General features: G+C 72.5%; 40 protein-coding genes (2 of these 40 cut by a window edge). 30 read left to right on the forward strand and 10 right to left on the reverse strand.

Features of this window, described 5'->3' with window-relative positions; all coding sequences use genetic code 11:
• The 4 genes from EOE66_RS10120 to EOE66_RS10135 all read right to left on the reverse strand — a co-directional run.
• Positions 1 to 241, reverse strand: partial view of a TonB-dependent receptor domain-containing protein gene (locus EOE66_RS10120; protein ID WP_128228571.1) — the start only. 2,687 nt of this gene lie to the left of the window's left edge; the window shows 241 of its 2,928 coding nt (coding positions 1-241); the start codon lies at positions 239 to 241; its stop codon lies off the left edge, out of view.
• 392 nt (positions 242 to 633) lie between these two features.
• Positions 634 to 1,536 carry an LD-carboxypeptidase gene (locus tag EOE66_RS10125; RefSeq protein ID WP_128228572.1) on the reverse strand — a complete coding sequence of 301 codons (903 nt, stop codon included), beginning with the start codon at positions 1,534 to 1,536 and terminating at the stop codon, positions 634 to 636.
• 11 nt (positions 1,537 to 1,547) lie between these two features.
• On the reverse strand, positions 1,548 to 2,144 hold the full coding sequence (tadA, locus tag EOE66_RS10130; protein WP_128228981.1) for a tRNA adenosine(34) deaminase TadA: 597 nt from the start codon (positions 2,142 to 2,144) through the stop codon (positions 1,548 to 1,550).
• A 23-nt stretch (positions 2,145 to 2,167) separates the two neighbouring features.
• Positions 2,168 to 2,635 carry a DUF2087 domain-containing protein gene (locus EOE66_RS10135; protein WP_128228573.1) on the reverse strand — a complete coding sequence of 156 codons (468 nt, stop codon included), beginning with the start codon at positions 2,633 to 2,635 and terminating at the stop codon, positions 2,168 to 2,170.
• A 184-nt stretch (positions 2,636 to 2,819) separates the two neighbouring features.
• Between EOE66_RS10135 and EOE66_RS10140 the strand changes: the two genes are divergently transcribed.
• From EOE66_RS10140 to EOE66_RS21785, 23 genes are all read left to right on the forward strand, one after another.
• Positions 2,820 to 3,875, forward strand: a complete 1,056-nt coding sequence (locus EOE66_RS10140) for a sigma-54 interaction domain-containing protein (RefSeq protein ID WP_128228574.1) — start codon at positions 2,820 to 2,822, stop codon at positions 3,873 to 3,875.
• Between the two features lie 260 nt (positions 3,876 to 4,135).
• The gene (locus EOE66_RS10145) at positions 4,136 to 4,441 is read left to right on the forward strand and encodes a hypothetical protein (protein ID WP_128228575.1); all 306 of its coding nucleotides are present in this window, start codon (positions 4,136 to 4,138) and stop codon (positions 4,439 to 4,441) included.
• A complete protein-coding gene (locus EOE66_RS10150) occupies positions 4,438 to 5,082 on the forward strand; it encodes a Pvc16 family protein (RefSeq protein WP_128228576.1) in 645 nt (214 codons plus the stop codon). The genes EOE66_RS10145 and EOE66_RS10150 overlap by 4 nt, the downstream gene beginning before the upstream one ends.
• Complete coding sequence (locus tag EOE66_RS10155; protein ID WP_128228577.1) at positions 5,079 to 5,969, forward strand: serine/threonine-protein kinase; 891 nt, start codon at positions 5,079 to 5,081, stop codon at positions 5,967 to 5,969. The genes EOE66_RS10150 and EOE66_RS10155 overlap by 4 nt, the downstream gene beginning before the upstream one ends.
• A 42-nt stretch (positions 5,970 to 6,011) precedes the next feature.
• Entirely contained in the window at positions 6,012 to 7,892 is a 1,881-nt protein-coding gene (locus tag EOE66_RS10160) for a phage tail sheath family protein (RefSeq protein ID WP_128228578.1), read from the forward strand.
• 15 nt (positions 7,893 to 7,907) lie between these two features.
• A complete protein-coding gene (locus EOE66_RS10165; RefSeq protein WP_128228579.1) occupies positions 7,908 to 8,357 on the forward strand; it encodes a phage tail protein in 450 nt (149 codons plus the stop codon).
• 10 nt (positions 8,358 to 8,367) lie between these two features.
• Complete coding sequence (locus EOE66_RS10170; protein ID WP_128228580.1) at positions 8,368 to 10,395, forward strand: hypothetical protein; 2,028 nt, start codon at positions 8,368 to 8,370, stop codon at positions 10,393 to 10,395.
• A gap of 35 nt (positions 10,396 to 10,430) precedes the next feature.
• A complete protein-coding gene (locus EOE66_RS10175; RefSeq protein ID WP_128228581.1) occupies positions 10,431 to 10,979 on the forward strand; it encodes a phage tail protein in 549 nt (182 codons plus the stop codon).
• On the forward strand, positions 10,979 to 12,205 hold the full coding sequence (locus EOE66_RS10180; protein WP_128228582.1) for a CIS tube protein: 1,227 nt from the start codon (positions 10,979 to 10,981) through the stop codon (positions 12,203 to 12,205). The genes EOE66_RS10175 and EOE66_RS10180 overlap by 1 nt, the downstream gene beginning before the upstream one ends.
• Before the next feature lie 14 nt (positions 12,206 to 12,219).
• Positions 12,220 to 12,402 carry a hypothetical protein gene (locus tag EOE66_RS10185; RefSeq protein ID WP_128228583.1) on the forward strand — a complete coding sequence of 61 codons (183 nt, stop codon included), beginning with the start codon at positions 12,220 to 12,222 and terminating at the stop codon, positions 12,400 to 12,402.
• On the forward strand, positions 12,399 to 13,475 hold the full coding sequence (locus EOE66_RS10190; RefSeq protein WP_164885064.1) for a phage late control D family protein: 1,077 nt from the start codon (positions 12,399 to 12,401) through the stop codon (positions 13,473 to 13,475). The genes EOE66_RS10185 and EOE66_RS10190 overlap by 4 nt, the downstream gene beginning before the upstream one ends.
• Positions 13,475 to 14,131 (forward strand): phage baseplate assembly protein V, encoded by a 657-nt coding sequence (locus EOE66_RS10195; RefSeq protein WP_128228585.1) that lies wholly within the window; start codon positions 13,475 to 13,477, stop codon positions 14,129 to 14,131. Before EOE66_RS10190 ends, EOE66_RS10195 begins: the two co-directional genes overlap by 1 nt.
• Before the next feature lie 7 nt (positions 14,132 to 14,138).
• Positions 14,139 to 15,959, forward strand: coding sequence for a hypothetical protein (locus tag EOE66_RS10200; RefSeq protein WP_128228586.1), 1,821 nt, complete (start codon positions 14,139 to 14,141; stop codon positions 15,957 to 15,959).
• Positions 15,956 to 16,366 carry a GPW/gp25 family protein gene (locus EOE66_RS10205; protein WP_128228587.1) on the forward strand — a complete coding sequence of 137 codons (411 nt, stop codon included), beginning with the start codon at positions 15,956 to 15,958 and terminating at the stop codon, positions 16,364 to 16,366. The genes EOE66_RS10200 and EOE66_RS10205 overlap by 4 nt, the downstream gene beginning before the upstream one ends.
• Positions 16,367 to 16,369: 3 nt before the next feature.
• Entirely contained in the window at positions 16,370 to 18,556 is a 2,187-nt protein-coding gene (locus EOE66_RS10210) for a putative baseplate assembly protein (RefSeq protein WP_128228588.1), read from the forward strand.
• The gene (locus tag EOE66_RS10215; RefSeq protein WP_128228589.1) at positions 18,553 to 20,817 is read left to right on the forward strand and encodes a phage tail protein; all 2,265 of its coding nucleotides are present in this window, start codon (positions 18,553 to 18,555) and stop codon (positions 20,815 to 20,817) included. Before EOE66_RS10210 ends, EOE66_RS10215 begins: the two co-directional genes overlap by 4 nt.
• The gene (locus EOE66_RS10220; protein WP_128228590.1) at positions 20,811 to 22,373 is read left to right on the forward strand and encodes a hypothetical protein; all 1,563 of its coding nucleotides are present in this window, start codon (positions 20,811 to 20,813) and stop codon (positions 22,371 to 22,373) included. The genes EOE66_RS10215 and EOE66_RS10220 overlap by 7 nt, the downstream gene beginning before the upstream one ends.
• Positions 22,366 to 24,387, forward strand: coding sequence for an ATP-binding protein (locus EOE66_RS10225; RefSeq protein ID WP_128228591.1), 2,022 nt, complete (start codon positions 22,366 to 22,368; stop codon positions 24,385 to 24,387). Before EOE66_RS10220 ends, EOE66_RS10225 begins: the two co-directional genes overlap by 8 nt.
• A gap of 11 nt (positions 24,388 to 24,398) precedes the next feature.
• Positions 24,399 to 25,763, forward strand: a complete 1,365-nt coding sequence (locus tag EOE66_RS10230) for a hypothetical protein (protein WP_128228592.1) — start codon at positions 24,399 to 24,401, stop codon at positions 25,761 to 25,763.
• A gap of 21 nt (positions 25,764 to 25,784) precedes the next feature.
• Entirely contained in the window at positions 25,785 to 29,468 is a 3,684-nt protein-coding gene (locus EOE66_RS10235; protein WP_128228593.1) for a hypothetical protein, read from the forward strand.
• A 190-nt stretch (positions 29,469 to 29,658) separates the two neighbouring features.
• The gene (locus EOE66_RS10240) at positions 29,659 to 33,072 is read left to right on the forward strand and encodes an eCIS core domain-containing protein (RefSeq protein ID WP_164885065.1); all 3,414 of its coding nucleotides are present in this window, start codon (positions 29,659 to 29,661) and stop codon (positions 33,070 to 33,072) included.
• Between the two features lie 91 nt (positions 33,073 to 33,163).
• Complete coding sequence (locus EOE66_RS10245) at positions 33,164 to 34,438, forward strand: PQQ-dependent sugar dehydrogenase (RefSeq protein WP_128228595.1); 1,275 nt, start codon at positions 33,164 to 33,166, stop codon at positions 34,436 to 34,438.
• A gap of 100 nt (positions 34,439 to 34,538) precedes the next feature.
• Positions 34,539 to 34,679, forward strand: coding sequence for a hypothetical protein (locus EOE66_RS21785; protein WP_164885066.1), 141 nt, complete (start codon positions 34,539 to 34,541; stop codon positions 34,677 to 34,679).
• Positions 34,680 to 34,799: 120 nt separating this feature from the next.
• On the opposite strand, the gene EOE66_RS22370 is transcribed toward EOE66_RS21785, so the two are convergent.
• On the reverse strand, positions 34,800 to 36,242 hold the full coding sequence (locus EOE66_RS22370; protein ID WP_310733105.1) for a methyl-accepting chemotaxis protein: 1,443 nt from the start codon (positions 36,240 to 36,242) through the stop codon (positions 34,800 to 34,802).
• A 616-nt stretch (positions 36,243 to 36,858) separates the two neighbouring features.
• Between EOE66_RS22370 and EOE66_RS10255 the strand changes: the two genes are divergently transcribed.
• Positions 36,859 to 37,539 carry a PEP-CTERM sorting domain-containing protein gene (locus EOE66_RS10255; protein ID WP_128228596.1) on the forward strand — a complete coding sequence of 227 codons (681 nt, stop codon included), beginning with the start codon at positions 36,859 to 36,861 and terminating at the stop codon, positions 37,537 to 37,539.
• Between the two features lie 120 nt (positions 37,540 to 37,659).
• Here EOE66_RS10255 and guaA read toward each other — a convergent pair whose 3' ends face one another.
• The 3 genes from guaA to guaB are packed head-to-tail and all read right to left on the reverse strand — an operon-like array spanning position 37,660 to position 42,010.
• Positions 37,660 to 39,246 (reverse strand): glutamine-hydrolyzing GMP synthase, encoded by a 1,587-nt coding sequence (guaA, locus tag EOE66_RS10260; protein WP_128228597.1) that lies wholly within the window; start codon positions 39,244 to 39,246, stop codon positions 37,660 to 37,662.
• A gap of 23 nt (positions 39,247 to 39,269) precedes the next feature.
• Complete coding sequence (locus EOE66_RS10265; protein WP_245478988.1) at positions 39,270 to 40,541, reverse strand: MFS transporter; 1,272 nt, start codon at positions 40,539 to 40,541, stop codon at positions 39,270 to 39,272.
• Positions 40,538 to 42,010, reverse strand: a complete 1,473-nt coding sequence (gene guaB / locus EOE66_RS10270; RefSeq protein ID WP_128228598.1) for an IMP dehydrogenase — start codon at positions 42,008 to 42,010, stop codon at positions 40,538 to 40,540. Before guaB ends, EOE66_RS10265 begins: the two co-directional genes overlap by 4 nt.
• Positions 42,011 to 42,178: 168 nt before the next feature.
• Between guaB and EOE66_RS10275 the strand changes: the two genes are divergently transcribed.
• The gene (locus EOE66_RS10275; RefSeq protein ID WP_128228599.1) at positions 42,179 to 42,751 is read left to right on the forward strand and encodes a DUF4124 domain-containing protein; all 573 of its coding nucleotides are present in this window, start codon (positions 42,179 to 42,181) and stop codon (positions 42,749 to 42,751) included.
• Between the two features lie 52 nt (positions 42,752 to 42,803).
• Here the strand turns inward: EOE66_RS10275 and EOE66_RS10280 are convergent, their stop codons facing one another.
• Together EOE66_RS10280 and EOE66_RS10285 are read right to left on the reverse strand one after the other, a co-directional pair.
• A complete protein-coding gene (locus EOE66_RS10280) occupies positions 42,804 to 43,124 on the reverse strand; it encodes an RnfH family protein (protein WP_164885067.1) in 321 nt (106 codons plus the stop codon).
• On the reverse strand, positions 43,111 to 43,563 hold the full coding sequence (locus tag EOE66_RS10285; RefSeq protein WP_128228600.1) for a type II toxin-antitoxin system RatA family toxin: 453 nt from the start codon (positions 43,561 to 43,563) through the stop codon (positions 43,111 to 43,113). Before EOE66_RS10285 ends, EOE66_RS10280 begins: the two co-directional genes overlap by 14 nt.
• 106 nt (positions 43,564 to 43,669) lie before the next feature.
• On the opposite strand from EOE66_RS10285, the gene smpB reads away from it, so the two are divergent.
• The 5 genes from smpB to EOE66_RS10310 all read left to right on the forward strand — a co-directional run.
• On the forward strand, positions 43,670 to 44,137 hold the full coding sequence (gene smpB / locus EOE66_RS10290; protein WP_128228601.1) for an SsrA-binding protein SmpB: 468 nt from the start codon (positions 43,670 to 43,672) through the stop codon (positions 44,135 to 44,137).
• Between the two features lie 185 nt (positions 44,138 to 44,322).
• Positions 44,323 to 46,593, forward strand: coding sequence for a caspase family protein (locus EOE66_RS10295; RefSeq protein ID WP_164885068.1), 2,271 nt, complete (start codon positions 44,323 to 44,325; stop codon positions 46,591 to 46,593).
• Entirely contained in the window at positions 46,590 to 47,327 is a 738-nt protein-coding gene (locus tag EOE66_RS10300; protein WP_128228603.1) for a CsgG/HfaB family protein, read from the forward strand. Before EOE66_RS10295 ends, EOE66_RS10300 begins: the two co-directional genes overlap by 4 nt.
• A gap of 89 nt (positions 47,328 to 47,416) precedes the next feature.
• Positions 47,417 to 49,144: a ShlB/FhaC/HecB family hemolysin secretion/activation protein gene (locus tag EOE66_RS10305; RefSeq protein WP_128228604.1), complete on the forward strand. Its 1,728-nt coding sequence runs from the start codon at positions 47,417 to 47,419 to the stop codon at positions 49,142 to 49,144.
• A 47-nt stretch (positions 49,145 to 49,191) separates the two neighbouring features.
• Positions 49,192 to 57,671: the 5' portion of a YDG domain-containing protein gene (locus tag EOE66_RS10310; protein ID WP_164885069.1), read on the forward strand. The gene runs 5,611 nt beyond the window's last position; only the first 8,480 of its 14,091 coding nucleotides appear in the window; it begins with the start codon at positions 49,192 to 49,194; the stop codon falls past the right edge of the window.

Here is a 57,671-nt window from a genome sequence, read left to right on the forward strand (position 1 = left end):
CCGGCGTGGTGGCCGGCAGGCTGCGCACGACTTCTTCAACGGCCACCGGCTGGGTGGTGTTGAGTTCGGCAGCGCTGACGCTGGAGATCGGGCTGTTCGACACCGCACCCAGGGTGCGGATGCGCGAACCGGTGATCTCGACGCGCTCTGCCGTCTGGGCGACGACGGGCATCGAGGTCGCCAGCAGAGCGCCGCCCAGCGCCAAGAGGGCGCCGGTGCAGACTTTGGTCTTCTTGAACATGTGAATCGGACTCCTGGTGAGTAGTTGCTCAGTCAATTCACTCGCCGCGGCGTCTGTCGCGCGCCCAGACGGGCACGCACGACCCCCGCGCAGGCATCGTGTGAACTTATTGTCACGGCAAGGATCCAGGCCCCCGGCCCGGACCGGCCCGCAGTTGGGGGCTCCGCGTGACCCAGGCGTCACACATCCAGGCGCAGGAAACATCCGCAAGTTGTTGAAATTCAAAGGCTTATCCCCCTTTTGATTAGGGGGGCGGGGCGCCGACGGCGGGTTTCCACCGATCGTGTCGGGCCCCGGCAACGTTGGCCCCGTGCAACAGACGCCGGGGCGGGCTGGCGCACCGAACCGGGAATACCGGCAGTGCCAGCAGGGTCGTTAGGGGCCGGCTGCCGTCACCAGCCGATGAAGGCGTCGCGCCCCTGCACCGCCAACTGCACGCGGCGCCCCACCGGCAGACACACGCGGGGGTGCAGATGGCCGAAGGGCAGCCCGGTCAGCACCGGGGTGCTGCTGACCGAACGCAAGTGCGCCACCACCGTCTTGAGCGAATACCCACGGTCCAGCGGCGACTTCTTCCACTCGCTGAAGTGGCCCAGCAGCACCGCCTTCTGGCGGGCCAGAACGCCGGCCTGGTGCAGCTGGAGCATGCAGCGCTCCACACGGTAGGGGTGCTCGCCCACGTCCTCCAGGAACAGCACGCCGCCGCTGATGCGCGGCCAGTGCGGCGTGCCCAGCATCGAGCACACCATGGCGAGGTTGCCGCCCCACAGTTTGCCGGCGGCCGTGAGACCGTCGAATCCGGCCTCGGTACGAAAGCCCACCGCTTCCAGTTCGCCCCCCATGGCCTCGACGAAACAATCGCGCGTGACCTCGTCCACGCCGCCTTCGGCCTCGGTGCGACCGAAGCTCTCCACCGCCGTCGGGCCGGCCCAGCTTTCGTGCCCGCTGTGCGCCAGCAAGCCGAGCTGCAAGGCGGTGAGATCGCTGAAACCCACCCAGCGCGTGCCCTGCTCCACGCTGCGGGCCAGCAGCGGCCAGTCGATGCGGTCGAGCAGGCGTGTGCAGCCATAGCCGCCGCGCACGGCCAGGGCCACCGAGGGCGCCACCAAGGCCACACGGTGGATGGCTGCCAGGCGTGTGTCGTCATCCCCTGCGAAGCGCTGGTGGCGGGCCAGCGCGGCCTCGTCGACCGTGACGCTGAAGCCCAGGCCCTGCAGGCGGCGCGCCGCCAGGCGCAGGCCTGCTGCCTTGGGCAAAGCCCCGGCGGGCGCGAAGAGGGTCAGGCTCGTGGACATGGTTCAGGCTTTCAGCGCGGGGGCAGCACGGCCAGCACCTCGTGCGGCAGTTCGGTGGCATCGCCTGCGGGAATGGGGTCGTCGGTGGCCTCGGGGGCGCCGCCGCCGGCCTCGGCATCGGGTTGCAGCGCCTGCGCCCGTGCGGCGTCGCGCTCGGCCCGCTGTTGGGCGCGGCGCTCGGCGAAGAAGCTGCGCAACAGCTGCCCGCATTCGTCAGCGAGCACGCCGCCCTGCACCGCGGTGTGGTGGTTGAGCTGGCCTTGCGCGAAGAGGTCCACCACCGAGCCTGCGGCGCCGGTCTTGGGGTCGGGCGCGCCGAAGACCACGCGCTTGAAGCGCGCGTGCATCAGCGCCATGGCGCACATCGCACACGGCTCCAGGGTGACGAAGAGCTCGCAGTCGGGCAGGCGGTAGTTCTCCACCAGCGAGGCCGCGTGCCGCAGCGCCACGATCTCGGCATGGGCCGTGGGGTCGTGCGTGGTGATGGGCCGGTTGTAGCCGGTGGCCATGATCTGCGGGCCCTCGGGCCCGGGGCGCACGATCACGGCGCCCACCGGCACCTCGCCCACGAGCCAGGCGTTCTGCGCCTGGTCCAGCGCCAGGCGCATGACGAACTCGTCACTGGGGGTGTTCAAGCGGCCGCCCCACCCTGCCCGCCGCTGGGCACGCCGCCCTGGGCTTGCCAGCGGGCTCGCCGCGCCCGGCGCTCGGCCTCGCGCTCCGCGCGCCAGGCCTGGGCGCAGGCCGCGGTGTCCACGTGGGCCAAGCGCTCGGCCCACGCTGCCGCAGCGGCGTCGGTGGGCTGGCTGCGGCGGTATTCGCGCCCATAGCCGTCGCGCTGCAGCCAGCCGCCGTCGACCAGCCAGCGGCGCAGCTCGACATGGTCGACATCGATGAAGCGACCCGGCCCGGCCAGTTGCGCTTTCAGCGCTTCGTTCACCTGGGGCTCGGTGGCCACCAGCCCGACCGGCAAGCCCGCCCAGATCCAGGCCAGGGCCTGCAGGCGATCGTCGGTGGACAGGCCGCCGAGCGCGACCCCGTCCTTGACGACGAGGCGCTGCAGCGAAGGCGGCAGTTCCGGGATGGGCAACGGGCTCATAGGCGGCCTCTATTCTGACGCCCGCCCGGTCCCGCGCCGGCGCCCGCCGCTGCCGAAGCATCCCGGATACAACCCGCAACGCCTGCTGCCCGGGCCCTGCGGTGCTAGGGGGTGTCATCGCCGCCTGGGCTGCCTACAGTGCGGCACGCTGCGGCCCCGCCCGCGGCAGCAGTACCCGCCACCGATGAGTTCGCCCTCCGCCACCGACTTCGCGCCCTCCAGCGCCCGCTGCGCCCCCGCGCTGCCCGGCTTCGTGGGCCAGCATCCGGCCTTCCTGGCCCAGGTGTCCAAGCTGCCGCGCTACGCAGCCTGCCCGGCCGGTGTGCTCATCCAGGGCGAAACCGGCACCGGCAAAGAGGTGTTCGCGCAGGCCATCCACTACCTCTCGCCCCGCGCACCGCGCCCTTGGGTGGCGGTGAACTGCGGGGCCATCCCGGTCGACCTGCTGGAGAGCGAGCTCTTCGGCCACGTGCGCGGCGCCTACACCTCGGCGCAGACCAGCCGCCACGGGCTCGTGGCCGAAGCCGAAGGCGGCACGCTCTTCCTCGACGACATCGACTGCCTGCCTCTGCCGGCGCAGGCCAAGCTGCTGCGCTTCCTGCAGGAGCACGAGTACCGCGCCGTGGGCTCGAACACCGTGCGCCATGCCGATGTGCGCGTGGTTGCCGCCAGCAACCGGCCGCTGCGCGAGATGGCGCAACAAGGCGCCTTCCGCGAAGACCTCTACTACCGGCTGAACGTGCTCGCGTTGTCGCTGCCGCCGCTGCGCGAACGCGCGGCCGACATTCCCTTGCTGGCCACCCACTTCCTGCAGCGCTACGGCGGCGCAGGGCACACGCTGTCGGCCGGCGCCCAGGCCAGGTTGATGGCCCACCGCTGGCCGGGCAACGTGCGCGAGCTGGCGCACGTGGTCGAACGCGCCGCCTTGCTGGCGCGCAGCGACTGCCTGCGCAGCGACGACATCGAGATCGACGGCGAAGAGGCCGGCACCGCGCCGTTCGAAGCCGAGGGCCAGGACACGGCCGCGATGGGGCAGGCGCCGGCTGCCGGCCTCTCGCTGCGCGACGCCAAGGCCCGCCTGGTGCAGGACTTCGAGCGCCGCTACATCGAAGAACTGCTCAGCCGCCACGCCGGCAACGTCACCCATGCGGCGGTGGAGGCCGGCAAGAACCGCCGCGCCTTCTTCGAGCTGATGCGGCGCTACCGCATCGAATCCAGCAGTTTCCGCGCGCCGCACTGAGCCCCGCGCGCTCCGCAGTTCCAACGGCCAGCCTCGCGCTGGCCGTTTTGCTTGTTCGCGCTCGGGGCCTGCCACCAGGACAAGCGCCCACCCGGCCAGGACAAGGATGTCCTGCCGGCCCGCGGCGCGCGCTGCCCTCTGGCGGGCCCGTGCCTTCCTCGGGTTAGCACCCGGACACGCGGATCCTGCCCAGGGCCGGTGAAGCACCCGGTTGCCCTGGGCAGCGGGGCTGGCACCGCTCTTGCGGTAAAGCCCTGGCCATGCCACCGAAGGACGAGGTCGAGACCGTGATCCAAGCCCTGCGCCGCTACACCAGCGACAACCCCCACGCCTGCGACACGCCCGACGGCATCGCGCGCTGGTGGCTGCAGGGCCGGCATGCGGGCGGCCTGGTGGCGCTGGCGCTGGAACGCATGGGCGCCGAGGGCCTGCTTGAACGCCGGCCCGCTGCCGACGGCCGCGTGCGCTACCGCCTGCCCATGCCGGCTGCCGAGCCGGTGCCGTCCCCCACGGCAGTGGCCGCCGAGACCGGCCCCACCCTGCCGCAGCGCAATGGGGCCCGATGAGCGGGCTGGCCGCCATCACCGCCACCGGCATGAGCCTGCAGCGCGCGCTGACGGCTGCGTTCGCCGAACGCTCGCCGCTGGTGGACGAGGCTGCGCCGGGCGCGCCGCCGGCCGTGCCGGTGGAACTCGTCAACACCCGGCGGCTGCAGGAGATCGGCGAGACCACCAACCCCACACCGCTCATCACGCTCTACCTGTACCGCATCGACGTGGACAAGTCGATGCGCGCCTCCTGGGCGGCCGCGGGTTCCGTGGAAGGCCGTGGTCGCCTGCCCCTGAACCTGCACTACCTGCTCACGGCCTGGGCCGGCGATGCCGCCACCGAGCAGCGCCTGATGGGCCGCGCGCTGCAGGCGCTGGAAGCCACGCCCGTGCTCACGGGCCCGCTGCTGCTGGCCCCCGCCGGCCTGCCGGCCGACGAGCCCGCGTGGGAAGCGCAGGAGGCCGTCTACCTCGGCATCGAAGACCTGCCCACCGAGGCGCTGATGCGCATCTTCGACACCCTGCCGGTGGACCACCAGCTCAGCGTGCCCTACTGCGCCCGCGTCGTGCGCATCGACGGTCGGCGCCCGCCTCCGCCGCTGCCGGTGTTGGACGCGCAGGTGCGCCTGCACAGCCTGCGCGCCGAGGTGCAGCGGTGAGTCATGCCCTGCTGATCAGCGCCGGGCCCGAACTTGCCCGGGTGCAACACCGGCTGGCCGTGGGCGTGCAGTGCCTCGATGCACTGAGCGGCCAGCCGATGCTGGCACCACTGCAAGTGCGCCTGATCGCCCTCGGGCCGCTGGCGGCCGGCCTGGCACTGCAGCCCAAGGGCGAGGGCCGGTACAGCCTGCCCGATGCCGGCGCATTTGCCCGCCTGTGGGACCGCTGCACGCGCCTGGACGACCCGCTGCCGCGCACGCTGGACCTGCTGGTGCACGAAACCCTGCCCAGCGCGGCGGCCACCGAGGCCGAGGCCCCGCACCGTGTCGGCCCGCGCCGGGTGGTGATGAACCTGGCAGAGACCGCGCCCGCCCTGCCCACGCCCGGCTTCCGCCCCCGGCCCCGGCCCGGCCGCGAAAGCACGCTCACGCTGCGGCTTTTCCCCGGCCCCAACCATGGCTTCGACGCCAGCGCAACGGTGCTGCGTGGCCGGGTGCAGCTGGGCACGAGTGCCGCCGATGCGCGCCCGGCGCGCTGGGCGCGCATCGTGGCCACGCGGGGCAGCGCGGTGCTGGGCCACACCCAGGCCGACGAGCGCGGCGAGTACGCGCTGCTGCTGCGCTACCCCGCGGGATTGCTGGCCCCGGCCACGCCCAGCCCGGCCGATGCGCAGATCGACGTGCACATCGCCGCGCGCCGCAATCCGCCGCTGCCCCGTGGGCCCTTTGGCGACCTCAGCCCCGAGCCCGCCAGCGTGGCGTCGCTCGACCCCTTGCCCCTGGCCGACCTGCCGGCCGCCTACGACCGCCGCGTGACCGTGGCCCGCACCGTGGTCTTTGGCGGACCCAACAGCGGGCCGGCGCACGAACACCTGCTCCCGCCCTGAGCCCCAACCCTGCCCGACCCCCTGCCCCGAAGGAGCCCCGAGATGCCCGAATACCTTGCCCCCGGCGTCTATGTCGAAGAAACCAGCTTCCGCTCGAAGTCCATCGAGGGGGTGTCCACCAGCACCACCGGCATGGTCGGTCTCACGCGCTACGGCCCGGTGCAGTACCCGGGCGGGCCGCTGCGCTGCGAGCCGCGGCTGATCACGTCCTTCACCGAGTTCGAAGCCGTCTATGGTGGCCTCGAACCGCTCGACCTGAACGGCACCCTGCACTTGCCCTACCTGGCACATGCGGCGCGGGCCTACTTCAACAACGGCGGCCAGCGCCTGTACGTCAGCCGCGTCTACAACCCGCTGCAGGCCGGCGGCAACGATGTGTGGGGCGTGGCCTCGCTCACGGTGCCGGCGGCGGGCCGCAACGCGCGCTGGGTGGCCCGATGGCCTGGCGACGATGGTGAAGTGATGGTGGAGACCACCGTCACGCGCACCCGCAACCTCGGCTTCACGCATGCCGCACCGGCCCCAGGGCAGCCGCCCGACCCGCTGAACCGCGCCGCATGGGGTGCACAGGCCAAGGGCTTGCGGGCCGGGGCGCTGGTGGAAACCTGGCCGGCCGCGACGCCCACGCTGCCCGGGCCGAACGCCGCGCTCAACGCGGCGCAACTGTTCGTCGTCACCGTCGATGTCGATGGGCGCCAGCGCTTCCAGGGCGCGGGCGGCGGTGCGCCCGTGTCGCTGCCCGATGGCACGCTCATCCTGCTGGTGGAACTGCGCGTCAGCGTGCGTCATGGCAACCCGGCCGCACCTCGCCGCGTGGATGTCTACGAGGCGCTCTCCCCCTCGGCCCTGCAGCCGCGCTACATCGGCACCGTGCTGAGCCGCGACACCCCGCAGGACGAAAACGCCGCTGTCTACCTCGACTGGACCGACGGCGGCGGCTTCGAACCCGCGCTGCTGGCCATCGCGCTGCAAAACCCGCCCGGCGTGCGCCTGAGCGGCGGCAACGATGGCGACGCGCTGCTGCCCGACGACCTGGCCGGCACCGCCGCCGACCCTGACGACGCCGAGGTCGGCGCCACGGGCCTGGAAGCCCTGGCCGAGATCGACGACATCGCCATCGTCGCGGCGCCCGATGGCGGCGCCATGGCGGCGCCCGAGCAGGCCGCCGACCGGCTCATCAGCCATGCCGAGCGCTGCCGCTACCGCATCGCGGTGGTGGACGGCCCCGAGGGCAGTTCCATCAACGCGATCCGCGAGTTCCGCGGCCGCTTCGACACCAAGTACGCGGCGCTCTACCACCCGTGGATCGAGATCCTCGACCCGCTGGCCTCGCCCGCGCCCGGCGAGCCGCAGCCGCGGCTGATGCTGCCGCCTTCGGGCTTCGTCTGCGGCATCTACGCGCGCAGCGACATCGAACGCGGCGTGCACAAGGCGCCGGCCAACGAGGTGGTGCGCGGGCTCACACGCTTCGAGATGAACATCAACAAGCCGCGCCAGGACGTGCTGAACCCCGAGGGTGTGAACTGCCTGCGCTTCTTCGAGGGCCGCGGCAACCGCGTCTGGGGCGCCCGCACGATGAGCAGCGACCCCGAGTGGAAGTACGTGAACGTGCGCCGGCTCTTCATCTACCTGGAGCACAGCATCGACAAGGCCACCCAGTGGGCGGTGTTCGAGCCGAACAACGAGCGCCTGTGGGCCAACCTGCGCCGCACGGTGGCCGACTTTCTCTTCGTGATGTGGCGCGAAGGCGCCCTGCTCGGCAGCAAGCCCGAAGAGGCCTTTTTCGTGCGGTGCGACCGCAGCACCATGACCCAGAACGACCTCGACAACGGCCGCCTCATCTGCCTGGTGGGCGTGGCGCCGGTGCGCCCGGCGGAGTTCGTCGTCTTCCGCGTCGGCCAGTTCACGGCCGATGCCAAGTAAACAGGAGCAAACCAGATGGCCACGATGCGCGACGCGCCCTACGGCGCCTTCAACTACCTCGTCAGCCTGGGCGATGGCATCACCAGCGGACCTGCGGCCGGCTTTTCCGAGGTCTCGGGCCTGGGCAGCGAGGTGAACTACAGCGAGTACCGCGCGGGCAACGACCTCGTCAGCACGGCCCGCAAGTTGCCCAACACCTACAAGCAGGAAGACGTGGTGCTCAAGCGCGGCGTCATCGGTCACATCGGCTTGTGGCAGTGGCTCAACCGCGTGCGCCAGGGAGCGATCGAACGGCAGACCGTGACCATCACTCTGCTGGACGAGGCCCGCAACCCGGTGCTGACCTACATCCTGCGCTCGGCACAGCCCAAGAAATGGGTGGGCCCCACGCTGGCCGGCAAGGGCGGCGGCGAGGTGGCGATGGAGGAGTTGCACCTCGTGCACGAAGGCCTCGACGTCGAGTGAGCCTCCGCGCATGAACTTCCACCGCCTGCCCGGGCTGCAACTGCAGCACCTCACGCCCCCGCCGGCACGGCCGCTGCGGCTGGACGTGCCGGTGTTCGTGGGTGTGGCGCCGCGCGGACCGGCTCGCGAGCCCGTGCTGGGCCCCGGCTGGCCGGCCGACGCAGGCATGGTGCACCCGCTGCGCCCCCGGCTGCGCAGCGTGGCGGTGCCGGTGGATGGGCTCGACAGCTACCGCCGGCTGTTCGGCGAGGTGGAGGCCGGCGCCTACCTGGGCCGCGCGGTGGCCACCTTTTTCGCGCAGGGCGGGCGGCGCTGCTGGGTGATGCGCATCGTCTCGCGCAGCACGCCCGCGCCCAGCGCCAGGGCGCAGCTGCACATGCTGCAGGTGGAAGGTGCGCCGCCCCTGCCCGCCACCCTGGGCCTGGTGGCGCGCAACGAAGGCGCCTGGGGCAACACGCTGCAGGCCACGCTGGCCCTGCAGGCCGAGGCCGCACCGCTGCGCCACGATGGCAGCCGCTGGCTGTGCACCGCCGCCGCACGGCTGCCCGTGGGCAGCCTGCTGCGCTGGCGCGAGGGCGCGGCGCCCTGGCAGCTGACGCGCGTGGAAGCGCTGGTGCGTGAGCGCAGTGGCGCGCACGACCTCTGGGTGCCGGGCTTCGACAGCCTTCCGGGCGCCGCCGCACGCGTGGAACTGCTCACCGTGCAGCTGCGGCTGGGCGACGGCCTCAGCGTCGAAAACCACAGCGGCCTGGGCCTCGACCCGCGCCACCCGCGCTGGCTGGCGGCCGAGCTCTGCCGGCAATCGCAACTGGTGTGGCCCGCGGCCGATTGGGCCGCGCAAGCCCTGCAGCCGGCCGACGCCACACGCCTGGGCACCGAGACCCTGGCCTTCACGGGCGGCGCCGACGCTTTCGAGCCCCTGACCCCCGACGACTTCTTCGACCCGCTCGCCCCCGACGGCTTCTGGCGCGAGGAACCCGACCCCGACCAGCCACCGGGCGAAGGCATCGACGCCCTGCGCCGGCTGGACGAGCCCGCGATGCTGGTGGTGCCCGACCTCTACCACCCGCTGGGTCTGGAACGCGATGCCGAGCCGGTGGAAGAGCTGCTCGATGCCGCCGGCGCCGCCTTCGCGCCCTGCCGGCCCGGGCGGACGGTGAGCACGCCGCCGCCACCCGTGGCCTACCCCGGCCTGCAGCTCGACCCGCTCCGCGCCGACGAGTTGCAGCGCATCGTCGGCCTGCAGCAGCGGCTGGTGGCCTTTGCGGCGCACCGTGCCACCAGCGCGCCGCTGCTGGCTTTGCTGGACGTGCCGCCCGGCCTCTCGGCCACCGCCGTGATGGCGTGGCGCCGCCAGTTCGAGGCCGAAGACAGCCCCGACACCGCGGCCTACGCACCGTGGCTGCTCACCACCGCCGGTGGGGCGGCCGCCGGCATGCCTGGCGCGCCGGGCCGCCTGGTGCCCCTGCCGCCCAGCGCCGCAGCGGCGGGCGTCATCGCCGCGCGCGAAGCGCAAGACGGCCTGCCCTTCGGCCCCGCCCAGCGCGTGCTGCAGCAGGTGGTGATGCCACGGGCCCGCTACAGCCCGGCCCAGGCCGACGCGCTGCACACCGAGGGCATCAACCTCAGCCTGCTGCAGGCCGAGGGCGTGGTGCTGATGGGTGCGCGCAGCTTCAGCCGCAACGGCGCCTACCGCGCCCTGGCCTCGCGCCGCGTGGTGCACTGGCTGCTGCGCTGGCTGCAGCGTGAAGCGCCCTGGCTCGTCTTCGAACCCCTGAACCCAGGCCTGGTGGAAGACGTGAACCTGTGGCTGCAGAACCTGTTGCGCAGGCTGTGGCGCGGCGGGGCGCTGCGCGGCAACAGCGAGAGCGAAGCCTTCTTCGTGCGCGTGGCGGCCGAGCCGCGGCGCCAGGCCGAACTGCTGGTGGACATCGGCCTGGCCTTGGCCGAGCCGCTGGAGTTCATCGTCGTGCGCCTGAGCCTGGCCGACGACGGCCTGCGCCTGGCGCCTGCGGCCTTCGCGGCCGCGGAAGTCTGAAACGCGAGACGCAGACCCTCGTCGGAACCCACCCCATGGCCGGCCCCGAACTCCTCACCGCCTTCAACTTCGAGGTGCAGCTGCGCCGATCGCCGGCCAGCCCGCTGGGCGGGCGGCGCTTGTCGCAAGACGCGCCCGCATCCTCGCCCGACGCCGGGCAAGCGCTGTGCGACGGCGGCTTCCAAGAGGTCAGCGGCCTGGAAATCGAGATGGACGTGCAAGACGTGCTGGAAGGCGGCCGCAACAACGCCGTCATCCGCCGCCTGGGCCGCGGCAAGTACCCGCTGCTGGTGCTCAAGCGCGGCATGTTCCACAGCGGCCCGGGCACGGGCGCCGACGGCCGCGCGGACGACCGCTTCTGGCGCTGGATGATGGACGCGCTGGACGGCGTGCGCCCGCTGCAGCGTGTGGACGGCACGGTGCGTGTGCTGGGCCCCGACCGGAAACTGCGCGCCACCTGGACCTTCGAGCGCGGCCTGCCCGCCAAGCTGCGCGGGCCCGAGCTGAACGCCCGCACGGGCGAGATCGCCATCGAGGAACTCAGCATCGCGCACGAAGGCTTGCGCCTGGCGGGGGGCGGGTGATGGCCGAGCTTGCGAAAGCCACGCTCACCGAGCTGAACGCCAGCAACCAGCCGGTGGGCCAGGGCAACCCGGTGCAGTTCAACCCGGCTTCGATGCGCCTGCAGTTCAGCAACCGCAGCACCGGTGGGGCCCAGGCTGGCGCACCCACGCGGCAGCAGGCGGGCGAAGGCTCGGTCACGCTCAGCTTCGACCTGCACTTCGACAGCGCCGACGAAGGCACGGCCGACGCCCCGGTGTCGGTGCTGCGCAAGACGGCGGCCGTGCAGCGCTATGTGCGGCCCCGGGGCAACCGGCCCGGCGAAGAAGCGCCGCCGCGTGTGCAGTTCGAATGGGGCGCTGTGAAGCTGCAGGGCGTGATGGACAGCCTCTCGCTGGACATCGAGCTCTTCGCCTTCGATGGCACGCCGCTGCGCGCGCGCTGTGCCGTCAGCATGAAAGGGCAGGACGCGGCCTACGCGCTGGCGCCGCAAGGTACAGGTGCTGGCAGCGCCCTGCGCGCCGCCGCCGAGGGGCTCTTGAACAGCACCGCCGGCCAGGCCGCGCAGCGCGTGGCGCCTTTCGGCACCACCCAGGCCCTGAATGCTGCGCTGGCAGGCGCCGAGAGCGTGGTGCGGGCCCTGGAAGGCGAGAGCCTGGCGCAACTGTCCGCGCGCACCGGCCGCGATCCGGCAGCCTGGCGCAGCCTGGGCGCCGGCAACGCCGACCCCTTGGCCTTGCGCGCTGGGCAGGAGGTGCCGCTGCCCCGCGGCAGCGGCGCGGCGCCTGCGGGCAACGGCGCCGGCGGTGGGGCCCTGGCCAGCGGCGGGCTGGCGGCGCTGCGCAGCAGCGGTGGCACCGCGGTGGCCGAGAGCAGCCCCGCGGCCCTCACACGTGCCGGCGGCGTGGCCGCGGCGCAAGGCCAGCAGCGCGAAGCACGGCACGAAGGCGGCGCCAGCGCGGCGCTGCGCGGCTTCGGGCTCACGGCGCGGGCGCCAGCCGGCGGCGCCACGGCGGCCCCCGCCGCTGCGTCGGCCAGGGGCGGCCTGCAGACGGGCAGCACCGGGCCAGGCGGCCTGGCACCGGCCGACGACCGCCCCTACGGCTTCGGCCTGCCGCTGAAACCCCGCCGCGCGGTGGCGCCCGCATCCGCCCCCGCCGCCGCTGGACGGCGCTCGGCATCGGCCAGCCCCTGCGGCTGCGGTGGCGCGTCGCGGCCGTGGCGCAGCGCCTGCGGCTGTGGCCGCTGAAGCCGGAGGCCCCCATGCCCGTGCAGATCAACGAACTCTCGCTGCAGGTGGACGACGACGGCGCGCCTGCCGCCGGCCAGACGCCCCCAGCGCCCCTGCCCCTGGCCGCCGAAGCCTGGCGTGCGCAATGGCTGGCCGCGCGCCTGGCCGAGCAGCAGGCCCGCTGGGCCGCCACCGACCGCGACGACGAACGATGAACGCCCCGCTCTTTTTCAGCGCCCGCCCGCGCATCGACCTCGACGGCCAGGCGGCCGACAAGATGGTGCGCGACCTCGTGCGCCTGGAAGTGCACGCCAGCACGGCCGGCCTCAGCCGTCTGCGCGCCTGGCTCACCGCCATCGGCCCCGTGACCGGCCAGGCCGACGAAGGCCTGCAGTGGCTGGACGGCCGGCTGCTGCACCTGGGCAGCGAGCTCGCCGTGGTGGTGGCCGACGTGCCCCTCTTCGAAGGCCGCGTCTCCTGCATCGGCGCCAGCTTCTCGCAGGGCACCGCGCCGCTGGCACAGCTGCAGGCCGAAGACCGGCTGTGGGACCTGCGCCAGACGCGCCGCATCCGCACCTGGCAGGACGTGGACCTCGCCGCGCTGGCTCGAGCCATCGCGGCGGAACACGGCCTGGAGGCCGACGTGGACGCGCGCGGCCCCACGTGGGCCGAGCTGCAGCAGTGGAACGAAACCGACCTGGCCCTGCTGCGCACCCGCTGCGCGCTGGCGGGCGCCGAGCTGTGGATGGACGGCCGCACGCTGCGCATCACCCCGCGTGAAGCCCGCAGCGCCCCGGCGCTGAGCCTGGTGATGGGCAACGAGCTGCTGGCCCTGGACATCGACGCCGACCTCGCCCACCAGCGCAGCCGCGTGGCCATCAGCGGCTTCGACGCGGCCGACAAGGACAGCGTGCACGAAGAGGCCGACGAAGCCGAACTCGCCGGCCTGGCCGCCGGCGGCACCAGCGGCGCGCAAGCCTTGGGCCAGGCTTTCGGTGAACGGGCCACGCAGCGACTGCACGACGCGCCGCTGAACCGCGAGCAGGCCCGCGCCCGTGCCCGCGCCGAGATGCAGGCGCGCTCCAGGCGCTTCGTGCGTGCCCGCGGCCTGACCACCGGCAGCCCGAACATGCAGGTGGGCAGCGCACTGACCCTGGAACGCCTGGGCCCCCTCTTCGACGGCCCGGGCTACGTGGTGACCGAGCTCACCCACACCTACGACCTGCAGCACGGCTTGCGCACGGCCTTCGTGGCCGAGCGCGGCTGCATCCTGCACGGGGGCGGCTGATGGACCCGCAAGCGCCCGACGCCCTGCTGCGCTGGTACGGCCTCTACCCGGCACTGGTGGAAGACCTGCTCGACCCGCTGCAGCTCGGCCGCGTCCAGGTGAGCTTCCCGGGCTTCGGCAGCACCGGGGCCGGCGCGCGCTGCTGGACCACCCTGCTCTCGCCCTACGCCGACGACAACCAGGGCCTGCAGATCCTGCCCGAGGTGGGCAGCCAGGTGGTGGTGGGCTTCGAGGCCGGCGACCCGGCGCGCGGCTACATCGTCGGCGCCTGTTGGAACGGCCGCGCCGCGCTGCCCGAGGGGCCAGACACCGCCAACAACCTGCGCCTGCTGCGCACGCGCTCGGGTTCGGAACTTCGCTTCGACGACACCACCGGCGCGCCGGTGGTCACGCTCAGCACGCAGGCCGGCCACCAGCTCAGGCTCGACGAAGCTAGCAGCGAGGTCGAGCTCAAGCACAGCAATGGCTGTGTCATCCGCATCGATGCCGCGGGCAAGGTGACGGTGGAAGCGCACAGCACGGTGGATGTCTCGGCTTCCCAGGTCAACCTGAAGGCGCCGATGGTGAAGTGCGACGGCGTGCTCAAGTGCGAGACGCTGATCGCGCAGGCCGTGGTCTCTGCTTCGTACACGCCGGGCGCCGGCAACGTGTGGTGACGCAGGCATGAACACCGCCCCCTCCGCCCACCCCTGGCTGCTGCTGGCGCCCTGGTGGCACTGGCAGCCGGCCGATGATCCGCAGGCCGGCCGCGGCACCGCACCGCAGCTGCAGATGTTCGCGGCCGACGATTTCATCGAGGGCTACCTGCAACGCCCGCAGCACAGCCTGCGCTTCGACCCCGTGGCCGATGTGGTGGGCAGCGTCACGCGCCTGGGTGCGCCCATGCCCGCCGCGGTGGCGCGCGCGCAGGCCGCGCAGAGCTGGCTCAGCGGCGGCGGCGACGCGCTGCGCACGCAGGCCCTGCCGGCCTCGGCGCTGAACGAAGACGCCCGCAACGTGCGCCTCGTGGCCAGCGGCCCCCGCAAGCTGTACCTGCCGCTGCACGGGCGGCACTACCTCGTCAGCTGCAGCCTGCACTGCGACGAACGCTGCCTGCCCGCGGTGGACGCGGCGCAGGTGTGCGCCGCCGGCTTCGTCATCCGCCGCCTCTCGGCGCCCGTGCCGCGCGAACTGGAGCGCGAGCTCTACACGCTGCAGCAGCGGCGCGAGCAGGCCGCGGCCGAGCTGGATGAGTTGCAACTGCGCGGCCCGCTGCGCGAGCACCTGGCCTGGGCGCGGCGCCGCCGGCTGCAGACGCTGGAAGCGCGCGGTGAACTCGCCGCCGCGCGCACCGCCGCCCAGCAGGCCCATGCCGCGGCCGAAGCGGCTCTGGCCACCTGGCGCGTGCAACACAACATCACCCAACGCGTGGAGTACTGGGTGGCCGACCCGCTGGATGCCGACCGTGGCCAGTGGAAGCCCCTGCCCGCCGAGCAGCAGCTGGCCGGCCCGCCCGACGAGCAGTTCTTTCCGCTGCGCCGCCTGGTGGCGCCGCCGGCCGACCCCACGCACGACGCCACCGGCCGCACGCTCTACTTCGGCCACGTGCCCACCAGCAGCGCGCAGCGCGACGCCGAAGGCCGGCCGCGGCTGGACATGCACGCGCTCTACGAGATCCGCTGCTTCGTCACGCGCCGGCGCAGCGGCTGCACGCGGCCGCGCGCGGCCGCCGGCTGCCAGGGCCAGCGCGTGTGGAGCCTGGGCACCGAGGCCTTCCGCATCGCCAGCCCCATGGACGCGTTGGGTTGCGCCAACCGCCCCATCACGCTGCGCATGCCCGATCTCAACGAGCTGCTGGCCCAGGCCCTGGCGCGGCCGCGCGGGGCCTTGTCGAACGTGCGCGTGGTGCACAGCCAGCAGATCGCGCCCAAGGTGGTGGGCGGCCAGCCGCAGCCCGGCGCGGCCGGCGGCGGGGCCATCTGCCACTTCAGCATCCCGCTCATCACCATCATCGCGATGTTCGTGCTGAACATCTTCCTGCCGGTGGTGGTGCTGCTGTTCAACCTGTGGTTCCTGCTGGCCTTCAGGTTCTGCATCCCGCCTTCGGTCAGCGCCAGCGGCGACATCGATGCCGCGGCCAAGATCACCCCGCTGCTGCCGCCCAGCGCCGACTTCAGCGCCGGCGTCACCGTGGACGGCAACTTCCTCGACGAGAGCGAGGTGCGCGACGCGCTGCGCGCCGGTCTGAAGGCGCAGATCGAAGGCGACAGCGGCCTGGACGGCGACGGCCGCGCCGCCATCGACGCCCTGCCCGACGTGCGCCTGGCCACCGACACCCGCAACAGCATGGACAACCGCACGCTGCTGCCGGTGGAAACCGACGAGAACGGCCGCCTGCTGGAGCCGCGCCTGCCCAGCCCCAACGGCCCGGCGCCCGAAGACTTTCTCGACCACCCGCAGCCGCAACAACCGCGGCCGCGCAGCCCGCAGCGGAGCCTGGCATGAGCGAAGACCGCAGCCTCGTCACCCGCCACATCGGCTTCGGCCTGGCCTGGCCGCTGCTGCCGCAAGACGGCCGCCTGCCGCGCGCCGAGGGCCTGGCGCGGGTGCGGCAGGCGCTGCAGATGATCCTGGAGACCGAGCCCGGCGAACGCCTGATGCGGCCCGATTTCGGCTGCGGCCTGCGCCGCTTTTTGCAGCAGCCGAACAACGGCGCCACACGCGCGCAGATCGAGGCCGCGGTGCGCGAGGCCCTGCAGCGCTGGGAGCCGCGCATCGAGCTGCTGGACGTGGCCGTGGAGCCCGACGCGCAGGTGGGCAGCGCGCTGTGGATCCTGGTCGACTACCGGCTGCGCCTGGACGGGCGGCGCGACAACTTCGTCCACCCCTTTCACCTTGCGCATCTGGAGTAGGCGATGGACCTGCCCACCCCGCTGCTGGACGACGCCAGCTTCGAGACCCTCAGCCGCCAGCTGCGACAGCGCATCCCGGCGCTGACGCCGGAGTGGACCGACTGGAACGCCAGCGACCCCGGCATCGCGCTGTTCGACCTGGTGGCCCACGCCACCGAAGGCCTGCTGTGGCGCTTCAACCAGATCCCCGAAGCCACGCAGCTGGCCTTCCTGCGCCTGCTGGGCTTGCCGCTGCGCCCGCCCACCGCGGCGCGCGCGCTGCTGGCCTTCACCAGCAAGCAGCGCAGCGGCGCCTTGGAAACCCTGGCGCAAGACCTGCCCGCGCGCGCTGGCGCCGTGGCTTTTGCGCTGGAGCGCGAAACTCCCGTGTGGCCCGGCGAGGCGCTGGCCCTGCTGCGGCAGCGCACGGCGGCGCCGGCGCCAGAAGAGCGGGAACTGGGCGAATCATTGCGCCCCACCCTGGCCGCGCTGGCGCCGCGCCATGCGAGCGGCACCGCGCCGGCCTTCTACGACGTTGCGATGATCGACGGCCAGGCCGCACAAGACCCGGCACTCGCGGTGGACGGCTGCGTGTGGGTGGCCTGGCTGGCGCCCGAAAAGCCCAGCGAAGCGCCGCCCGCCTGGCAACGCGGCAGCCGCTTCACGCTGGGCTGGTGGCCCGCAGCAGAAACCACCGATCCCGACGACGACGCCCTCGCCCGCGCCGAAGCCTGCCCCGGCCTGGGCGTCGCCCGCGCGCCGCGCACGCTGGAGTGGCGCGTGCTCGCGCACGACTTGTTGAACGGCCGCGCCGATTGGCGCCCGTTGTCCGTGACGGCCGATGACACCGACGGCGGCACCCGCGCCGGCGTCATCGAACTGGAATTGCCCGCCGCGCCCGACGAGCTGCTGCCCCCGCTGGTGCCAGAGGGCCTGGAGGGCACCGAAGACTTTCCGCCCCCGCTGCCGCCGGCCCTGGCCGGGCGCGTGCGCCTGTGGCTCAAGGCCTGGCCCACACCGCCGGCCGCCGGCCAGCCGCGCACCCTGCCGCCGTTGCAGCGCGTGGCTGCCAACGCCGCCTGGGCTTTGCAGGCCCTGCCGCGCGGGGCCGAGTACCTGGGCCGCGGCGACGGCCAGCCGCAGCAGCGTTACCGCCTGGGCGCCGCGCCCGTGCTGGCCGATGCCGTGCTGCACCCGGTGCTGGTGGAGGTGGAAGAAGCCGGCGTCTGGGTGCCCTGGCAGCACGTCGACACGCTGGACCTGAGCGGCGCCGACGACCGCCACTGCCGCATCGACGGCGCCAGCGGCGAGCTGCAGTTCGGCCTGCGCAGCCCGCAACTCGGCGAACGTGTGCGCGTGGCCGGCTACCGCGTGGGCGGCGGCGCGGCGGGCAACGTCGGCGCCGGCGCCATCACTCGCTGCGACAACACGCAGGTCACCGTCATCAACCCCGAGCCCGCCCGCGGCGGCCGCGATGCCGAGGCGCTGGAAGCCGCGCTGCAGCGTGTGCCGGCCGAGGTGACGCGCCGCGACCGCGCCGTCACCGCCAACGACTTCCGCGCCCTGGCCGAAGCCACGCCCGGCGCCGAGATTGCCCGCGCCGAGGTGCTGCCGCTCTTCGACCCGCGCACCCGCAGCTTCGAGCGCACCGGCGCGGTCAGCGTCATCGTCTGGCCCGAGGCCGACACCGCCCTGGTGCCCGCGCCCGTGCCCGCCGCCAGCCAGCGCACGGCGGTGTGCACCTGGCTGGATGCGCGGCGCCTGGTGGGCACCGAACTCTTCGTGCTGGCGCCCAGCTACCGGCGCATCACGGTGAGCTGCGCCGTGGCCGTGGAGCCGGGTTTCGGGCCCGAGGCCGCGCGCAGCCTGGCGGCGCAGATCCTGCGGCGTTACGTCTCGCCGCTGCCGCCCGACGGCCCGCTGGGCCGCGGCTGGCCACTGGGCCGCGCCGTGCGCGACCGCGAACTCATCGCGGCGGTGCTGCAGGTCGACGGCATCGAGTACGTGGAAGCCCTGCGCCTGGCGGTGTGGCAAGACAGCGCCTGGGTCGAGCAGGCCACGGTAACGCTGCAGCCCTGGGAGGTGGTGGAACTCGCCGCCGTGCAGGTGGTGGAAGCCAGCCAGCCCCTGCCTGCGCCCCAAGACGCCGTGGCACCGCCGCCCGCCGCGCCGGCGGTGGCCGTGCCCGTCATCAGAGACCTCTGCGGATGAAGCTGCCGCGTGCCCCCGCCGCCGGTCTGCGCCTGGCCACGCCGCGTGCGTGGCAGCGCTGCGCCTTCGAGGCCTGCGCGCTGGTGGACGATGGGGTTGAGCTGATGTGGCAAGCCTGGCCGGCCGGCACGGCCGCCGCGCCAGCGCCCGATGCCGCGCTCGTGACCACGGGCCTGGCCTACGACCGCCTGGGACGCGCCCTGCGCGCCACGGCCACGGGCCTGGAGACCCTGCCGCTGGCCGAGCAGGCGCCGGCCCTCACCATCGCCGCGCCCCCGCGCTGGACCCCGCTGCCACACACGCCGCTGGCCGGCTGCGGTGCCGGCGCGCCGGCCGATGCGCCCGCGCCCGCGGCCCCCGGCGCGCTGGCCACCGCCGCGCCCGACCTGCTGTGGGTGGCCGAGCCTTCGGCCGCGCGCGTGTGGCGCTACGACCTGTGGGCGCGCCGCTACCTCGGCTTCCACACGCTGCCCGGTGCGCCCGTGGCGCTCTGCAGCGCCAGTGACGACGCCGTGCTGGCCTTGCTGCGCGCGACCGACGGCAGCGGCGGCCTGGCGCTGCTGCGCGCCTGCAACCCGCCGCAGATCCTGCCCTGGCCCGCCACGCTCCGCGAGCCGTCGGCCCTGGCGCGCGCGGCCGATGGCCGGCTGTGGGCGCTGCTGGCCGGCGGCACGCCGCAGGCGCGGGTGGTGGCGCTGGGTTCGCTGCCGGCGCTGGCCGAGGGCTTGTCATTCGCCGCACCGGGCGCCCGCGCGCTGGCGCTCGGCGCGGCCTTGCGCGACACGCCAGCCAACGCACAACAAGGCCAGCCCGCCGAACGCCTGTTCGCAGCCACCGCGCCCGGCGCGCCCTGGCCGGTGTTCACGCTGGACGGTGCCGCCGACCGCCCCGTCATCGCCCCGGGCTGGGACGGCGGCGCCATCGCCACCGCGCCCGATGGCCGCGTCGGCCACGTCGCGCAGGTGCAGGGCCAGCCTGAGCTGCGCTTCGCTGCGCCCACGCGGCTGGCGCGTGCCACACAAGGCCGCGTGCTGAGCTTCCGCTTCGACAGCGAACAGCCCGGCGCCGCCTGGGGCCGCGTGTGGCTGGAGGCCTGCATCGCGCCCAACACGCAGTTGCGCTTGCGCTGCCTCGTCACCGACGACGACAGCCCGGCCTTTAGCGAGGCCCCGCGCACGCCACCGGCCAACTTCGCCGCCGCGCCCGCTGACGATGGCCACCACCCCCCGCTGCCGGAGCTGGACGTGCTGCTGGCCCTGCACGAGCAGCCCTCGCGACCCTGCATCGCCAGCCCGGCCAGCGGCCTGCGCCCGGGCCGCGCCGGCTGGCGGCCGGCGCGGCCGGGTCACCAGTGGCTGCAAAGCTGGGTGGGCCACGGCGGCCCGGCTTTCGAGGGCAACGAACGCAGCCTCGGCCGCTACCTTTGGCTGGAAGTCGAGTTGCTCGGCGATGGCCTGCGCAGCCCGGTGCTGCGTGCGGTGGAAGTCGAACAGCCCGGCCACGCCTGGTTGCAGCAGTTGCCGGCGCTGTTCTCGCGCGAAGCGCAGGCCGCGAACTTCCTGCGCCGCTACCTCGCCGGCCCGGCCGACCTGCTGGGCGATCTGGGCCTGGATGCAGCCACCCGCCACCACCTGCTGGCCCCCGGCCACGCGCCGGCCGAGATGCTGGGCTGGCTGGCCGCGCTGCTGGGCCTGGCGCTGCAGCCGGCCTGGGGCGAGCGTGCGCGGCGCGAGCTCATCGCCGAGGCCGGCGCCATGGCCCCGCGCCACGGCACGCCCGAGGTGCTGCGCCGCATCGTCGAGATCCTGGCCGGCGTGCCGGTGCTGCTGCTGGAAGACTTCCGCCTGCGCCACCCGGGTGTGGTGGGCGGCACGGCCAGCCCGGCCGTCAGCTCGGCTCTGGGCGGCGGCCTGCGCCTGGGCGCGGCGCTGCTGCCGCCGGCCGAGGCCACGGGGGCTGTCGTCGAGACGGTGGAAACAGGCGCCTGGCGCTTCACGCTGCTGCTGCAGGGCGAGGTGGGCAGCGCACTGCAGGCGATGCTGGTCGATGCCGTGGAGCGCTTCAAGCCTGCGCACACGGCTTTCAGGCTGTGCGCGCTGGAAAGCGGCTTGCGTGTCGGCCGCGGCCTGCACCTGGACGTGGCCGCGCTCGTGGGCCCCGATTCAGGGCTGCCGCTGCCGGTGTTGGGAGGCACGCGCCTGGGCCGCGATGCCGTGTTGGGCCGCAGCGCCGGTGAAGCCGGCGGGGGCGCCGCGTGCTGACGCTCCACCCGCCCCGCAGCGGCGGCCTGCTGGCCGCGGGCGAAGCCATGCACACGGTGCGGCAGGCCACCGTCACGCTGGCCCACGCCGGGCAGGCCGCGCTGCTGCGCGAAGCGCTGCCGCTGGCCCTGCAAGCGGTGCTGGACGGCGTGGCGGCCCGGGCCGATGCGGCCGATGCCAGCCCCCACGGCGTGGGCGCTGCGGCCGACCCCGGCGGCCGTCTCTGGCTGCTGCGCCACCTGCCTTGCCGCCTGCGGCTTTCGCCGGGCGCCGATCTGCACCAGGCGGTGCGCGCGCTGGAGCGCGCGCTGCAGCAGGCCTGGGCCGAAGCCTCTGGCGGTGCGCAGCGGCTGGGTGGCGAGACGCCCTGGCTGGTGCTGAATGACCCCACCGAAGCCCTGCTCGGCTCCTGGGCCGACGCACTGGCCGGCCGCCGAGACCGCGCCTGGGCCTGGGCGCGGCTCGGCCTGTGGCCTGACGACCTTTCCGCGAGCGCGGCGGACACGCTGGCCGCGCTGCTGCGGGCCGTGGACCGCCACCCGCTGCTGAAGGCCATCGGGCCCGACCCCAGCCCCGCGCAACGCCGCCGCGCGCTGCTGGCGCACTGGCTGCAGCAGGGCCTGTTGCCGCGGGCCTTGGCCCTGCTGGCGCCCATGCAAGCCTTGCAGTTGGCGCAAGGCTTGCCGGGCCACGCGGCGCTGGCGGCGGCGATGGCCGAGCTGCAAGGCAGCGAAACGGACGCTGCGTCTCCATCGCTGCCAGCCTCTAGCGAAGGCGCACCAAGCCCGGCGTCCTGGGCGGCGGTCTGGCCCAGCGGCCCGGAAGCTGCAGCCTGCCGGGCTGCGCTCGCTCTGACACCGCTGCCCGCCAGCGCACGCCACTCGGCCGCGCTGTGGCTGGCCTGGCTGGCGCAGTTGCACGCCGACCCCGGTGCGCTCGGTGGGCCCTCGAGGCCGCGCGTGCAGGCGGGGCTGCAAGCCTTGGCGCAGGCCGCCCTGGCGCCGCGCACCACCGCGGGCCAGCGGCCGCCCCGTGAAACCGCCGCCCCGTCGCCCGAGCCCGCGACCGCGCAGCGCTGGCCCACGCGCCGCGCCGGCTTGCTGCACCTGCTGCCGCTGCTGCCCGAGGCCTTGCCCGCGCGCGACGAAGGCTGGTCGCGCGCCCGTCTGCTGCGCCTGGCGGTGCACGGCCTGCAGGTGCCGCTGGCCGACCCCGTGCTGGCCCCCTGGCTGGGCGCGCTGGCCCCGGCGCACTGGGCCGACGCGCCCCCTTCCGATGTCGACGGCAGCCTGGCCGCGCTGCAGGCCGACCTGGCGGCGCTGCGGCAGGCGGTGTGCACGCGCCTGCAGCGCCACCTGGCGCCCGAACGCCGCGCCGACATCGAAGCCGACCCCTGGCCCTGGCTGCTGCAGCGCCCCGCCACGCTGCTGGCCGCGCCCGGCCGCTGGGAGGTGCTCTTCGAAGAAGCCGACACCCGGCTGCGCCTGTGCGGCCTGGACCGCGACCCCGGCTTCCTGCCCTGGCTGGGCCTGAGCGTGGTGCTGCGTTATGAATGACCGCGCCCACGGCCCCTGGCTGCAGCCCGAGTGGGTGGCCGACGCCGCAGCGGTGCCCTGCGCGCTGCCCGATGCCGAAGACCTGGCGCTGCTGCAGACCGCCGCCGCGGCCTGGGCGCCTTGGTTGCCCGGCTGGGCCGACGAACTGGCCGCCCAGGCCGCAGGGGCCCCCGGCTGGCTGCCGCCGGGCCGGCCGCGTTACGCCATCGGCGCCGAGCCCAGCGTGGCCGAGCGCGTGCTGCAGCGCCTGTCTGCGGCTCATTCGCAGCCGCCTGAAGCCTGGGCCGCACTGCAGGCCGCCTGGCGCCTGTGCGCGGCGGTGCCGCTGTGCCCCACGCTGGCCGCCGGCCTGCGCCGCGAAACCGGCCTCTGCGCGCTGACGCCCGAGCACCTGGCCCTTGCGCTGCGCTGGCCTTTGCACCGCCTGCTGCCGCTGCTGGCGCGCAACCCGCTGCGCGAACTGGGTTTGCTGGTTCCCGCCGAGCCCGGGCTGCCGCTGGCCTTGCAGGGCCTGCAGGTGCCTGACGACATGGCCCTGGCGCTGTGGCAGCTGCGGCCCAGTGCCTCCACGGCCCCTGCCTTCACCGACGCGCCCGCCCCCAGCCCCGCGCTGGCGGCCTTGGCACGCGCGCTGCGCAGCCCGGTGCCGGTGCTGGCGCTGTGGGTCGATGCCAGCGGGCGCGGCCCCGCGCCAGAGAGCGTCGCGCCCCCGGCACGCCGCATTCAGGATGGCCCGGGGCTGGCGGCGGCGCTGGGGCGTTGCCTGGTCGATGAGGTGCTGCCCATGGTGGTGGTGGCCGATGACGCCGGCGGGGACCCTGAAGCTCTCGGCGCGGGAACTGCTGGCCCGAGCAGCGCGCCCTTGCAGATCCCGGCGGCCTACCCCGGCCCCGTGCTCGTGCTGGCCCGCCGCGCCAACATCGCGCTGGACCCCGGCACCCGGCCGCTGCTGGTGCAGCATGCAGAGCCCCCAGCGGCCCCGGCCCAGGCCCGCACCTGGGCGACGGCGCTGGCCCTGCCGCCCAGCCCGGCCGCCCAGGCCTGGGCGCAGCAGCTGGCCCGCACCCTGCCCTTGCCCGCGGCCGCCTGCGAACAGGCCGCCACCGACGCCCGCCTCGCCGCCACCCTGGCCGGCCGCGCCCCGGGCCACGCCGACCTGCTGGCCGCCGCGCGCCACCGCGCTGCGCTGGCGGTTCAAGGCGCGGTAGACCTGCGCTCGCCGCGGGCCACACTGGCCGAACTGGTGCTGCCCGCCACGGCGCAAGCGGCGCTGCAGCACGCGCTGCGTCTCTTCGAACACCGGCCCGAAGCCGGCCTGCGCCTGCTGCTGGCCGGCCCGCCCGGCACGGGCAAGACCTTCGCGGCGGAGGCCATCGCCCACGCGCTGCAGCGCGACCTGCTGGTGGTGGACGCCGGCCGCGTGCTCTCACGCTGGCTGGGCGAAACCGAGCGCCGGCTGGAGCAGGCCTTCAGCGCGGCAGAGACCGCACGCGCGCTGCTTTTCATCGACGAAGCCGATGCGCTCTTTGCGCGCCGCACCGAGGTGAAAGACGCGCACGACCGCTACGCCAACGCCGAGACGGCCTACCTGCTGCAGCGGCTGGAGCGTTTCCACGGCGTGCTGGTGCTGGCCAGCAACGCGCGCGGCAGCATCGACACCGCCTTCACGCGCCGCTTCGACGCCGTGCTCGCCTTCGACGAACCCGACGAAGCCGTGCGCGCCCGCCTGTGGGCGCAGATGCTGGGCCCTTGGCCCACCGCACCGCTGCCGCGTGCCGAAGCCGTGACGCTGCTGGCGCGCTGGTACCCGATGACAGGCGCGCAGATCCGCAGCGCCTGCCGTGCCGCACCGGCCGAGGCCGGCGCGCTGTCTGAACCGGGCCTGGCGCCGCTGCTGCAGGCCGTGGCGCGCGAGTTCCACAAGGCCGGCCGCAGCTTCCCGGGCCTGCCCACGCTGCCGCGGGGCTTGTCGCCTGCAGAGACTGCTGCGCCGCAGCCCGACCCCCTCACCTGAGGCCACAGCCCATGTCCGTCCAAACCTCCAGCCCCTGCACCGCGCAGCCCGGCGCCGATCTGCCCGACGACCCCGGCTGCGCGCTGAACTACCACTACGGCATGCTGCTCGGCGCGGCCGACCTGCGCACCGAGCAGGGCTTCCACATCGGCCAGCGCCGTCGCCACGCCCGCAGCCTGCACGGCCGCGGCGTGGTGCAGGGCCTGGGCGTGCAACTGCGCCCCGAGCGCCACGAACTGGTGGTGCTGCCCGGCCTGGCGCTGGACGCCCGCGGCCGGGAACTGGCCTTGGCCGAGGCCCACTGCGTACACCTGGGCGCGTGGTGGATGCAGGCGCGCACGCAGCCCGCCTTCGCCGCCCAGCGCGAACTGCAGACGGTGACGCTGCAGCTGCTGCTGACGCTGCAGCACCACGTCTGCGCCGACCGCCCCGTGCCCGCCGTGGCCCCGGCCTGCGAAGCCGGCGACGCCAGCGCGATGGTGGCCTCGCGCCTGTGCGAAAGCGCGCGCCTGGAACTGCAGGACGCCAGCACCCTGCCCCCGGCGGCGCACGGCGTGCCCACCGATGAATTGCCGGTCTACGCCCTGCTCGGCCTGGCCGCCACGCTGCCCGCCGCCGGCACCGACCCCGACACCGATTGGGCCGTGGCCGCCCGCGCCGCCATCGCCGCCGCCGCGCCCGAAGACCGCAGCGCCGCGGCCCTGGCCGCGCTGGACCGCGCCATCGCGCTGGGCACGGCGCGTGTGGCCGCACCCGAGCCCTCGGCCGAAGACCGCCTGCCCCTGGCGCGTGTACACGACCTCGTGCTGCAGCGCGAGCCCGACACGCCCGGCGCCCCCGAGCGCTGGACGGTGCTGGGCGGCCGTGTCGAACTGCTCGACCGCCCAGCCCTCTTGGCCACCGGCACCCTGCAGCGGCTGCTGGCCGCGCTGCTGGCCAGCACGCCGGTGGTCGCCGGGCCGGTGGTGTCGCCACCCTCACCGCCACCACCGCCACCACCGCCGCCCCCCGCGCCCACGCCCCCCGCACCGCCACCGCCTGCGGCGCCGGCCCTGCCGCCGCCGCTCATCACCAGCGCGGTCAGCGCGGCCGAGCGCCTCACGCTGCAGCTCGCCGTGCCCGTGCACCCCGGCAGCGCCAGGCCGGTGGCGGTGGCCGTGACCGAGTTCGACGAGGCCTTCGGCTGGCGCAACTTCACCGTGCGCCATGTCGACGTGGAAGACGGCGGCCGCCGCCTGCTGCTGACGCTGGGCCACCCCCCGCGCGAAAGGCTGCTGCGCGTGACGCTGTCGCTCGACGGCACCAAACCCCTGCTCGCGGCCGACCGCAGCGAGCTCGCCGGCCTGCACGGGCCGCACTTCACCCTGCACCTCTGAAGCCCTGCCCGGAGCCCCGCCATGCCCACCACCCCCACCGTTCCGACAGACACCGGCACCCTCGTCGAGCAAGGCACCCCGCTCGTGCGCAACCACTGGTTCGACGGCAAGTTCCTGCGCGCCGACGACCTGGCGCGCGACCAGGATTACCACCGCAGCGCCCAGCGCCTGGCCACGCAGGCCGGCGGCTTCGGCGTCGTGCACGGGCTGGAGGTCTCGCTGCACGGCAGCGAGATCCGCGTGCAGCCCGGCCTGGGCGTCACCGCCGACGGTGAGCTGCTGATGCTGGGCAGCGTGCTCAGCGTGGGCGTGGACGCGCTCATCGCGGCGAGCCTCGTTGAAACGCCGGCCCCGGGCAACACGGCTACGGCTGCTGCCGGGCCTGGCCACGCCGCCTTCGCACCCTGCGTCTCGGCCGGCAGCGCCGAGGCGCCGGGCCCGGTGGCCACCGGCTGGCGCCTGTACCGGCTGACGCTGTCCCCGCACCGCGCCTTGTGCGGCTTCGAAGACGTGGTGGGCGCGCTGTGCGACCGCGCCTGCGTCAGCGAACGCCAGCGGCCCTACCAGATGGAAGGGGTGCGGCTGCGCGCGCGCGCCGAGAGCCTGCCGCTGCCACCGCGGCCGGGCTTCGAGGTCGACGGCCGGCATGCACGCTCGCGCATCGCCTCGGCGCTCTTCGGGCGTGAAGACAGCGCCACCGCCCCGCTGCCCGACAACGGCGGCAGATTGCTCGGCCCGGCCTGGTGCAGCGGCGCACCCCACGCCGGCGGCAGCGAACTCACGCTCGGCTACCTGGTGCGCAACGCCGGCACGGCCGATTTCATCGACCTCTGGGCCGGCCGCCGCGAGCGCTTTGCGCCGCAAGCCCCCGGCTACTGGGAACGCCGCACGCGGCGGCGCCCACATGCCGACTTCATGGCCCAGGTGGCGCAGTTCCAGTGCCAGCTGGCCGGGCTGCTGAAAGACGGCGCACCGCCGGTGGACGAAGGCGGTGATTGCGAGGCGCTGCGCGGCCTGGTGCGCAACCTGCAGGCGCAGCTGGCGCAGACCTTGGGCAACGGCAACCCCGAGACCGTCGACTGGACGCAGGCCACCAGCGTGGCCACGATGAAGCGCCTGAGCGCCTTCGTGGCCCAGGCCGCCACAACCCTGCAAGGAGCGCCCGACCGCGTGCTGCTGGAACGCGGCATCGTCGAGGTGCCGCCGGCGGGTTTCCTGCCCGTCACGCCCAACGGCGCGCCGGTGCTCAAGCAGGTGCAGGCGCTGCTGGGGCCGGGCGTGCAACTGCAGCTGTGCAGCGCACCGCTCGATGCCATCGGCCACCTGTTCGAAGAAGCGCAGCACTCCGCGCGCAGCTCGCTCACGCGCGGCCTGGCCGACCCGGCCGACAAGCCGCTGCTGCAGATCATCGTGCCCGACGGCCAGGCCCAGGCCAGCGCACCCGTCGTGCCGCCGGGGTATGCGGTGGCGATGCAGGTCGACCCGGCCATCACGGTGCTGTCGCTGCTGCAGTTGCTGCGGGCGGTGCAGCAGCCAGGCCGGCTGGCGGGTGCCGCGGCTGCATCAGCAGCGCCCAGCGCCATGGCCCCTGGCGCGCCGGTGGCAGACGCACCCGAAGAGGCCTCGCTGGTGGCTGCGCGCACCCAGCTGGCGGCAGCACTGGCACGGCGCAACACGGCTTCCTTCAGCAGCCTGCTGCGCGAGACGGCCAGCGCAGCGGCCACGGCCACGTCCGCAGCGGCCGCTGCCGCCGCGCCGGCAGCCACCGCCATCGCGGCGCCCCCTCCGTCGGCCGCGGCCCCCGGCGCCGCAGTGCAGGTGCCCGCGGTGAACGTGGCGCGTGGCGCCGGCCGCGTGCCTGCCGGCGCCGCGGGCAGCCACGGCTTCACCACCGCCGTGCAGGGCCTGCCGGCCGAAGGCGAGGTGCAGAGCCAGGAGTTCGAGGCCGCGTGGGTCGAGGCCCAGATCGCCAGCGACCCCTTCACGGCCGCCGGCGGCAGCACGCTGGCCGTGGCGCTGCGCCTGTCGGAGGTGGACCGCAGCGACGACGACAAGCTGCCGCCCACGGCACGCGTGGGCTACACGCTCGGGGTCACGGGCCAGTTGAAGCTGGACGCCGACGCCGCCGCGCTGGAGGGCTTCCGCGCCGAGATCGAGGCCCTCACCGGCTTGAGCGGTGGCGTGCTGCGCGCCGCCTCGCTGCAGGCCTCGCTGGCTTACACGCTGCACGGTCTGGGCGTGCCGGGCACGCCCGACGGCCCGGTGCGCAGCGGCACGGCCGACATCGCCGTGCCCCGGCTGGTGCTGCAGCGGGCGGCCGTGGGTGGCGGCGTGCACACACTGGTGCTGCTGCCTCTGAACGAAGGCAGCCTGCTGGTGCTGGAGCACCTGCCCGCTGCCGGCGCCACGGCCGCGGGCCACACCCGCCTGCAGATGCGCATGATCACGCGCGCCGCCGGCACCGGGCCCGTGACCCACGTGCCGGCCAACCCGCCGGCCGCGCAGACCCTCACGGCCACGCTCGCCACCCTGCAAGCCGACGCCCAGGCGCTGGCCCCCGGCGCCGCGCCCCGCGTGGCGGCCGAGGCCGGTTTCGCCGAACTGGCGCGGGTGCTGGGCAGCGAACGGCCCAACGCCACTGACCGTGAACGCCTGCTCGGCGGCGCCGGCAGCGGCACGGCCGGCACCACCGGCCTGCAGGCCCTGCACGAGTGGGTGCTGTTCCGCCGCCCGGTGGATGCACGCTGCAACGGTTCGGCACCGGTGCCCGCCCCAACGCCGCAGCCGGCGCCGCCCACACCCACGCCGCCCGCACCGGTACTGACCACGCGCTACCAGGCCGCCGTGCTGCGCCTGGTGCCCAGCTTCAACGGCAACGCGCTGCAGACCACGCTCGACGCGCTGGGCCGCGGGCAGCTGCCCACCGACAAGGCGGCCACCTTCGCACTCGCCTCTGCCCTCACCTACAACGGCAACGCCGTGCTGCCCACGCAGACGGCGGCCCAGCTTTCGGCGGCCTTCGCGCAAGCCGGCTTCGGCCCGGTGCTGCGGCGGGCGGTGCTGCAGCGCGCGGCCGGTGTGGACACCACCCTGGAAGACAAACGCGCAAGTGAAATGGCCAACCTGCTCGGCGTGGACACCTCGGCCCTGTCGCTGCTGGCCCTGCCGACACTGCCGCCCCAGGTGCAGGCGCTGGACGGCGCCTTCGTCTACATCGTCGACCCGCCCAGCACCGCCCCGCCGCCGCCCACCGCACCGGTGGCCAACCACCGGCAGCGCATCCTGCTCGTCAACGCCACCGGCCTGGGCTTCTTCAACCAGCAGGGCGGCGTGGGCGTGCTGGCCACGCGCGCCGAGGTGACGCTGAAGCGCCTGGAGGCGTTGAACTCGCAGTACTTCGAGATCGAGGCTGAAGTGCGCCCCGGGCAGGTGACGCTGCTCGAAGGCCCGGGCAGCGACCTCAACGGCCTGCTCTCAGCCGTGCAGAACCGGGGCGGCATGAACCCGCAGGCGCCCCTGCCGGTGCTGCTGCGCGCCACCGATGGGGCCACCGACAAGATCACCCGCGCCAGTGCCGTGGCGGGGGATCTGGTGGTGCGGGTCGGGGGCAGCAGCCGGCCTGCCGACCCGGTGGTTTGCACGCCCACGCCGCCGCAGATCCAGAGCCAGCACGACGCGCTGACCTTGCTGTTCACGCGCAACTGAGGGCCGCCTCCCACAGCCTGCACCCTGCCCGAGCTTCCCTTCCACCGCCGCCATGGCCCCGGCCCCGCCCCGCAAACAAGCGCCCACCGGCAAGCCCGCCACGGCAGCACCGGCGCCGCGACCGCCGCCGGCACCGGCGCGGCCGCAGCGGCCGGAGCCCAGGGTCACGCCGCGACAAGACCGGGCTGACATGCCGCGCCAGCCGGCGGTGCAGCGCAAGACCGCGCTGCCCACCAGCCAGCCGGGTGATGCCGCCGAACGCGAGGCCGACCAGCGCGCCACGCAGGTGATGCGCAGCGCCACCGCCGTGCCCCCGGTGCGCGAGCGGCCGCCAGCGCCTGTGCTGCCCACACGCGGGCAGACCGCCGCCGTGCCCGAGCGGCCGCAGCTGGGCGCAGAACACCAGGCCCGCCTGGGCCCTGGCGAGCCGCTGCCGCAGCCCTTGCGCGGGCAGTTCGAAGCGCGTTTCGGGCGCGACCTGGGCCAGGTCCGCATCGTCAACGACGGCGCTGCCGCGCAGGCCGCGGCCTCCATCGATGCCCGCGCCTTCACCCTGGGCCAGCGCATCGCGTTCGGGCCCGGCGAGTACCAGCCCGACACGGCGCAAGGCCAGTGGCTGCTGGCCCACGAGATCACGCACGTGCTGCAGCAGCAAGACAGCAGCGTGCCGCGGCAAGTGATGCGCGGCGCCACCACCGGCGGCGCGGCACCCACCGGCGGTGCGCCCGCTGGCGGGGCCACGGCCGCCCCGGCCGGCGGTGGCAGCACGCGGGCCGCGGCCACGCCGGGCGCGCCGCGCTACGTGCTGAACACGCCGCTGCGCGTGCCCCCCATCAAGGGCCGGCACTCGGCCACCTACAGCACGCTGGCCCGCAACGCCGGCCTGATACGCCCGCGCGCCTACGACGCCAGCAGCCGCGGCACGGCGCAGGTGGCGCTGTGGACGGGCGGCGTGCAGCCCGACCTGACGCGGATCCCGGCCACGCACCGCCCGGCGCCGGGCTCGGCCTGGAACCTGCCGCTGCAGGTGGCCGGTGGCACCGCCGTGCGCCACCTGACGGCCGGCAACGACGCCGAACTGGCCGCTCAACTGCGCCGCCCCAACTGGGACGAAAACGGCCAGGCCATCGACTTCCAGGTCGACCACATGGTCGAGTACCAGCTGGGCGGCAACGATCACATCGACAACATGGAGCTGCTCGACCAGGCGCACAACGGCAGCGTCGGTTCGTCGTTCAGCCACGAGATCCGGCGCGTGGTGCGCGAAGAGCTCGCCACCGCCAACCAGCCGCCGGCCGTGGCCGGGCTGACGGTGCCGCCCAGCCCGACCGTGAGCTGGGTCTTCGACCACTACGACCTGGAGTTCCGCAACGCCACCGGCCGCGGCCGGGAATCGGCGCGCACCGAGGGCGGTGCGCGCTTCTTCAGCCGCCAGCACATCACGCAGCTGGAGCACGTGCTGGGCCTGCTGCCCGGCGGCGGCGGCGTGGCCGGCAGCGCCAGCCGTGTGCACGTGCTCTCGCCCAGCGGCAACCTCATCGTGCTGCGCCTGCCGGTGCGCAACAACAACGTCACCGTGCCGGCCGCGGCGCGCGGCGGCATCGCCGGCTTCGAGGTGCAGGCACTGAACCTGCCCGGCGGCCTGGCCAGCATCGCCGCCGCCGGCGCGGCTGCGGGCGTGGGCGCGCTCAGCGGGGCGCTGAACCTGGGCGCCGCGGTCAGCTTCCCAGCCGGCGCCGAGCACACGCTGCAGCTGGACAAGGCGGCCGAGCCCTACACGCTGCTCATCGCAAGCACCACCACCACGCCGGCCGGGCCCGACGGGGCGCGCAACGCCACGCGCGAGCCGGCCAACTTCGAGCCGCTGAGCCCCATGCTGTTGCAAGGGCTGCTGGTGGGCACCGGCGTGGTGGCGCAGGCCACCATCAGCCCCAGCCACCCGGCGCTGGCCGGGCTGCAGCTGCCCGCCCAGGTGGTGAACGGCCGCCTGGGCCTGTTCTACACGGTCGACGCCACCACGCTGGCGCAGCGCCTGCCGGTGCCGGGGCTCACCATCGACGCTGCGGCCATCACGCTGGGCTACGACGGGCGCGCCTTCCGCGTGCAGGGCGGGGCCGAGTTCAGCATCCGCAACTTCGGCACCGGCCACCTGGCCGCGGGCGTGGACAGCGAAGGCCGCTTCGAGCTGGAAGGCGCGCTGCGGCCCGACCCGCGCCTCTTCGACCGCGCCGAGATGCGCCTGTGGTACCGCAGCGAAGGTGGATTCGGCGGCGAAGGCAGCCTCGCCATCACCGACCCGAACAAGATCCGCGGCGTGCGCAGTGCCAGCGTGCGGGCGCGCTACGACGCAGGCGCGTTCTCGGCCGAAGGCAGCGTCGAACCGGCCATCCCCGGGCTGCAATCGGCCGGGCTCACCGTGCGCTACGGGCCCGACGAGAGCGGCGCACAGTCGCTGCTGGTGGGCGGTGATCTGCAGCTCGCCGCAGGCATCCCCGGTGTGCGCGGCGGCACCGTGCACGTGCAGGTGCGACAGACGGGCGAGGCCTGGGCCGTCAGCGCCAGCGGCGAGCTGCAGGCTGCGGTGCCCGGCGTCAGCGCCACGCTGCGCGCCAGCTACGACGAAGGCGCATTTTCAGCCTCGGTGGAGGCGCCCTTCACCGCGGGTGACCGCGTCAGCGGCACGCTGCTCGTGGGCGTGAGCAACCGCCCGGCCGACAGCGAAGGCCGGCCGCTGGAAGGCGCGGTGCCGGGCGACACGCTGCTGGCCTACGGCAGCGGCACCGCCACCGTGCGCTTGAGCGATGCGCTGCAGGCCGAGTTCGGCGTGCGCGTGGCCACCGACGCGGCGCTGTCCATCAGCGGCTCCGTGGCGCTGGCCGAACCGGTGACGCTGTTCGATCAGCGCCGCTGGGACCGCGAGCTGCTGCGCGTGCCCACCGTCAGCATCCCCATCTTCGGCGTGGCGGTGGGTGGCAACGTGGTGGGCATCGCCGCCACCATCGGTGGCGGCCTGCGGGCCGAGGCCAGCGTGGGGCCGGGCCAGATCGACGAAGGCCGCATCGCCATCACCGACTTCAACCCGGCGCAGCCCGAGACGCTGCACGCCACCGGTCGGCTGCGTTTCGTGGTGCCGGCCAACGCCGGCATCACCGGCCACTTGGACGCAGGCATCTCGGCGGGTGCGGCCATCATCCGCGTGACCGGCGGTCTGAGCCTGGGCCTGGGCCTGGGTGTGGACGCCAGCGTGGCCACGCCGGTGGACCTGGACTGGACGCCCACCGAAGGCCTGGTGCTGGCCGCCAGCCTGCAGGCCAGCGCCACGCCGCGCCTGCGCGCCAGCGTCAACGGCTTTGCCGAGGTGGTGGCCGACGCGCTGGTGACCAGCTTCACGCTCTGGCGGCGCGACTACACGCTGGCCGAGCGCGAGTTCGGCAGCGGGCTGCGCGTGGGCATCGAGGTGCCGGTGGCCTGGCGCCAGCAGACGGGGCTGGATTTCGATTTCGACCGCGTGCAGTTCCAGGTGCCCGACCTCAGCCCCGAAGGCGCGCTGGCCGCGCTGCTGCGCGACGAGGGCAGCGAGCAGCAACACAACGACGCAGGCTGAAACACCTGCGTGGCGCCCCCCGGGGCCAGGGTACAGACGCCGCACGCGTGGCGTGTTAGCTTCCTCGCGCCTTGATGGAGGAGCAAGAACGATGAAGCCGAACCGCAACCCGCTGGCCCTGGCCGCCCTCGCGCTGAGCTGCGGGGCCCTGCCCCTGGCCGCCACCGCCGCCACGCTGGACACCCAGCTCGTCGCCAGCGGCCTCACGCAGCCGCTCTATGCCACCTCGCCGGTGGCCGGTGGCCCGCTTTTCGTGGTGGAGAAGGGCGGCACCATCAAGGCGGTGAGCGGTGGCGTCACCAGCAACTTCCTCAGCATCAGCGTCACCAGCAGCGGCGAGCAGGGCCTGCTTGGCCTGGCTTTCGACCCGGGCTACGCCGACCCGAGCTCGGCCGGTTACCGCCGCTTCTTCGTGAACTACAGCGACCCGAGCAACCGCGACAGCGTCATCGCCAGCTACCGCGCCAACGCGAGCGGCTTGAGCGCCGATCCGGCCAGCCGGCAAGAGGTGATGCGTTTCGCTCAAGCCAGCTTCAGCAACCACAAGGCGGGCTGGATGGGCTTCAAGCCCGGCGACGGCAACCACCTCTACATCGCCACCGGCGACGGCGGCGGCAGCAACGACCCGAGCAACAACGCCCAGAACACCGGCGTGCTGCTGGGCAAGATGCTGCGCATCAACATCAACGGCGACGACTTCGCCAGCCCCAGCATCAACTACGCGATTCCCGGCGACAACCCCTTCGTCGGCGTGGCCGGTGCCCGCGGCGAGATCTTCGCCACGGGCCTGCGCAACCCCTGGCGCGCCAGTTTCGACCGCCTGACGGGCGCGATGTGGATCGCTGATGTCGGCCAGAGCGCGCGCGAGGAGATCAACTTCATCGACGCTTCCAGCGCCGGCGGCCAGAATTTCGGCTGGCGCGTGCGCGAAGGCGACATCGCCACGCCCACCGTGGGCGGCCCGCTGCAGCCCGGCATGGTCGACCCGCTGCTGGTCTACCCGCGCACCTTCGGCCAGTCCATCACCGGCGGCTATGTCGTGCGCGAAGCCGGTTCGGTGCTCTACGGCCAGTACGTCTTCGGCGATTTCGTCAGCGGCCGCATCTGGTCGATCAACGGCAACGGCAGCCCGCAGACCATGGCCAACGCCACCGACTGGACGGCCATGCTCGACGCCGGTGCCGCCGGCGCTTTGGGCAACATCGCCTCCTTCGGCGAAGGCGCGGGCGGTGAGCTCTACATCGTCGACTACGGCGGCAAGGTGGTGCGCGTGGTGCCCGAGCCGGCCAGCGTGCTGATGATGCTCAGCGGCGCACTGGCCCTGCTGGCCTGGCGCCGGCGCACCTCCAGCGCGGCCGCACACTGACCACGCAGCCCTTGCCGGCCCGGGGGCACTTCCTGCGCCAAGCGGCGCTGCTTGGCGGGCGTGGTGCTGCTGGGCAGGCGCCTCGGTGCGGATCGGCGCAATGGCCCTGCGCCGCCTGCCTGCACTGACGGCGCAGCCCGCGGTGGCGCCCGCCAACTCGCACCCGCACGGCGACAACTTTCTGGGCCACGGCGCCTTCGTGCAGACCGTCGGTGCGGCCTGGCCCCCGGCTGCCGCCTGAACAGCACGAACTCTTCGCCTGCATCTACGGGCAGTGCGCAGCCGCCGTGAAGGCGGACCCGGGCGAAGCCTGGTCGCGGCGGCGTGAGCTGGCCTACCAGGAAGCCGAGGAAGAGAACCTCTAGGCCCCGGCAGAGCCCAACTTGAAGGCCGAGACCGCCTGCACCAGGTGCTGGGCCTGCATCTTCAGGCTCTCGGCCGCGGCGCTGCTTTCTTCCACCAGCGCCGCGTTCTGTTGCGTCACGCGGTCGATCTGCGTGATGGCTTCGCCCACCTGGCCGACACCCTGGCTCTGTTCGGCACTGGCGCCGCTGATCTCGCCCACGATGTCGGTCACCCGGCGGATGGCGTTCACCACCTCGCCCATCTGGCTGCCCGCGCGGTCGACCAAGGCGCTGCCCTCGGCCACGCGCTCGACGCTGGCGCCAATCAGGCTCTTGATCTCCTTGGCCGCGGTGGCACTGCGCTGCGCGAGGCTGCGCACCTCGCTGGCCACCACGGCAAAGCCGCGTCCCTGCTCACCGGCGCGTGCCGCTTCGACGGCCGCGTTCAGCGCCAGGATGTTGGTCTGGAAGGCGATGCCATCGATGACGCCGATGATGTCCGCGATCTTCTGGCTGCTTTCGTGGATGCCCTTCATGGTCTGCACCACCTCGCCCACCACCTGCCCGCCACGTGCAGCCACCTGGCTGGCCTCGGCGGCCAGCCCGCAGGCCTGGCTGGCGTTCTCGGCGTTCAGGCGCACGGTGGCACCCAGCTCCTCCATCGAGGCTGCCGTCTGCTCCAGCGCACTGGCCTGCTCTTCGGTGCGCTGGCTCAGGTCGGCACTGCCGGCGGCCACCTGTGAAGACCCGGTGGCGATGCTGTCGCTGCTGTTGCGCACGGTGCTCACGATGCTGGCCAAAGGCGTGTTCATGGTTTTCAGTGCCGCCAGCAGCTGGCCCGCTTCGTCGTGCCGGCGGACTTCGATGCGCGAGCTCAGGTCGCCCGACGCAACGGCCTGTGCCACCTTCACGGCATGGCGGAGGGGGCCCACGATGGAGCGGCTCATCACCACCACCATCACGCCCGCAATGGCGGCGGCGGCCAGCATCAGGCCCACGCTCAGCAGAGCCGCGCGGCGGGCCTGTGCGTTGGCCATCCGCAGGTGCTCGGCAGACAGGCGCGCGATGTTCTCCGCCACCTTGTCCACGAGTGCCGCCGGTGCGCGGTCCATGCCCTTGACGGCGGCATCGCCCACGGCCGAATCGAAACCAGCCGCTGTGAAGTCCTGGAAGGCCTTGCGGTAGCCGCGCCCCATGTCGGCATGGGCCCGCGCGAACTCATCGACGAGTCGGCGCGCCTCGCCTTCGGGCAGCGACTTCAGCAGCTGCGCAGCCTGGGCGGCAACGTCGGCCTCCTGCTTCTGGAAGGCCGTCCAGAACCGCTCGAGCTGCTTGGGGTCCTTGCCGCGCAGCAGGGTGTTCTTCCACTCCTGCACCTGGGTCTTGAAGCCCACCAACATGGCAGCCGCGCGGCGCTCGTTGCCCAGGTCGACCTCGTTGATGTGCGAGATCTGAGCCAAGGTCGTGCGCAGCTGGTGCACGCCGAAAAGGCCTGCGCCAACCGCCAGCAGCAGCGCCAGGCCATCACCAGCGGCAGGCGGACGCTGATCTTGAGATTGTTCAACCAGTCCACGGGGTTTCCTTTCGGCAGTGGCAAACGCCGGCCGAGATGGGGTGGCCCGCAAGGTAGCCGCGGACGGTCGCGCTTCTGCTGGCCTTATCGGCAGCGCCTGGCATGGATCAAGGGCCGCCGGCCTGTGCCGCGAACCAAGTCACACCTGGCACGGAGTTCGCGATCTCCGGTCCCTCAGTTCGTGGCGGCGCCTGACGGCGGCCGCGAGAGGCCGGCGCCGCCGACCTGGCACTGGCAGCCGCAGCAGGAGCCCCCGCCGCGAGCTGTGCGGCGAGATCGGGCGCCGCCGCGCTCAAGCTGCTGTGGCAACCCGAAGGCGTGCCGTTAGACCGCCTGCGTGCGCCATGGCAGGCGCTGAAGCGCCCGATCGCCGCAGTCGAGATTTTTTACACACCTCCCTCCCCCATCTTGGAATCTGGCGTAAGTTGTTGATTTTTATGAGTGGCACAAAACGTGCATTGGTTTTGTTCAGGCATTTGCCCGCCCCATAGAAAGACCCAGACATGAAGACAACATCGCTTTTCGCCCGTGGACTGGTTGCTGCGGCTGCCGTGCTGGCCGTGGGCAGTGCCTCGGCGTCCATCGCCACCTGGACCAACTGGACCAGCATCGGGACCAACAGCGCCACCGGCACCATGGGTGGCATCGACGTCACCGTTACGCGCCTCGGCGGGGGTGCCATCAACACCGGCAGTTCGCAGACCGTCTGCGGCACCAATTACTGGACGGGCACGGCGTACACGAACGGCACGCTGAGCAACGGCCCGGCGGCTTGCGAGCAGGTCGCGCTGAACGATGCGATGACTTTGCGGGTCACGTTCTCGCAGTCGGTGGAAAACCTGTACATGGGGCTGCTGAGCGTCGGGCAACCTGGCGTGGCCATCACCTATGACTTCAGCAACGCCTTCACCGTGGACAGCGAGGGCGCTGGGTTCTTTGGCGACGACCAGACCAATGGCGTGGTCGGCGCCGGCACGCTGGGCGGTGGCTCGTTGACCATGCGCGAGTTCCACGGCGTGCTCCGGTTCACCAGCCCGGTCACGAGCCTGACCTTCTCGACCAACCCGAACGAGAACTGGCACGCCTTCACCTTCGGCCACGTGCCTGAGCCGGGTTCCCTGGCGCTGGCTGGCGTGGCACTGCTGGCTGCAGCCGGGCTTTCGCGTCGCCGCAAGGCCGCTTGACGCGGGACCTTCCCGCGTGCTGAAAAGGGCCGACTCGTCGGCCCTTTTCGCTTTTCGGCCGGCGCCACTTCTGCGCCGGCCGCCAGACCCGTCACGCCACCGGCGAACGCCCCCGGCCGGTCATTCCCACTCGATCGTGGCCGGCGGCTTGCTGCTCACGTCATAGGCCACACGGTTGATGCCGCGCACCTCGTTGATGATGCGGCCCGATACCTTCTTCAGCAGCGCGTAGGGCAACTCGGCCCAGTCGGCGGTCATGAAGTCGCTCGTCTGTACGGCACGCAGAGCCACCACGTAGTCATACGTGCGGCCATCGCCCATCACGCCCACGCTCTTCACGGGCAGGAACACCGCGAAGGCCTGGCTGGTGAGCTCGTACCAGGTCTTGCCGGTGGCTTCGTCGCGGAAGTTGCGCAGCTCCTCGATGAAGATGGCATCGGCACGGCGCAGCAGCTCGGCGTACTCGCGTTTCACCTCGCCCAGGATGCGCACCCCCAGGCCCGGGCCCGGGAAGGGGTGGCGGTAGACCATCTCCGGCGGCAGGCCCAAGGCCACGCCGAGTTCACGCACCTCGTCCTTGAACAGGTCGCGCAGCGGCTCCAGCAGCTTCAGGCCCAGCGTCTCGGGCAGGCCACCGACGTTGTGGTGGCTCTTGATCGTGGTGGCCTTCTTGGTCTTGGCGCCGCCGCTCTCGATGACGTCGGGGTAGATCGTGCCCTGCGCCAGCCACTTGGCGTTCTGCAGCTTCTTGGCCTCGGCCTGGAACACCTCCACGAACTCGCGGCCGATGATCTTGCGCTTGGCCTCGGGGTCGCTCACGCCCTTGAGGTGGCCGAGGAACTGCTCGCTCGCATCCACATGGATCACCTTCGCATGCAGCCGGCCCACGAACATGTCCATCACCATCTGGCCTTCGTTCAGGCGCAGCAGGCCGTGGTCGACGAAGACGCAGGTGAGCTGGTCGCCGATGGCGCGGTGGATGAGCGCCGCGGCCACGCTGCTGTCCACACCGCCGCTCAGACCCAGGATGACCTCTTCGCTGCCCACCTGCTCGCGTATGCGCTGCACGGCTTCCTCGATGTGATCGCGCATCACCCAGTCGGGCTTCGCGCCGGCGATCTGCAGCACGAAGCGCTCCAGCAGCGCCCGGCCCTGCACGGTGTGCGTCACCTCGGGGTGGAACTGCACGGCGTAGTAGCCGCGCGCCTCGTCGGCCATGCCGGCGATGGGGCAGCTGGGCGTGCTGGCCATCAGCTTGAAGCCCGGCGGCAGCGCCGTGACCTTGTCGCCGTGGCTCATCCATACCTTCAGCATGCCTTGGCCTTCGGGGGTGGCGAAGTCCTGGATGCCGTCCAGCAGCTTCGTGTGGCCGTGCGCACGCACCTCGGCGTAACCGAACTCGCGCGTCTGGCCGCTTTCCACCGTGCCGCCCAACTGCGCTGCCATGGTCTGCATGCCGTAGCAGATGCCCAGCACCGGCACACCACTGGCCCACACGGCCTGCGGGGCGCGCAGGTCTTCCTCTTCGTAGGTGCTGGCATGGCTGCCCGAGAGGATGATGCCCTTGGGGCCGAAGCTGCGGATGAAGTCTTCGCTGACGTCGTTGGGGTGGATCTCGCAGTAGACATGCGCCTCGCGCACGCGGCGCGCGATGAGCTGCGTGACCTGCGAGCCGAAGTCGAGGATGAGGATCTTGTCGTGGGTCATGGCGTCAACTCGTCGGGCCCGTCTCAGGCCGGCGTGGGGGTGGAAGGGGGCGCGCTGCGCGGCTGGGCGCGGAAGTGCAGCACCGCCATCAGCAGCGCCGCAGCCAGCAGCGCCGCGCAGAAGAACATGGGCGCGCCGATGCGCCAGTCGCCACGCGGCAGGTGCGACACCGTGCTCAGAAGCGGCGTGGCCAGTGCGGGAGCGATCACGGCCATCAGGTTGCTCAAGCCGCTGACGGCGCCCAGCGTCTGGCCTTGCTCGCTGCCGCTGGCCGCGCCCGACACCAGGCTCTGCAGCGCCGCGCCCACGGTGTTGCCGAGCAGGTTCATCAGGATGATGGCGTAGATCATCCAGCCCTCGGTGGCGAGGCCGTAGCCGATGTTGGCCACCATGGCGGAACAAAGCGCCAGCACGGCCAGGCGCTGCGGCGTCACCCGCTTCAGGATGCGGCCCAGCAGCACGCCCTGTACCAGCGCAGCCACCGTGCCCACGGCGAACAGCGACCAGCCGTTCTGCGTCGGCCCCCAGCCGAACTTGAAGGTGGTGTAGAGCACCCACACCGTGTACAGCGTGAACTGCGCCAGGCCCACACAGGCCAGCACCGGCATCAGCAGGCCCACGCCCTTCAAGCGTGCCAACGCGCGCAGCGAGCTCAGGGGGTTGGCGGCGCTCCAGGTGACGGCACGGCGCCGCTCGGCGGGCAGCGATTCGGGCAGCACGAACACGCCGTACAGCAGGTTCAAGAGCGCCAGCGTGCCAGCCACGAAAAACGGCAGTCGCAGATCGATGCCGCCCAGCAGCCCACCCATCACGGGCCCGAGGATGAAGCCGATGCCGAACATCGCGCCCAGCAGCCCGAAGCGGCGCGCACGCTGCTCGGGCGGGGTGATGTCGGCCACATAGGCATTGGCCACCGCGGCGTTCGCCTGCATGGCACCACCCACGATGCGCGAGGCCAGCAGCATCCACAGGCCGGTGGCCAGCGCAGTGGCAAAGAAGTTCAGGGCCAGGCCGCAGAAGCCCAGCAGCAGCACGGGGCGGCGGCCGTAGCGATCCGACAGCGCGCCGAGCATCGGCGCAGAGACGAAGCTCGCCGCCGCGTAGGTGAAGGCCACCCAGCCGTACCAGCGCGTCTGCTCGGCCGGATTGGCCGTGAACTGGCCCACCAACGCCGGCAGCACCGGGATGATGAGGCCCACCGCCAGGAAGTCGATGAGCACCGCCACCATGATGAAGCCCATGGCGGCGGGCCGGTCGCCGCCCGTGCCCGCGGCTGGCTCGGCGGCGGCGCTCATTCCATGCGGTAGTTCGGCGCTTCTTTGGTGATCTGCACGTCGTGCACGTGGCTCTCGCGGATGCCGGCCGCGGTGATCTCGACGAACTCGGCCTGCTCGTGCATCTGCGCGATGGTCGCCGCGCCGCAGTAGCCCATCGAGGCGCGCAGGCCACCGGCCATCTGGTAGATGATGCTGACGACACTGCCTTTGTAGGGCACGCGGCCCTCGATGCCCTCGGGCACCAGCTTGTCGGCGTTGGGGTTGACGGTCTCGTCGGCTTCCTGGAAGTACCGATCGGCGCTGCCGGCGCGCATGGCGCCGATGCTGCCCATGCCGCGGTAGCTCTTGTAGCTGCGGCCCTGGTACAGGATGACCTCGCCCGGCGCTTCCTCGGTGCCCGCGAACATGCCGCCCATCATCACCGTGCCGGCACCCGCGGCGATGGCCTTGGCGATGTCGCCGCTGTAGCGGATGCCGCCGTCGGCGATCAGCGGCACGCCCGTGCCCTTGAGCGCCGTGGCCACGTTGTCGATGGCCATGATCTGCGGCACGCCCACGCCCGCAACGATGCGCGTGGTGCAGATGCTGCCGGGGCCGATGCCCACCTTCACCGCATCGGCACCGGCTTCCACCAGCGCAAGCGCGGCTGCGCCGGTGGCGATGTTGCCGCCGATCACGTCCACCTGCGGGTAATGCTTCTTGACCCAGCGCACGCGCTCGATGACGCCGGCACTGTGGCCGTGCGCGGTGTCGACGATCAGCGCATCCACGCCGGCCTTCACCAGCAGTTCCACGCGTTCTTCCGTGCCTTCGCCAACGCCCACGGCCGCGCCCACGCGCAGCTTGCCTTGCGCGTCACGCGCGGCGTTGGGGAAGTTGGTCTGCTTGGTGATGTCCTTGACCGTCATCAGCCCGCGCAACTCGAAAGCCGGCGTGACGACCAGCACACGCTCCAGGCGGTGCTTGTGCATCAGTTGCTTGCCTTCGTCGAGCGAAGCGCCTTCGTGCACGTAGATCAGTCGCTCGCGCGGCGTCATGATCTCGCGCACCGGGGCGTCGAGGCGGCTTTCGAAGCGCAGGTCGCGGTTCGTGACGATGCCCACCACCGTCTTGCCCTCCACCACCGGGAAGCCCGAGACACCATGCTGGCGCGACAGCGCGATCACCTCGCGCACGGTGGCCGTGGGGGCCACGGTGATGGGGTCACGGAGCAGGCCGCTCTCGTAGCGCTTCACCCGTGCCACCTCGGCCGCCTGCTGCTTGGGCGTGAGGTTCTTGTGCACGATGCCGATGCCGCCCTCTTGCGCGATGGCGATCGCAAGGCGGGCTTCGGTCACGGTGTCCATCGCGGCCGACACCAGCGGCAGGTTCAGCGCGATGTTGCGGGAAAGGCGGGTGGAAAGGCTGGTGTCGCGGGGCAACACCTGGGAGTAGGCCGGCACCAACAACACATCGTCGAAGGTGAGCGCTTTGCCGAGTAGGCGCATGAAAAAGCTCCAGACGCAAAAGCGAATTATAGGGAGGTGGCGGCTGGCGCTCTGTGGCCTCGGCGGGCAAGGCTGCTGCGGGGCGGCTGCAACGCCCTGTGACAGCGCCAGCGCGCGCGGCGCGGCATTCGCACGGTTTCCGCGAAGGGCGCGCACTACACTGCCGGGATGCACACCCCGTTCGCCCCCTGCACCGCGCACGCTGCGCGGCGGCCGCCGCCGCAACGTGTGTTCTCGACACCCTTGCTGGGCCTGAGCCTGGCCCTGGTGCTGGCTCTGGCCGCGCCGGCTGCCCATGCGCAGTGGAAGTGGCGTGACAAGTCGGGCCAGATCAACGCCAGCGACCGCCCGCCGCCGCTGGACGTGCCCGACAAGGACATCATCTCGCGGCCTCCGCAAGAGACGCGCCGCACGGTGCTCTCGATACCCGGCGCAGCGGCAGCTGCTTCAGCGGCCTCTGCACCTGCAGCCACGCGCGCCCCTGCCGGCGAGCGCGAACTCGAAGCGCGGCGACGTGCCGCCGAACAAGAACAGGCTGGCAAGAGCAAGGCCGAAGAAGAAAAGCTGGCCGCACAACGGGCCGAGAACTGCCGGCGCGCCCGCGGCCATGTGGCTGCACTCGAAAGCGGCCAGCGCATGGCCCGCGTCAACGAGAAGGGCGAGCGCGAAGTGCTGAATGACCGCGCTCGCGCAGACGAGATGCGCCAGTCGCGCGCCGTCATCGCTTCCGACTGCCGCTGACCCGGCACGGTCCGCTGGGCCGGTCGACGCTACCGCCAGAGATCGTGAGCCGCTAGCGGCCCCGGCGAGTGCCGACGGCCTGCTGCGCCCGGTGCGTCTTGTAGCGCAGGCGCCGCGCCTCCTTCGGATCGACCAGCAAGCCGCGGTAGATCTCGACCCGGTCGCCTTCGCGCAACACCGCGCCAGGCTCGCAGGCACGCCCCCACACGCCCAAGCGCAGGCTTTCGGCCTGCAGCGCCTGCCGCTGAAGCACGCCACTGGCCTGCACCGCCTGCATCACCGTGGCGCCCGGCGCAAGTTGCAGTTGGCTGTGGTCCACCTGGCCGGGCGCGGGGCAGTAGACCAGTTCCACCCGCATCTCAGCGCTGGCCATAAACCGCCTCGGCACGGCGCACGAAGGAGTCGACCAGCGTGTTGGCCACGCGGTCGAAGACCGGGCTCACGACGGCTTCCAAGGCCACGCTGGAGAAGGCATAGGCGAGATCGAACTCGATCTTGCAGGCCGCCTGGTCGCTGCCGGGCCGCCCCAGGGTTCGAAAAATCCAGTTGCCCTCCAACCGCGAGAAGGGCCCATCGACCAGTTGCACCGCCACCGATTCGCCAGCCCGGTGCGCATTGCGCGTGGTGAAGGCATGCTGCACGCCCATGTAGGCCAGGCTCAGACGCGCGGTGACGCCATCGTCGTGCCGCTCCACCACCTCGGCGCGGCTGCACCAGGGCAGGAACTGCGGATAGGCCTGCACGTCGGTGACGAGGTCGTACATCTCGCGGGGCGAGTACCAGAGCAGAACCGACTTGCGCACGTGCTTCATACAATGCGTCGATTCTAGGAGCGCCTTGTTCAGCGGGCCCCCAGCCCGCAGATGAACCTGCCCGCGCCCTTGCCGCGCGCCTGAAGCGCCGACCCAGCACCCGACCATGGCCCACATCGCCGAAAACCGCCGCGCCCGTTTCGAGTACAGCATCGAAGAGCAGTACGAGGCAGGCATGGTGCTGGCCGGCTGGGAGGTCAAGGCCATCCGCGCCGGGCAAGTGCAGCTCACCGACGGCTACGTCCACATCCGCGATGGCGAGCTGTACCTCATCGGCTGCCGCATCAACGCCCTTCGCAGCGCCTCCACGCACATCCACCCCGAGGCCGACCGGACCAAGAAGCTCTTGATGCACAAGGCCGAGATCCGCCGCCTCATCGGCAAGGTGGAGCAGAAGGGCTTCACCTTGGTGCCGCTGAACCTGCACTACAAGGGCGGGCGCGTGAAAGCCGAGATCGCGCTGGCGAAGGGCAAGGCCGAGCACGACAAGCGCAACACCGTCAAGGAACGCGACTGGGAGCGCGAAAAGGGCCGGCTGATGCGGCACAAGGTGTCCTCGGGCGGCAAGGACTGAAGCCTCCATCGAGGGTTTCCACCCCCGCAATGCGGGTGTCCCCCCTTGAAGCACAGGGTCGCGCAGCACCAAGATCCTCTGCGCAAAGGTTGCGACAGCAGGCGTCCGGCTTAGCATTCGCCTCACGGCCTGCCCCTTCGGGCAAGCGGCCTTCCCGGCCCGGCCGTCCTGTGGAGACATCGCCCATGCCCAGCCTCACCTGGCGCCCCACCACCCCGGCTCCTGTACGAGTTGCGGCGCGGCCAGCCGGCCTGTGGGCGGCGTTGCTGGCGGCAGTCAGCGTGCTGCTGATCACCTTGCCTGCAGCGGCCAGCGCCCCCAACCTGGCCAACGAACCGCGCCACGCGCTGGTCATCGGCAACGCCGACTACACCACCGCCCCGCTGCTGAACCCGGCCAACGACGCCGCCGCCGTGGCCAAGGTGCTGGAGAAGGCCGGATTCAAGGTCGACCTCAAGGTCAACGCCACGCAGAAGCAGATGCAGGAGGCCGTCACCCTCTTCGGCGACCGGCTCAAGGCGGGCGGTGCCGGCCTCTTTTACTTCGCCGGCCATGGCGTTCAGATCAAGGGGCGCAACTTCATGTTGCCGGTGGGCGCCACCATCGCTCGGGAAGACGAGGTGCCCTACAAGGCCGTCGACGTGCAGCAGGTGCTCGACAAGATGGAGACGGCGAAGAACCGCATCAACATGGTGGTGCTGGACGCCTGCCGCGACAACCCTTTCGCGCGCAGCAGCCGCAGCACCGGCGGCGGGCTGACACAGGTGGACGCGCCCATCGGCTCGCTGATCGCCTTCGCCACTGCGCCGGGCAGCGTCGCCAGCGATGGCCGCAACGCCAACGGCCTGTACACGCAGCACCTGCTGGCCAACATCGAGCGGCCCGGCACGCCCATCGAAGACGTGTTCAAGCGCGTGCGCCTGGGCGTTCGCCTGGACAGCAACGGCAGCCAGGTGCCCTGGGAAAGCACTTCGCTCGAGGGCGATTTCTTCTTCTTTCCCGCGGCGCCGGGCGCCAAGGGTGGTCCGACGACCTTGCCCCCGCCCCCGGGCATCGAGCAGATGGCGCGGGTGGAACGCGCCTACGAACTGCTGCGCCAGGGCCAGACCGACGATGCCGAACGCATCTTCCGCGCGCTGGCCGGCGCCAGCCACACCGACATCGCCTGGATGGGCCGCGAAGGCATGGCGGAGGTGATGCTGGCCCGCGGCGACAGCCAGGCGGCGCTGGCCGAGGCCAACCAGATCATCGCCAAGGCGCCGACGCGCAGTGCGGCCTACCTCATCCGCGGCCGTGCCCTGGCCGCCGCCGGCCAGGTGCAGGAAGGCCAGGCCGCGCTGCAGAAGGCCGCCGGCGCACAGACGGTGGCCGATTTCGGCTGGCAGAAGGCCGAGGCCCTGGTGGCGGTGGGCAACGTGCAGCGCAAGCAAGACCCCAAGCTGGCTGCACAGACCTACGAACGTGCCGTGCGCGAGAACCCGCTGTCGGTGCCCGCCCTCAGCAACCTGGCGGTGGCGCTGAACGACAGCGGCGATGCGGCCAAGGCCCGTGCCGTGCTGGAGCGGGCCCAGGCGCTCGACCCCACCGACGCCGTCACCATCGCTCTGCTGCGCCAGACCCAGGAGAACCTGGCTGCCGACCAGGACCGCCAGCGCCAGCGCGCCATTGACGAATCGGTGCAGGAACTGGCGGCTCGATTCCGCAACCCCGCCCCGCGCCCGGCCGGCTCCGGCGCGCCCGACGACTGGACTTCGCCCGCTCTGGCCATCAGCGTGCTGCCTTTCCAAGACCTCACGCTGCCTGGCAGCACAGGGCGGGTGGGCCTGGAGGCGCTGCTCCAGCAGGAAGTCATCCGCGAACTGCAGGCGCGCGGCTTCACGATGGTGGAGCGGCGTCTGCTCGACAAGGTGCTGGCCGAAGTGAAGCTCGGCTCGTCGGAACTGGCCGACCAGGACACGCAGATCCGCCTGGGCAAGGTGCTGGCCGCGCGGCTCATGGTGTCCGGCGCTCTCAGCCCGCAGGGCAGCCCGCCCGGAGGTGCTGTGGGGGCGACCGTGCGGGCCATCGACACCGAGACCACGCAACTGGCGATGGTCAAGGCCGAGCGCCCGGCTGCCGGGCCTTTCAATCCCGGCGCGCTGGCTGCGAGCATCGCGCAGAGCGTCGCCCAGACCATCGCCGAGAAGTACCCGCTGAAGGGCCGCCTGGTGCAGGTGGATGGCGACGTGGCCATCATCAACCTGGGCAAGAAGCACGGCGTGGCCCCGGGCCAGCAGTTCAACGTGCTGAGCCAGGGCCAGCCCATCGAATTGAACGGCCGCATCCTGGGCTACCGCGAGACCCGTATCGCGCAGATCACGGTCACGGAAGTGCAAGAGCTGCTGGCCTTCGGCCGCGTCGCCGGTGTGCAGGCGCCGCTGGCGCGGAACCAGAGGATCATTGCGCGCAAGGAATGAGCAGACCGCGCAGTCCCGGGCCCCGGCCGCCCCGCGCACAAGGGTGCACGGGGCGCCGTCGCTTCGTGGTGGCGCTGGGCGTGTTCGGCTGGCTGGCCACCGGAGCGCACGCGCAGAACCCCGCACTGCCGGCCGTGGTGGTGTGGGACTACGAGAACCAGGGCACGCTGGCAGCGCCGCAGGCGGCGCATGCCGACTTCCTGCGCCGCTCTCTGTCAGAGAGCCTCACGGCCACGCTGCTGCAGGTGCCCGGGCTGCCGGTGGTGGAACGCCAGCGCCTGAAGGACCTGCTCGCCGAGCAGAAGCTCGGCAGCACGGCGCTGGCCGACGACGATGCGCGGCTGCGTCTGGGCAAGATCGTCGGCGCGCAGCGCATGGTCTTCGGCGGCTTCTTCGTGCTGGGCGATCAGGTGCAGGTGCATGTGCGCGTGATCGACACTGCCACCTCGCGCGTGCTCTTTTCCGACGAGGCCGTGGCCGCGCTCGCCACCGTGATGACCCAGGTGGCCTCACTGAACGAGCGACTGGCGCGCGCCCTGGGCGGGGCTGCAGTGGTGGCGCAAGGTCATCCGCCCGAACGCTGGCAAGCCTACGACCGCGCCCTCGCCCTGGCCGATGCCGGTGACTTCGACGCCGCCATCACGGCTTTGCAGCAGTTGCTGGCCGCCGACAAGAACTTCCTCCCCGCCGAACGGCAGCTCGTGGCGCTGCTGGAGCGTGGCGCACGGCGGTAACGCTTGCGTAACGCACCCAGGCCTAAGCTCCCAGCTGCCCCCGGACCGCACACGCCCTCACCTCGCCCCGCACCCAGCACAGGACGACGATGCCTTCCACCCTTCCCCGGCGCCTGCCCCTGACGCAGCCTTCGATGCAGCACTGGTCCGCCGCTCTGGTGCTGCTGGCGGCCGCCCTGCCTGTCCAGGCGCAGACACCCCCCGATGCCGGCCGTCTGCTGGACCAGACCCGCCCACCGGCGCTGCCCGCGCTGCCGCCAGCCACCGCGCCGCGGGTGGTGGACGCACCGGTGCGCCCCACGCTCACCCTGCCGGAAGGCGTCTCGGTGCAGGCCAGCGGCTTCCGCGTGAGCGGGGCCCGCTCCTACCCGCCAGAGCTGTTGGTCGAGATGCTCAAGCCCTGGCTCGGTCGGCGGCTCGACCTCAACGGCCTGAACGAAGCGGCCGGCGCCCTCACGCGCCACTACCAGCGCAACGGTCATCTGCTCAGCTACGCCTACGTTCCGGCGCAGCGCGTGGAGGGCGGCATCGTCGAGATCGCCGTGCTCGAAGGGCAGCTGGAGGCCGTGCAGATCGTCACCGCGCAAGACGTGCGCCTGCGCGACGAAGTCATCCAGGCCCACACCGACCGCCTCGCCACCCGCCCAGAAGCACCCCAGCCCGTGCTGCTGGCCGACGTTGAGCGGCAGATGCTGCTGCTCAACGACATCGCCGGCGTCACGGCGCGCGCCGCCTTCACGCCCGGCGCGCGCACCGGCGGCGCCGACATGGTGGTGTCGGTGGCCGAAGACGAGCCCTTGAGCCTGCGCGTGACGGCCGACAACCATGGCGCCAAGTCCACCGGCGAGGTGCGCGTGGGCCTGGGTCTGCAACTGCGCAACGTCTCGGGCTGGGGCGACCAGACCGATGCGCGCGCCATGGTCTCGCGTCAGGGCGGGCTGGTCAGCGGCAGCCTGTCGACCCTCGTGCCCGTGGGCGGCGACGGCCTGCGCCTGGGCGCCAGCCTCTCGCGCCTGAGCTACGAGCTTGCCGGCAGCTTCCGTGAGCTCGGCGCCACGGGCCATGCCAACACCTTCGGCGTGGAACTGAACTACCCGCTGGTGCGCTCGACCGACACCAACCTCGGCCTGCGTCTGGCCGGCGAGATGAAGCAACTGCGCGACGAAGTGCAACTCGTGGGCCGCAGCGTGCCCAAACGCAACAGCACGCTGGAAGCCACGCTCAGCGCCGACCACCGCGACAGCTTCGGGGGCGTGTCGGCCGGCCGCATCAGCGCCTCCCTGGGTTCGCTGCGCCTGCTCGACGACGCCCAGCGCGCCACCGACGCTGCCGGTCTGCAGACCGCCCGCTCCTACGGCAAGCTCGGTTTCCAGGCGGTGCGCCAGCAGACCCTGAGCGGCCCCTTCAGCGTGGTGCTGCGCGTGGCCGGCCAGGCCAGCGGCGGCAACCTCGACAGTTCCGAAAAGTTCAGCCTTGCCGGACCGGGCGCCGTGCGGGCCTACGCACCCGGTGAAGCCTCGGTCGACCAGGGCGCGCTGGTCAGCGTGGAAGCGCGCTACGCCCAGGCCTACCTCGGTGGCAGCGTCACCTGGGCGCTGTTCCACGACCGCGCCGAAGGCCGCATCAACCGCCAGCCCACGGCGCAGTTGCTCGTTGGGAACGAGCCGCGGCTGTCGGGCACAGGCTTGTCCGTCCAGTGGAGCGGCGCCGATCTCGGCCTCAGCGCCTCCATCGCCTGGCGGGGCACGCGCGTCCCCACGGCCGAAGGCGGCGACCCCAAGCCCCGCGTCTACCTGCAAGTCGTGCTTTCGCCATGAAGTGCGCCGGCGCTGCCCCCCTGACGCCCGCCGCACGGAGCCCTGCCATGCCCACCCGCCCTGCTGCACCTGCCACGCCCCCCTCCACTGCAGTTCTGACCGCGGCACGCGCCCCGCGGGCGGCGCGCCGCCGCACCCGCCGCCTGCGGCCGCGCCTGCTGCGCCTGTCGCGCCTGCTCGCCTGGCTGCTGGCCGCCTGGGCCGGCCCGGGCACGCTGGCCTTGGCACAGGTGGCCCCGGGCAGCCTGCCCAGTGGCGGCCAGGTGGTCGTGGGCAGCGGCACCCTGGTGCACAGCCCCAACCTGCTGGTGATTCAGCAGAACACGGCCAGGCTCGGCCTCGACTGGCAGAGCTTCAACATCGGCAGCGGCGCCACGGTCGAATTCCGGCAGCCCAGTGCCAGTTCAGTGGCACTGAACCGCGTGCTCGGCCACAGTGGCACCGAGATCTACGGCCAGTTGCGCGCCAACGGCCAGGTCTTCCTGACCAACCCCAACGGGGTGCTCTTCGCGCCGGGTGCGCGCGTCGATGTGGGCGGCCTCGTGGCGAGCACCCTCGACATCACGCAGCAAGACTTCGCTGACGGGCGCTATGTCTTCAGCAGCACCAGCGCCGGTGGCACCGTGCGCAACCAGGGCAGCCTGAATGCCAGCACGGGCGGCTATCTCGCGCTCTTCGGGCAGCAGGTGGTGAACCAGGGCGACATCCAGGTCGACGCAGGCTCGGTGGTGCTGGCCTCGGGCCGCGCGGCCACCGTCAGCATCAGTGGCAGCGGCCTGATCTCTGCGGCGGTCACGCCGGGCCTCGTCAGCGGGCAGGTGGACAACGCCGGCCGCATCCAGGCCGATGGCGGCGTGGTCACGCTGAATGCCCGCTCGGCGCAGGACATCGCCGGTTCGCTGGTGAACAACAGCGGCATCGTGCGGGCCAACACGCTGGTCGAACGCGGCGGCGAGATCTGGATCACCGGTGACCAGGTGGCGAGCAGCGGGACGCTGCAGGCAGCCGCGCCGGCACGCGGCAACGCCGGGCAGATCACCGTGAAGGGCGACATGGTCTCGGGGCGCCTGGCGCTGGCAGGCCAGATCGACGTCAGCGCCGCGAACGGGCGCGGCGGCAATGTCGAGACCTCGGCAGCCCATGTCGGCATCGCGCGCAGCACGCAGGTGGACAGCCGCGGCAGCGTCGGCACCGGCCACTGGCTCATCGACCCCACCGACTTCACCGTCGCGGCCGGCAATGGCGCGCAAACCACCTCGGGCATCGGTGCCGACACACTGGCCAGCAACCTCGCGTCCACCAGCATCACGCTGGCGACCGCGCCCACGGGCAGCGAGCCGGGCGACATCCACGTCAATGCCGACGTCACCTGGGGCAGCAACAACACGCTCACGCTGCAGGCCAGCCGGAACATCAACCTGAATGCCAGCCTCACCGCCACCGGCACCAGCGCCGGGCTCGTGCTCACGCCGGGCACGGGCGGTTCGCTGCGCATGCTGACCACCGACACGCTCAGCCCCAAGATCACGCTCAGCGGCGCCAATGCCACGCTCAACATCGCCGGCCAGGCCTACACCCTGGTGCGCGACGTGGCCGGCCTGCAGGCCCTGCAAAGCGGGCTGGCCGGCCGCTACGCGCTGGCGGTGGACATCGACGCCAGCAGCACCGCCACCAACGGCTTCACGCCCATCGGCAACGAGGCGGGCACCAGCGTCACCACCACCAACGCCTTCACCGGCACCTTCGAAGGTCTGGGCCACACCATCACCGGCCTGACCATCAACCGCAGCGGCGGCACGGCCAACGCCGTGGGCCTGTTCGCGAGCACGAACAACGCCACCTTGCGCAACTTCCAGCTCGTGGGCGGCGCCGTGAGCGGGCGCATGTTCGTGGGCGCGGTGGCGGGCTACACCAACGGCAGCACCACGCTGAGCAACGTGCGCAGCAGTGCCACCGTCACGGCCACCACCACCGACGGCAGCGCGGTGCGGGCCGGTGGCCTCGTGGGCCTGATGGCCGGCAGCAACGCGGCTGCGGGCGTGAGCGACAGCGTGGCCACCGGTGCGGTCGGCGCCACCGTGGCGAACAACACCACCGCCAACGTCGGCGGCCTTGTGGGCGAGGTGGACGCCGGCAGCCTGAGCCTGGTGCGCAGCACGGGCGCGGTGACGGTGTCGCTTGCCTCAGGCACCAACGACGTCAACATCACCGCTGGCGGCCTGGTGGGCCGCCACAGCGGCGGCGCCATTGCCAATGCCACGGCCACGGGCAACGTCTCCGGCGGCCGCTACACCGGCGGCCTGGTGGGCTACCTCGACGCGGGCAGCCTCAACACCGTGCGCAGCGACGGCGCCGTGTCGGGCAGCGGCGACGCCGGCGGCTTGCTGGGCTACGCCACGGGCACGGGCTCCTTGACCACGGCCGAGGCCCGCGGTTCGGTGACGTCCAGCAGCACCACCTCCTACAGCGTGGGCGGCGCCGTCGGCTACCTGGCCTTGACCGGCGCACTCAGCGGCATCACCGCCGCAGGCAACGTGAGCGGCGGCAGCTTCACGGGCGGCGTGGTCGGCTACTACAACCCGACCACCGCCATCTCAGCCGCCACCCTGGGCAGCGTGAACCACGCGACCAAGACCATCACCGGGGGCGCCTGGGTCGGGGGCTTCATCGGCTACATGAACCAGGCGGCCTCCGTCACGGGCCTGAGCGCCTCGTCCACCGTCGTGGCCACGGCCACGGGCGGTGCCGCAGGCGGCATCATCGGTCGCAGCAGCGGCGCGGTCTCGGGCAGTTCTGCGGGCGGCAGCGTCAGCGGTCCGGCCGCGGTGGGCGGCCTGGTGGGCGTGGCCGCGGGCAGCGGCGGCCTCAGCGGCTCCAGCGCCAGCGCTGCCGTCAGCGGCACGGGCACCGCCGGTGAAGTCGGCGGCCTCGTGGGCCGCTACAACAACACCGGCAACCTCGACGGCGGCAGCGCCAGCGGCGCCGTGCAAGGCGGCAGCGGCACCTCGGGCATCACCGGGGGCCTGGTGGGCAACTTCGACAGCACCGCCAGCATCGTCAATGCCAGCACCGCCCTCACCAACACGGTCACGGGCTTCGGCGATGTCGGTGGCCTGGTCGGGCAAGCCTACGGCACCGGCACCGCCGCCATCACCGGGGCCACCGTGCGTGGCACGGTGCAGGGCGGCACGGCCGGCGGCGTTGGCGGGCTGGTGGGCGAATTCGGCATGGCTGGCGGCTGGAGCAGCGTCACGGTGGAAGGCGCCGTCACTGGCGGCCTGTACACAGGCGGCCTGGTGGGCTACTACGCAAGCAGCGCCCCCATCACCAACGGCACCTACACCCCTGCCAGCGTCACGGGTGGCGGCTACGCGGGCGGCATCGTCGGCTACATGGCCAGCAGCGCGGCAATCGCGGGCACGTCGGCCGCGAACCCCTGGGTGATCGGCACGCAGGTGACCGCCACCAGCACCAGCGGTGCGGCAGGCGGCCTGGCGGGGCGCACCGCGGGCAGCGTGTCCAACATCCGCACCACGGGCACGGTGACCGGTGCAGACGCGGCTGGCGGCGTCATCGGCCGCGCCGACGGCACCGGCACGCTCACGCAGCTGCGCGCCACCGGCAATGTCAGCAGCAGCTCGGCGGACGCTGGCGTGGGCGGCGTGGTGGGCACGCTGTCCTTCGCAGGGTCCGTGAACAACGCCACCGGCACCGGCACCGTGAGCGGCGGCCGCTATGGCGGCGGCGTCATCGGCTACTTCAACGGCAGCGCGGCGCTGCAGACCCTGCGCGGCGAAGGCGCCGTCAGCAGCGGCGGCGATGCCGGCGGCGTGGTGGGCTATGCCGGCGGCAGTGGCTCCATCACCGATGCCGACGGCCTGGGCAACGTCACCAGCACCGATGCGTCCAACTACAGCGTCGGCGGTGCGATCGGCTACTTCAGCCTGTCCGGCGGCCTGGGCGACATCACCGCGGCAGGCAACGTGAGCGGCGGCGCCCAGACGGGTGGCGTGGTGGGCTACTACGCGGCCAGCACGGCGTTGACCGGCACGTCGTTGAGCTACACCAACAGCGCCAGCCGCACGGTGACCGGCGCCTACTGGGTGGGCGGCCTCATCGGCTACAGCAACGCCAGCAGCATCACGGGGCTCAGTTCGGCGGCCACGGTGGCCGTCAGCGGCACCTCCAGCAGCGCTTCGGCCGGGGGCCTGGTGGGCCGTACCGGTGGCTCTGTGATCTCCAGTTCCGCCTCCGGCTCCGTCACTTCGCCCGGGCGCGCCGGCGGCTTGGTCGGCCAGGCCGACGGCACCGTGAACTTCACCGACAGCTCGGCCAGCGGTGCGGTCAGCGGCGCCAACATCGCTGGTGGCTTGATCGGCTACGCCACCGGCACGGCGCAACTGCTGCGTGCCGGTGCCACGGGCACGGTCTTCACGCGCGCCACCGGGGGTGGTCTGGTCGGCGTGCTCGACAGTGGCGGCATCACCGACAGCAACGCCAGCGGCACGGTGTCGGGTCTCAGCGACGGCGTGGCCTACGTCGGCGGCCTGGTCGGCCAGTACGGCAGCGGCTGCTATTTCTGCACCTTGAACGCCAACTTCACCATCACCAACAGCCACGCCACGGGCGCCGTGCGTGCCGACGCCAGCGCCTTTTACGCAGGCGGCCTCATCGGCTATGTCTACTCGGGTGTGCTGGTCGGTGTCACGGCCTCGGGCAACGTCACGGCCGTCGACAGCCTCAATGCGAACAGCAACGAGGCTGTCGGAGGCCTGGTGGGCTACTTCGGCAGCTACAACCAGCGCAGCAGCATCACCAACAGCAGCGCCAGCGGTGCGGTCACCGGGGGCTACTACAGCGGCGGCCTGGTGGGCCAATACCTGGGCGGCGCCTTGAGCAACAGCAGCGCCTCCGGTGCTGTCAGCGGCGGGGTGGAAAGCGGGGGCCTCATCGGCTACGCCAACCTGTACGGGCCGATGACCAACGTCTCGGCCTCGGGCGCGGTCACCGCCTCCGGCACCGCCGGCAGTTCGCGCGTGGGCGGGCTGGTCGGCCGCATGTACTTCTACACGCCGGACAACATCACGGGCGGCAGCCTGACCAACGGTTCAGCGAGCGGCAATGTCATCGGCACCGCGGGGTCCGGCGAAGCCGGCGGCCTGATCGGCTGGCTCGGCGCCTACAACGCCGAGACCGGCCCCGTGAACGACAGCCGGGCCACCGGCAACGTCACCGGTGGCAACACGACCGGCGGCCTCATCGGCTATTTCGACAACGGCGGCGGCCACTCGGCGCTGCTCAACAGCCACGCCACGGGCTCGGTCTCGGGCGGCGCGGTCGTCGGCGGGCTGGTCGGCAACTACAACCGCACGGCCGCCACCGGCCGCGCCGACGACATCACCAACAGCTACGCCACGGGCAACGTCAGTGGCTCCACCTACCTTGGCGGTCTGGTCGGCCTCTTCGACGGACGGCATGGCATCCTGGGCAGCTACGCGACGGGCGACGTGCTCGCCAACTCCTCCATCAACGACAAGTACCTCGGCGGCCTGGTGGGCTACTACAACACCCGCCACACCAGCACCAGCAACCTGACGGACATCAACGCCAGCTACGCCACCGGTCGCGTCAGCCTGCAGCCCGGCAGCGTGCTGGCCAGCTTTGCCGATGTCTACGCCGGCGGCCTGGTGGGCTACATGCTGGGGCAGACCGCTGGCAACGCCGTGGTGGATGCCTATGCCACCGGCGCCGTCACCCTGGCGGCCACGAGTGGCAGGCTCTATGCCGGCGGCCTGGTGGGCTACGCCACCGGCGGCCAGAGCGTGCTGCGCGGCTACGCCACGGGTGCCGTTTCGGCCACGGGCGGCACCTCGCGCAATGCCGGCGGCCTGCTGGCGGGCCGCGCCAGCACCGTCAGCGTGGTGACCGACAGCCACTGGGACAGCACCACCACCGGCCAGGCCAGCAGCCTGGGCGGCGGCACGGCCCGCAGCACCGCCGAGATGCGCCAGGCCACCAGCTTCTCGGGCTGGAGCCTCAACACCGGCGGCACCGGCGGCACGGTCTGGCGCCTGTATGAAGGCCAGACAGCCCCGCTGCTTTCGCGCTTCCTCACGCCACGCACGCTCACGCTGGCCGATGCCAGCAAGGTCTACGATGGCACGCGCTCCTTCGGCAACGCCACCCTCACCGCCGTCAATGGCGCCATCGACCGCCCCGAGCGCATCTTCGTCACCACGACCTCGGCCGATGTCGGCAGCTACAGCATCGGCGCTGCAGGCGTCTACTCGGTGCAGAACGGCTACGACCTCACCGTCAGCGGCAGCGCCACGCTCACCGTCACGCCCCGGCCCATCACCCTGGCCGGCGTGGTGGCCGACAAGGTCTACGACGGCACCCGCAGCGCCACGCTGCTGACGACGGCGCAGCCCGCAGGGCTGGTGGCCGGCGAGACGCTGACCGTCAACACCACGGGCGCCAGCGCCACCTTCGACACCCGCAACGTCGGCCAGAACAAGGCCGTCACCATCACCGGCCTCAGCCTGGCGGATGGCACCGGCAAGGCCTCGAACTACACCCTCGCCAGCGCCAGCAGCAGCACCGCCAGCATCACGCCTGCGCCCTTGAACGTGGGCGGCTTCACCGCCACCTCACGCGCCTACGACGGCTCTGTCACCGTGGCCGTCAGCGCCAATGGCGGCACCGTCAGCGGGGTCATCGGCAGCGACGACGTCACGGCCAACGTCAGCGGCGTGACGAGCGGCACCGTGGCCAACAAGAACGTCGGCACCGCCAAGCCCGTGACGGTGCTCGGCGCCACCCTCACCGGCGCCGACGCCGGCAACTACACCATCGCCGGCATCAACGCGGTCACCGTGAACATCACGCCACGCACGCTCACCGTCAACGGGCTGCGCGGCAACAACCGCCAGTACAACCAGAGCACCGCGGTCAGCGTGCCCACCTCCACGGGCGAGCTCAGCGGCGTGGTCACGGGCGACGTGCTGCAGCTTCGCAGCACCACGATCAACGCCACCATGGCCGACCGCCACGCCGGCACCGGCAAGGCTGTGGCTGTGCCCGGCAGCAGCCTGCAGCTGCGTGGCGTGGATGCCGCCAACTACGTGGTGGGCGACGCCACGGCCACGGTCGACATCGCGCGGGCCATCGTGTATTTCTATGCCGACTACTTCGGCAGCAGCAACGACAAGGTCTACGACGGTAACGCGCTGGCCAGCGGCGTCACCCCCTACGCCTACCCGAGCACCGTGGGCAGCTACCTGCTCGCCGGCACGACGACCTACGGCCTGGACAACCTCGTCCTCACCTACGACACGCCGCGCTACGCCGACAAGAACGTCTCGTACAGCGGCACCACGGTCATCAGCAAGACGATCACGGCCAGCAACGCGGCCCTCGGCGGCACCGACGCCGGCAACTACGTGCTCGACAGCACCAGCGCCACCACCTCGGGCCGCATCACGCCGCGCTCGCTGGCCGTGACAGGCGTGAGCGCCACCAGCCGCGCCTACGACGGCACGGCCAACGTCAGCGTCAACGTCTCGAACGCGGCCGTCGACACCACGCAGTTGGTGAGCGGCGACAACGTGACCGTGACCGTGCCCAGCTCGGGCACGGTGGTCGGGACGATGCTCAACAAGAATGCAGGCACCGCCAAGGCTGTCACGGTGCCCGGCTTCAGCCTCTCCGGCACGGATGCGCTGAACTACTCGCTCAGCGGCAGCGCGGGCGTCACGGTGGACATCACCCGCAAGGCGCTCACCGCCAGCTATGTGGCGGTGGACAAGGTCTACGACGGCAACGCCTACGCAGCCCTGAGCGTGAGTTCGACCGACATCGTGGCCGGCGACGTCGTGCGCTTCTTCGCGGATCAGACCTATTGCACGCTGTGCGGCTACGGTTTCTTCGCGACCAGCGGTTCCACCCCCACGAGCTACACGACATCGAAGGACGCAGGCACCGGCAAGACGGTGGTCGTCACGACCAACGGCCTCTTCGGCGCCGACGCCGGCAACTACACGCTGCAGAACCCGACGGCCACGCTCACGGGCAGCATCACGCCCAAGGGCATCACGCCGGTGTTCACTGGCGTCAACAAGGTCTACGACGGCAGCACCACGGCCACCGTGAACCTGAACACCTCGGCCTCAGGCATCTTCTCGGGCGATGCCGTCAGCCTGACGCGCACCGCCACCTTCGACACCAAGGATGCCGGCACGGGCAAGACCGTCAGCATCAGCGGCATCGCCTTCACCGGCGCGGCGGCGGCCAACTACACGCTCAGCACCACCACGGCCACCACCACGGCAGCCATCACACCCAAGCCGCTGGCCGTGGCCGGCGTGACCGCCACCGACCGCAACTACGACGGCAGCACCAACGTGGCGCTGACGGTTGGCACGCTCGGTGCCACGGGCGTGGTGGGCGGCGATGTGGTCACGGTCGTGGCCCCCACCGGCGGCCTGGTCAACGGCACCATTGCCACCAAGGGCGTCGGCCAGGCCAA

The organism is Rubrivivax rivuli (assembly GCF_004016505.1).
GTDB classification, from domain to species: domain Bacteria; phylum Pseudomonadota; class Gammaproteobacteria; order Burkholderiales; family Burkholderiaceae_C; genus Rubrivivax; species Rubrivivax rivuli.

Bases quoted from the DNA above. Each gene is read 5' to 3' on its own strand.
- EOE66_RS10125 (WP_128228572.1), bottom strand. From the start codon at position 1,536: ATGTCCACGAGCCTGACCCTCTTCGCGCCCGCCGGGGCTTTGCCCAAG.
- tadA (WP_128228981.1), bottom strand. From the start codon at position 2,144: ATGCGCCTGGCGCTGGACCAGGCGCAGAACGCCTGGCTCGTGGGCGAG.
- EOE66_RS10135 (WP_128228573.1), bottom strand. From the start codon at position 2,635: ATGAGCCCGTTGCCCATCCCGGAACTGCCGCCTTCGCTGCAGCGCCTC.
- EOE66_RS10140 (WP_128228574.1), top strand. From the start codon at position 2,820: ATGAGTTCGCCCTCCGCCACCGACTTCGCGCCCTCCAGCGCCCGCTGC.
- EOE66_RS10145 (WP_128228575.1), top strand. From the start codon at position 4,136: ATGCCACCGAAGGACGAGGTCGAGACCGTGATCCAAGCCCTGCGCCGC.
- EOE66_RS10150 (WP_128228576.1), top strand. From the start codon at position 4,438: ATGAGCGGGCTGGCCGCCATCACCGCCACCGGCATGAGCCTGCAGCGC.
- EOE66_RS10160 (WP_128228578.1), top strand. From the start codon at position 6,012: ATGCCCGAATACCTTGCCCCCGGCGTCTATGTCGAAGAAACCAGCTTC.
- EOE66_RS10165 (WP_128228579.1), top strand. From the start codon at position 7,908: ATGGCCACGATGCGCGACGCGCCCTACGGCGCCTTCAACTACCTCGTC.
- EOE66_RS10170 (WP_128228580.1), top strand. From the start codon at position 8,368: ATGAACTTCCACCGCCTGCCCGGGCTGCAACTGCAGCACCTCACGCCC.
- EOE66_RS10175 (WP_128228581.1), top strand. From the start codon at position 10,431: ATGGCCGGCCCCGAACTCCTCACCGCCTTCAACTTCGAGGTGCAGCTG.
- EOE66_RS10180 (WP_128228582.1), top strand. From the start codon at position 10,979: ATGGCCGAGCTTGCGAAAGCCACGCTCACCGAGCTGAACGCCAGCAAC.
- EOE66_RS10185 (WP_128228583.1), top strand. From the start codon at position 12,220: ATGCCCGTGCAGATCAACGAACTCTCGCTGCAGGTGGACGACGACGGC.
- EOE66_RS10190 (WP_164885064.1), top strand. From the start codon at position 12,399: ATGAACGCCCCGCTCTTTTTCAGCGCCCGCCCGCGCATCGACCTCGAC.
- EOE66_RS10195 (WP_128228585.1), top strand. From the start codon at position 13,475: ATGGACCCGCAAGCGCCCGACGCCCTGCTGCGCTGGTACGGCCTCTAC.
- EOE66_RS10200 (WP_128228586.1), top strand. From the start codon at position 14,139: ATGAACACCGCCCCCTCCGCCCACCCCTGGCTGCTGCTGGCGCCCTGG.
- EOE66_RS10205 (WP_128228587.1), top strand. From the start codon at position 15,956: ATGAGCGAAGACCGCAGCCTCGTCACCCGCCACATCGGCTTCGGCCTG.
- EOE66_RS10210 (WP_128228588.1), top strand. From the start codon at position 16,370: ATGGACCTGCCCACCCCGCTGCTGGACGACGCCAGCTTCGAGACCCTC.
- EOE66_RS10215 (WP_128228589.1), top strand. From the start codon at position 18,553: ATGAAGCTGCCGCGTGCCCCCGCCGCCGGTCTGCGCCTGGCCACGCCG.
- EOE66_RS10225 (WP_128228591.1), top strand. From the start codon at position 22,366: ATGAATGACCGCGCCCACGGCCCCTGGCTGCAGCCCGAGTGGGTGGCC.
- EOE66_RS10230 (WP_128228592.1), top strand. From the start codon at position 24,399: ATGTCCGTCCAAACCTCCAGCCCCTGCACCGCGCAGCCCGGCGCCGAT.
- EOE66_RS10235 (WP_128228593.1), top strand. From the start codon at position 25,785: ATGCCCACCACCCCCACCGTTCCGACAGACACCGGCACCCTCGTCGAG.
- EOE66_RS10240 (WP_164885065.1), top strand. From the start codon at position 29,659: ATGCCGCGCCAGCCGGCGGTGCAGCGCAAGACCGCGCTGCCCACCAGC.
- EOE66_RS10245 (WP_128228595.1), top strand. From the start codon at position 33,164: ATGAAGCCGAACCGCAACCCGCTGGCCCTGGCCGCCCTCGCGCTGAGC.
- EOE66_RS21785 (WP_164885066.1), top strand. From the start codon at position 34,539: ATGGCCCTGCGCCGCCTGCCTGCACTGACGGCGCAGCCCGCGGTGGCG.
- EOE66_RS10255 (WP_128228596.1), top strand. From the start codon at position 36,859: ATGAAGACAACATCGCTTTTCGCCCGTGGACTGGTTGCTGCGGCTGCC.
- guaA (WP_128228597.1), bottom strand. From the start codon at position 39,246: ATGACCCACGACAAGATCCTCATCCTCGACTTCGGCTCGCAGGTCACG.
- EOE66_RS10265 (WP_245478988.1), bottom strand. From the start codon at position 40,541: ATGAGCGCCGCCGCCGAGCCAGCCGCGGGCACGGGCGGCGACCGGCCC.
- guaB (WP_128228598.1), bottom strand. From the start codon at position 42,010: ATGCGCCTACTCGGCAAAGCGCTCACCTTCGACGATGTGTTGTTGGTG.
- EOE66_RS10275 (WP_128228599.1), top strand. From the start codon at position 42,179: ATGCACACCCCGTTCGCCCCCTGCACCGCGCACGCTGCGCGGCGGCCG.
- EOE66_RS10280 (WP_164885067.1), bottom strand. From the start codon at position 43,124: ATGGCCAGCGCTGAGATGCGGGTGGAACTGGTCTACTGCCCCGCGCCC.
- EOE66_RS10285 (WP_128228600.1), bottom strand. From the start codon at position 43,563: ATGAAGCACGTGCGCAAGTCGGTTCTGCTCTGGTACTCGCCCCGCGAG.
- smpB (WP_128228601.1), top strand. From the start codon at position 43,670: ATGGCCCACATCGCCGAAAACCGCCGCGCCCGTTTCGAGTACAGCATC.
- EOE66_RS10295 (WP_164885068.1), top strand. From the start codon at position 44,323: ATGCCCAGCCTCACCTGGCGCCCCACCACCCCGGCTCCTGTACGAGTT.
- EOE66_RS10300 (WP_128228603.1), top strand. From the start codon at position 46,590: ATGAGCAGACCGCGCAGTCCCGGGCCCCGGCCGCCCCGCGCACAAGGG.
- EOE66_RS10305 (WP_128228604.1), top strand. From the start codon at position 47,417: ATGCCTTCCACCCTTCCCCGGCGCCTGCCCCTGACGCAGCCTTCGATG.